The 57,671-nt window shown below is 73.2% G+C and carries 49 protein-coding genes (2 of these 49 cut by a window edge); 32 read left to right on the forward strand and 17 right to left on the reverse strand.

The window, feature by feature from the left end; all coding sequences use genetic code 11:
* Nucleotides 1–546: the 3' portion of an SWIM zinc finger family protein gene (locus tag ABZ945_RS14645; protein ID WP_361268566.1), read on the forward strand. 750 nt of this gene lie to the left of the window's left edge; only the last 546 of its 1,296 coding nucleotides appear in the window; its start codon lies off the left edge, out of view; the stop codon is at nucleotides 544–546.
* 152 nt (nucleotides 547–698) lie between these two features.
* Nucleotides 699–1,490, forward strand: coding sequence for a chaplin family protein (locus tag ABZ945_RS14650; RefSeq protein WP_361268419.1), 792 nt, complete (start codon nucleotides 699–701; stop codon nucleotides 1,488–1,490).
* Between the two features lie 506 nt (nucleotides 1,491–1,996).
* Here the strand turns inward: ABZ945_RS14650 and ABZ945_RS14655 are convergent.
* Nucleotides 1,997–2,653 (reverse strand): DUF2293 domain-containing protein, encoded by a 657-nt coding sequence (locus ABZ945_RS14655; RefSeq protein WP_361268422.1) that lies wholly within the window; start codon nucleotides 2,651–2,653, stop codon nucleotides 1,997–1,999.
* 116 nt (nucleotides 2,654–2,769) lie between these two features.
* The gene (locus tag ABZ945_RS14660; RefSeq protein ID WP_361268424.1) at nucleotides 2,770–3,981 is read right to left on the reverse strand and encodes a pyridoxal phosphate-dependent aminotransferase; all 1,212 of its coding nucleotides are present in this window, start codon (nucleotides 3,979–3,981) and stop codon (nucleotides 2,770–2,772) included.
* Nucleotides 3,982–4,067: 86 nt separating this feature from the next.
* Here ABZ945_RS14660 and ABZ945_RS14665 point away from each other — a divergent pair, with 86 nt between their 5' ends.
* Both ABZ945_RS14665 and ABZ945_RS14670 read left to right on the forward strand, forming a co-directional pair.
* Nucleotides 4,068–4,784 (forward strand): helix-turn-helix domain-containing protein, encoded by a 717-nt coding sequence (locus tag ABZ945_RS14665; protein WP_361268427.1) that lies wholly within the window; start codon nucleotides 4,068–4,070, stop codon nucleotides 4,782–4,784.
* Between the two features lie 50 nt (nucleotides 4,785–4,834).
* On the forward strand, nucleotides 4,835–5,482 hold the full coding sequence (locus ABZ945_RS14670; RefSeq protein WP_361268429.1) for a uridine kinase: 648 nt from the start codon (nucleotides 4,835–4,837) through the stop codon (nucleotides 5,480–5,482).
* Nucleotides 5,483–5,511: 29 nt separating this feature from the next.
* Here the strand turns inward: ABZ945_RS14670 and ABZ945_RS14675 are convergent, their stop codons facing one another.
* Both ABZ945_RS14675 and ABZ945_RS14680 read right to left on the reverse strand, forming a co-directional pair.
* Nucleotides 5,512–6,450 (reverse strand): carbohydrate kinase family protein, encoded by a 939-nt coding sequence (locus ABZ945_RS14675; protein ID WP_361268431.1) that lies wholly within the window; start codon nucleotides 6,448–6,450, stop codon nucleotides 5,512–5,514.
* A 115-nt stretch (nucleotides 6,451–6,565) separates the two neighbouring features.
* On the reverse strand, nucleotides 6,566–7,471 hold the full coding sequence (locus tag ABZ945_RS14680) for a pseudouridine-5'-phosphate glycosidase (protein WP_361268434.1): 906 nt from the start codon (nucleotides 7,469–7,471) through the stop codon (nucleotides 6,566–6,568).
* A 155-nt stretch (nucleotides 7,472–7,626) separates the two neighbouring features.
* Between ABZ945_RS14680 and ABZ945_RS14685 the strand changes: the two genes are divergently transcribed.
* Complete coding sequence (locus tag ABZ945_RS14685) at nucleotides 7,627–7,992, forward strand: cupin domain-containing protein (protein WP_361268437.1); 366 nt, start codon at nucleotides 7,627–7,629, stop codon at nucleotides 7,990–7,992.
* Between the two features lie 102 nt (nucleotides 7,993–8,094).
* Here ABZ945_RS14685 and ABZ945_RS14690 read toward each other — a convergent pair whose 3' ends face one another.
* Both ABZ945_RS14690 and ABZ945_RS14695 read right to left on the reverse strand, forming a co-directional pair.
* Entirely contained in the window at nucleotides 8,095–9,405 is a 1,311-nt protein-coding gene (locus ABZ945_RS14690) for an MFS transporter (protein WP_361268569.1), read from the reverse strand.
* A gap of 271 nt (nucleotides 9,406–9,676) precedes the next feature.
* Nucleotides 9,677–10,225 carry a methylated-DNA--[protein]-cysteine S-methyltransferase gene (locus ABZ945_RS14695; protein ID WP_361268440.1) on the reverse strand — a complete coding sequence of 183 codons (549 nt, stop codon included), beginning with the start codon at nucleotides 10,223–10,225 and terminating at the stop codon, nucleotides 9,677–9,679.
* 370 nt (nucleotides 10,226–10,595) lie between these two features.
* On the opposite strand from ABZ945_RS14695, the gene ABZ945_RS14700 reads away from it, so the two are divergent.
* The 5 genes from ABZ945_RS14700 to ABZ945_RS14720 all read left to right on the forward strand — a co-directional run bounded on the left by ABZ945_RS14700 (nucleotide 10,596) and on the right by ABZ945_RS14720 (nucleotide 18,223).
* Nucleotides 10,596–11,582, forward strand: a complete 987-nt coding sequence (locus tag ABZ945_RS14700) for an MHYT domain-containing protein (RefSeq protein ID WP_361268443.1) — start codon at nucleotides 10,596–10,598, stop codon at nucleotides 11,580–11,582.
* Nucleotides 11,583–11,671: 89 nt separating this feature from the next.
* Nucleotides 11,672–13,858, forward strand: a complete 2,187-nt coding sequence (uvrB, locus tag ABZ945_RS14705; RefSeq protein ID WP_361268445.1) for an excinuclease ABC subunit UvrB — start codon at nucleotides 11,672–11,674, stop codon at nucleotides 13,856–13,858.
* Nucleotides 13,859–14,319: 461 nt separating this feature from the next.
* Nucleotides 14,320–14,898: a TerD family protein gene (locus ABZ945_RS14710; protein ID WP_361268448.1), complete on the forward strand. Its 579-nt coding sequence runs from the start codon at nucleotides 14,320–14,322 to the stop codon at nucleotides 14,896–14,898.
* A 103-nt stretch (nucleotides 14,899–15,001) separates the two neighbouring features.
* The gene (locus ABZ945_RS14715; RefSeq protein ID WP_361268451.1) at nucleotides 15,002–16,939 is read left to right on the forward strand and encodes a TerD family protein; all 1,938 of its coding nucleotides are present in this window, start codon (nucleotides 15,002–15,004) and stop codon (nucleotides 16,937–16,939) included.
* A 273-nt stretch (nucleotides 16,940–17,212) separates the two neighbouring features.
* Complete coding sequence (locus ABZ945_RS14720) at nucleotides 17,213–18,223, forward strand: TerC/Alx family metal homeostasis membrane protein (RefSeq protein WP_361268453.1); 1,011 nt, start codon at nucleotides 17,213–17,215, stop codon at nucleotides 18,221–18,223.
* Nucleotides 18,224–18,333: 110 nt separating this feature from the next.
* Here the strand turns inward: ABZ945_RS14720 and ABZ945_RS14725 are convergent, their stop codons facing one another.
* Both ABZ945_RS14725 and ABZ945_RS14730 read right to left on the reverse strand, forming a co-directional pair.
* On the reverse strand, nucleotides 18,334–18,990 hold the full coding sequence (locus ABZ945_RS14725) for an MBL fold metallo-hydrolase (protein ID WP_361268456.1): 657 nt from the start codon (nucleotides 18,988–18,990) through the stop codon (nucleotides 18,334–18,336).
* A 10-nt stretch (nucleotides 18,991–19,000) separates the two neighbouring features.
* Nucleotides 19,001–19,684, reverse strand: a complete 684-nt coding sequence (locus tag ABZ945_RS14730) for a maleylpyruvate isomerase family mycothiol-dependent enzyme (protein WP_361268458.1) — start codon at nucleotides 19,682–19,684, stop codon at nucleotides 19,001–19,003.
* A 607-nt stretch (nucleotides 19,685–20,291) separates the two neighbouring features.
* Between ABZ945_RS14730 and uvrA the strand changes: the two genes are divergently transcribed.
* The gene (gene uvrA, locus ABZ945_RS14735) at nucleotides 20,292–23,327 is read left to right on the forward strand and encodes an excinuclease ABC subunit UvrA (protein WP_361268461.1); all 3,036 of its coding nucleotides are present in this window, start codon (nucleotides 20,292–20,294) and stop codon (nucleotides 23,325–23,327) included.
* Between the two features lie 295 nt (nucleotides 23,328–23,622).
* A complete protein-coding gene (locus tag ABZ945_RS14740) occupies nucleotides 23,623–24,051 on the forward strand; it encodes a Rieske (2Fe-2S) protein (RefSeq protein ID WP_361268464.1) in 429 nt (142 codons plus the stop codon).
* A gap of 113 nt (nucleotides 24,052–24,164) precedes the next feature.
* On the opposite strand, the gene ABZ945_RS14745 is transcribed toward ABZ945_RS14740, so the two are convergent.
* A complete protein-coding gene (locus tag ABZ945_RS14745) occupies nucleotides 24,165–25,124 on the reverse strand; it encodes a hypothetical protein (protein WP_361268466.1) in 960 nt (319 codons plus the stop codon).
* 256 nt (nucleotides 25,125–25,380) lie between these two features.
* Here ABZ945_RS14745 and ABZ945_RS14750 point away from each other — a divergent pair, with 256 nt between their 5' ends.
* The 16 genes from ABZ945_RS14750 to ABZ945_RS14825 all read left to right on the forward strand — a co-directional run bounded on the left by ABZ945_RS14750 (nucleotide 25,381) and on the right by ABZ945_RS14825 (nucleotide 44,796).
* The gene (locus ABZ945_RS14750) at nucleotides 25,381–26,025 is read left to right on the forward strand and encodes a papain-like cysteine protease family protein (protein WP_361268469.1); all 645 of its coding nucleotides are present in this window, start codon (nucleotides 25,381–25,383) and stop codon (nucleotides 26,023–26,025) included.
* Nucleotides 26,026–26,030: 5 nt separating this feature from the next.
* A complete protein-coding gene (locus ABZ945_RS14755; protein WP_361268472.1) occupies nucleotides 26,031–26,894 on the forward strand; it encodes a hypothetical protein in 864 nt (287 codons plus the stop codon).
* Between the two features lie 103 nt (nucleotides 26,895–26,997).
* Nucleotides 26,998–29,127: an excinuclease ABC subunit UvrC gene (uvrC, locus tag ABZ945_RS14760; protein WP_361268475.1), complete on the forward strand. Its 2,130-nt coding sequence runs from the start codon at nucleotides 26,998–27,000 to the stop codon at nucleotides 29,125–29,127.
* Between the two features lie 236 nt (nucleotides 29,128–29,363).
* Entirely contained in the window at nucleotides 29,364–30,251 is an 888-nt protein-coding gene (rapZ, locus tag ABZ945_RS14765; protein WP_248634752.1) for an RNase adapter RapZ, read from the forward strand.
* The gene (gene yvcK, locus ABZ945_RS14770; RefSeq protein ID WP_361268478.1) at nucleotides 30,248–31,270 is read left to right on the forward strand and encodes a uridine diphosphate-N-acetylglucosamine-binding protein YvcK; all 1,023 of its coding nucleotides are present in this window, start codon (nucleotides 30,248–30,250) and stop codon (nucleotides 31,268–31,270) included. Before rapZ ends, yvcK begins: the two co-directional genes overlap by 4 nt.
* Entirely contained in the window at nucleotides 31,261–32,259 is a 999-nt protein-coding gene (gene whiA / locus ABZ945_RS14775; protein ID WP_361268481.1) for a DNA-binding protein WhiA, read from the forward strand. The genes yvcK and whiA overlap by 10 nt, the downstream gene beginning before the upstream one ends.
* Before the next feature lie 733 nt (nucleotides 32,260–32,992).
* Nucleotides 32,993–35,947, forward strand: a complete 2,955-nt coding sequence (locus ABZ945_RS14780; RefSeq protein ID WP_361268484.1) for a M14 family zinc carboxypeptidase — start codon at nucleotides 32,993–32,995, stop codon at nucleotides 35,945–35,947.
* Between the two features lie 261 nt (nucleotides 35,948–36,208).
* Nucleotides 36,209–37,213 carry a type I glyceraldehyde-3-phosphate dehydrogenase gene (gene gap, locus ABZ945_RS14785; RefSeq protein ID WP_248634708.1) on the forward strand — a complete coding sequence of 335 codons (1,005 nt, stop codon included), beginning with the start codon at nucleotides 36,209–36,211 and terminating at the stop codon, nucleotides 37,211–37,213.
* 235 nt (nucleotides 37,214–37,448) lie between these two features.
* Nucleotides 37,449–38,660 carry a phosphoglycerate kinase gene (locus ABZ945_RS14790; protein WP_361268488.1) on the forward strand — a complete coding sequence of 404 codons (1,212 nt, stop codon included), beginning with the start codon at nucleotides 37,449–37,451 and terminating at the stop codon, nucleotides 38,658–38,660.
* Between the two features lie 6 nt (nucleotides 38,661–38,666).
* Nucleotides 38,667–39,443, forward strand: a complete 777-nt coding sequence (gene tpiA / locus ABZ945_RS14795; RefSeq protein ID WP_361268490.1) for a triose-phosphate isomerase — start codon at nucleotides 38,667–38,669, stop codon at nucleotides 39,441–39,443.
* A gap of 203 nt (nucleotides 39,444–39,646) precedes the next feature.
* Nucleotides 39,647–39,877, forward strand: a complete 231-nt coding sequence (secG, locus tag ABZ945_RS14800; protein WP_361268572.1) for a preprotein translocase subunit SecG — start codon at nucleotides 39,647–39,649, stop codon at nucleotides 39,875–39,877.
* A 315-nt stretch (nucleotides 39,878–40,192) separates the two neighbouring features.
* Nucleotides 40,193–40,528, forward strand: a complete 336-nt coding sequence (locus tag ABZ945_RS14805) for an RNA polymerase-binding protein RbpA (RefSeq protein WP_073952427.1) — start codon at nucleotides 40,193–40,195, stop codon at nucleotides 40,526–40,528.
* A gap of 122 nt (nucleotides 40,529–40,650) precedes the next feature.
* A complete protein-coding gene (locus ABZ945_RS14810) occupies nucleotides 40,651–40,920 on the forward strand; it encodes a hypothetical protein (protein ID WP_361268493.1) in 270 nt (89 codons plus the stop codon).
* Nucleotides 40,921–40,977: 57 nt separating this feature from the next.
* A complete protein-coding gene (gene pgi, locus ABZ945_RS14815; RefSeq protein WP_361268496.1) occupies nucleotides 40,978–42,624 on the forward strand; it encodes a glucose-6-phosphate isomerase in 1,647 nt (548 codons plus the stop codon).
* Between the two features lie 37 nt (nucleotides 42,625–42,661).
* A complete protein-coding gene (locus ABZ945_RS14820) occupies nucleotides 42,662–43,165 on the forward strand; it encodes a PH domain-containing protein (RefSeq protein WP_361268499.1) in 504 nt (167 codons plus the stop codon).
* 131 nt (nucleotides 43,166–43,296) lie between these two features.
* A complete protein-coding gene (locus ABZ945_RS14825) occupies nucleotides 43,297–44,796 on the forward strand; it encodes a PH domain-containing protein (protein ID WP_361268575.1) in 1,500 nt (499 codons plus the stop codon).
* A 61-nt stretch (nucleotides 44,797–44,857) separates the two neighbouring features.
* On the opposite strand, the gene pgl is transcribed toward ABZ945_RS14825, so the two are convergent.
* Genes pgl through tkt form a run of 5 tightly spaced genes read right to left on the reverse strand, consistent with a single transcriptional unit; the run spans nucleotide 44,858 to nucleotide 51,489 of the window.
* Nucleotides 44,858–45,646 carry a 6-phosphogluconolactonase gene (gene pgl / locus ABZ945_RS14830; protein WP_361268502.1) on the reverse strand — a complete coding sequence of 263 codons (789 nt, stop codon included), beginning with the start codon at nucleotides 45,644–45,646 and terminating at the stop codon, nucleotides 44,858–44,860.
* Complete coding sequence (gene opcA / locus ABZ945_RS14835; protein ID WP_361268504.1) at nucleotides 45,643–46,716, reverse strand: glucose-6-phosphate dehydrogenase assembly protein OpcA; 1,074 nt, start codon at nucleotides 46,714–46,716, stop codon at nucleotides 45,643–45,645. Before opcA ends, pgl begins: the two co-directional genes overlap by 4 nt.
* Nucleotides 46,713–48,236, reverse strand: coding sequence for a glucose-6-phosphate dehydrogenase (gene zwf / locus ABZ945_RS14840; protein ID WP_361268507.1), 1,524 nt, complete (start codon nucleotides 48,234–48,236; stop codon nucleotides 46,713–46,715). The genes opcA and zwf overlap by 4 nt, the downstream gene beginning before the upstream one ends.
* A gap of 3 nt (nucleotides 48,237–48,239) precedes the next feature.
* A complete protein-coding gene (tal, locus tag ABZ945_RS14845; RefSeq protein ID WP_361268510.1) occupies nucleotides 48,240–49,367 on the reverse strand; it encodes a transaldolase in 1,128 nt (375 codons plus the stop codon).
* Between the two features lie 34 nt (nucleotides 49,368–49,401).
* Nucleotides 49,402–51,489, reverse strand: a complete 2,088-nt coding sequence (gene tkt, locus ABZ945_RS14850; RefSeq protein WP_361268512.1) for a transketolase — start codon at nucleotides 51,487–51,489, stop codon at nucleotides 49,402–49,404.
* A 522-nt stretch (nucleotides 51,490–52,011) separates the two neighbouring features.
* On the opposite strand from tkt, the gene ABZ945_RS14855 reads away from it, so the two are divergent.
* The 4 genes from ABZ945_RS14855 (at nucleotide 52,012) to ABZ945_RS14870 (ending at nucleotide 55,195) form a co-directional block, all read left to right on the forward strand.
* Nucleotides 52,012–52,977, forward strand: a complete 966-nt coding sequence (locus ABZ945_RS14855) for a heme o synthase (RefSeq protein ID WP_361268515.1) — start codon at nucleotides 52,012–52,014, stop codon at nucleotides 52,975–52,977.
* Nucleotides 52,978–53,080: 103 nt separating this feature from the next.
* Nucleotides 53,081–53,458 (forward strand): hypothetical protein, encoded by a 378-nt coding sequence (locus tag ABZ945_RS14860; RefSeq protein WP_361268517.1) that lies wholly within the window; start codon nucleotides 53,081–53,083, stop codon nucleotides 53,456–53,458.
* 106 nt (nucleotides 53,459–53,564) lie between these two features.
* Complete coding sequence (locus tag ABZ945_RS14865) at nucleotides 53,565–54,179, forward strand: RNA polymerase sigma factor (protein ID WP_361268578.1); 615 nt, start codon at nucleotides 53,565–53,567, stop codon at nucleotides 54,177–54,179.
* The gene (locus tag ABZ945_RS14870) at nucleotides 54,176–55,195 is read left to right on the forward strand and encodes a CU044_5270 family protein (protein ID WP_361268520.1); all 1,020 of its coding nucleotides are present in this window, start codon (nucleotides 54,176–54,178) and stop codon (nucleotides 55,193–55,195) included. Before ABZ945_RS14865 ends, ABZ945_RS14870 begins: the two co-directional genes overlap by 4 nt.
* Before the next feature lie 94 nt (nucleotides 55,196–55,289).
* Here the strand turns inward: ABZ945_RS14870 and ABZ945_RS14875 are convergent, their stop codons facing one another.
* The 3 genes from ABZ945_RS14875 to ABZ945_RS14885 form a co-directional block, all read right to left on the reverse strand.
* A complete protein-coding gene (locus ABZ945_RS14875; RefSeq protein WP_361268523.1) occupies nucleotides 55,290–56,267 on the reverse strand; it encodes a COX15/CtaA family protein in 978 nt (325 codons plus the stop codon).
* Nucleotides 56,268–56,343: 76 nt separating this feature from the next.
* Nucleotides 56,344–57,135 carry an ABC transporter permease gene (locus ABZ945_RS14880; protein WP_361268580.1) on the reverse strand — a complete coding sequence of 264 codons (792 nt, stop codon included), beginning with the start codon at nucleotides 57,133–57,135 and terminating at the stop codon, nucleotides 56,344–56,346.
* Between the two features lie 8 nt (nucleotides 57,136–57,143).
* A protein-coding gene (locus ABZ945_RS14885) for an ABC transporter ATP-binding protein (RefSeq protein ID WP_361268526.1) crosses the window boundary here: on the reverse strand, nucleotides 57,144–57,671 show its 3' portion. It continues 399 nt past the right edge of the window; only the last 528 of its 927 coding nucleotides appear in the window; its start codon lies beyond the right edge, outside the window — the gene reads right to left on this strand; it ends in the stop codon at nucleotides 57,144–57,146.

Raw genomic sequence — 57,671 nt, forward strand, 5'->3', positions numbered from 1 at the left:
GGGCGCCCACCGGTCTACCCGGAGGACCCGGACGCCCCGGACGTGCTCGCGCTGGAACTGCTTGCCACCGAGGCGGCGGTCCGGGCCCATACCCAGCTCGCCACCGGCCGGGACCCGGTGGCCGGGCTCACCGTCTGGCAGGACGCGGTCCGGTTGGCCGCCGCCCATCCGGGTTCCGGTCTGACCGCCGCCACCCGCGCGCTCTACCGCGATCTCGCCGAGGCCCTGGACCGCACCCCCGCCGACCTCGCCCGCGCGGTCGCCGCCTGGCGCCAGGGCGGGCTGCCCGGGCTGGCGGCGCTGGAGGAGGTCTGGGATCCGCCGGCCGGACCCTTCGACCGGGCCCGCCCCGCCCTGCTCGCCGCCGGCCTGCCGCCCTTCCGGCCCTGGCGGAACCGCCTCTCCACCCCCTCGGTGCAGCTGCGCTACGGGCGGGACGGGCGATGGTACGGCTACGAGTCCGACTCCGGGCGCGAGGACTGGTGGCCCCGAGGCCTCCCGGCTACCGACCCCCTCGGCGCCCTCGCCGATCTGCTGGAAGGCTGACCGCCGCACGGTGATCCACACCGGTATGACGATCGGAGCGGACCCTCGCTCGATGGGGTGAATGGTGGATGCGACATAACCCGGCCTGGGTAGAGGGCGTTATTCCGGTGCGGGCGGATGCCCGTGACAGTCTCCGGAAGGCAGGAAGCCACATGAGGCACACTCGCCGAAACACTCTGGTCACCCTGGCGGCCACGGGTGGCGCGCTCGCCATGGCGGCGGGCTACGCCCACGCCGACTCCGACGCGTCCGGCGTGGCCGCCAACTCGCCGGGCGCCGTCTCCGGCAACGCGGTCCAGCTGCCGGTGAACGTGCCGGTCAGCGTCTGCGGCAACACGATCAACGTGGTCGGTCTGCTCAACCCGGCATTCGGCAACGGCTGCGCCAACAAGGGCGGGGACGGCAACAGCCACAAGGACAAGCCGGGCACCGCGCACGGCAAGCCCGGGACCCAGGGCGGCCAGTCCGGCACCCACAACGGAGGCGGAAACGGTTCCTCCGCCGAGGGTGCCACCACCAACTCGCCGGGCCTGATCTCCGGCAACGGCATTCAGCTGCCAGTGGACCTGCCGGTCAACGTCAGCGGCAACTCGGTCGGTGTCGTCGGCATCCTCAACCCCGTCTTCGGCAACGCGTCGAGCAACGGCGGTGACCGGACCCCGCCCACCGCCACCCCGCAGAAGCCCAAGCCCCCGCAGCACGAGGAAGAGGAGCCCACCACCCCGCCCGCGCCCGACGAGGCCGTGCCGGTGCCGCACCCGGCCCCCGAGGCGGACGAGCCCGCTCCGCAGCCGGAGACCGAGACGGCGGCCCAGCCGGAGCTGGCCGAGACCGGCGCCGGTGCCGGACTGCTGGGCGTCGGCGCCCCGGCCGCGCTCGGTCTGGCGCTCGGCGGAGCGGTGCTGTACCGCCGCTTCCGCCCCACCGCCGGCGCCCGCGCCTGAGCCGCCCCGATCCGGAGCCCGGCCGGTCCCCCACCCAGCCGGCCTCCCGATCACCCCTACCGCCCGCCCTCTGAACCCGCGCCCCCCGAGCCCGCGGCCCCCGATCCCGCACCCCCCGAGATTCCGCCCCCTCGGCCCCCCGGCCCGTCGGTTCCCGGAGCCGCCCACCCCCGTACGCGGACCCGTTCCGCCGAGCTCAAGGCCGCTACCTGCCCAGGCCCACCGGGGCTCAGGGCCGCCGAGCCGCCCGCCCTCCAGCATGCGGGCCCGGTCCGCCCGGACTCAGGGCTGCCCCCTGCCTCGGCTCACTGGGCACAAGGGTCGATGAGACCGCCCGCCCTCCGGTACGCGGGCCCGGCCCACCAGGGCTCAGAGGGCCTACCGGGGCTCAGCCCCGCCGGGGCCGTCCCACCCCAGCACGCGGGCCCGGCCCGCCGGGGCTCAGGGCCACCACCAACCCTGCCCCGCCGGTGTTCCCGCCTGGTGGGCCGCACCGCGGCCCCGGCTCACCGACGCCAGGAGTTCAGCACCATCTCGATCGTGGGCGCCACGCGGGTGCGGGCCTGGGGGCGGGGGAGGCCGCGGGCCAGCAGGGCGTCGTACTCGGTGTCGAGGTGGCGTACCGACGCCCGTACCGCCGCGGTCACCGCGCCCTCATCCAGTGCGCGGCCCGCGGCGGTGCGGCCCACCCGTCCGCTGCCGCGCTCACCGGTGTGCGCCGCGATCCCGGTCGCCCGGGCAGGTGGGCAGCCGGGGAAGAGCCGCAGGATCCGGCCGGTGAGCTCGGCCCGGAACCGTACGTCGGCGGCGGCGCGCCGGGCCGCGTCACGGGCGCGCCGCTCCGCCCGGGCGCCGGCGTCCGCGCGGCAGGCCAGCTCCGCCCGGGCCAGCGCCGCCGGTTCGACGAGCACGCCCTGCCGCTCGTACCGGTTCCGGCGCCGGTTGCGGCGCACCACCACCGCCCAGCGGCCGCTCGCCTCCCGGGCCCGCCGGGTCAGCGCCGCGTCGCCGCGCGGCAGATAGACCAGGTCCCCGAGGTCCGCGCAGTCCAGGCAGAGCGGAGCACCGTCCTGAACCGCCAGCCGCGGCAGCGGCCCGCGGCGGCACCCGGCACAGCGGTGGCGCCGACGCGGCTCGACCACCACACGGGACGCGGACGGCACGGGCGCTCCCCTCCTGCCGCGCCCGTACGCCGCACCGTGCGGACGGGCCGGCGGTACTCGGAGGGATGCCCTCCCGATCCGGTCGCCAACCGCCCGTCCGTGGCCGGAAGTTTCCGCTACTGCCGGTAGCCGGCGAGGAAGCGGCCGATACGGCCGATCGCCGCGTCGAGGTCGTCCACATGCGGCAGGGTGAGGATGCGGAAGTGGTCCGGGCGCGGCCAGTTGAAGCCGGTGCCCTGCACCACCTGGATCTTCTCCCGCAGCAGCAGGTCCAGGACGAACCTCTCGTCGTCGTGGATGGGGTACACCTCGGGGTCCAGGCGCGGGAACGCGTACAGCGCGCCCTTCGGCTTGACGCAGGAGACGCCCGGGATCTCGTTCAGCCGCCGCCAGGCGAGTTCGCGCTGCTCGTACAGCCGTCCGCTCGGGGCGGTCAGCTCGTGGATGGACTGCCGCCCGCCGAGGGCCGCCTGGATCGCGTACTGCGCGGGCGCGTTGGCGCACAGCCGCATGGAGGCCAGCATGGTCAGGCCCTCCAGATAGTCGCGGGCGTGCTGCCGCGGCCCGCTGACCACCAGCCAGCCCGAGCGGAATCCGGCCACCCGGTATGTCTTGGAGAGCCCCGAGAAGGTCAGCACCACCAGGTCCGGGGCGAGCGCGGCCGCGGTGTGGTGGACCGCGCCGTCATAGAGGATCTGGTCGTAGATCTCGTCGGCGAAGACCATCAGCTGGTGGCGGCGGGCCAGGTCGAGGATGCCCTCCACCACCTCCCGCGGATAGACCGCGCCGGTGGGGTTGTTGGGGTTGATGATCACCACGGCCCTGGTGCGGTCGGTGATCTTGGCGGCCAGGTCGTCCAGGTCCGGGTTCCAGTCGGCGGACTCGTCGCACACATAGTGGACCGGCCGTCCGCCGGCGAGCGTGGTCGCGGCGGTCCACAGCGGGAAGTCGGGGGCCGGGATCAGGACCTCGTCGCCGTCCTCCAGCAGGGCCTGCACCGCCATGGAGATCAGCTCGGAGACGCCGTTGCCGAGGAAGACGTCGTCCACGTCCACCTCCGGCAGCCCCATGGTCTGGTACCGCTGGGCGACGGCACGGCGGGCCGAGAGCACGCCCCGGGAGTCGGTGTAGCCGTGCGCCCTCGGCAGCATCCGGATCATGTCCTGCACGATCTCCTCCGGCGCCTCGAAGCCGAAGAGCGCCGGGTTGCCGGTGTTCAGCCGCAGCACGCTGTGGCCCGCCTCCTCCAGCGCGTTGGCGTGCTCGATCACCGGGCCGCGGATCTCGTAGCAGACCTCGTTGAGCTTGCTCGACTGCCGGAACTCCATTGCGCGACGACCTCTCTGAAGCGGTGTTGCTTGGTTTTACCAAGCTGGAGCTTGGAAAGTCCAACCACTTGTCTAGACTGCGTCGTATGCCACGTCCCAGCGCCACCCCGCGCCGCCGAAGCTATGACCAGTACTGCGCCTCCGCCCGCGCCCTGGACGCCGTGGGCGACCGGTGGACGCTGCTGATCGCGCGCGAACTCCTCGCCGGACCGCGCCGCTACACCGATCTGCACGCCGACCTCCCCGGCGTCAGCACCGACATGCTCGCCACCCGGCTCAAGGACATGGAACGCGACGGCCTGGCCACCCGCCGCCGACTGGCGCCGCCCGCCTCCGCGTACGTCTACGAACTCACCGAGCGAGGCGCCGCCTTGCTGCCGGTACTGCGGGCCCTGGCCGCCTGGGGCGCGAGCGAGCTGGAATCGCCGCGGCCGGTGGACGCCGTACGCGCCCACTGGTTCGCCATCCCACTGCTCGACGCCCTGGAATCGGTCCCGGCGGCCGTGACATCCGGTGGTGCCTGGGTCGAAGTGCGGCTGGACGAGGGCGTGTTCCACCTACGGGTGGGCGGGGGAGCGGCCGGTTACGGGGACGGCCCGGCCCCTCAGGCGGCGGACGCCCGGCTGGCCATGGACACCGCCACCTGTGCCGAGGTGGCCCGCGGCCCGCTCACCCTCCCTGAGGGGATCGCGGCCGGGCGGATCGCGCTCACCGGCGACGGCCCCTACGCCCTCGCGCTCCGGGGCGCGGCCGACGGGCGGGGGAGCGGGGTCGCGGCGATGGCCGCCGTACCGGGGCCGTGACCGGCACCGGGCGTACGACTCGGGCCCGGCGTACCGGGCAGCATGGGGGCGTGCGACTCGAACCGATCACCTGGGAACGGCTGACCGACACCCTCGCCGCGCGGCTGGACGGGCTCGCCCCCGGCGACGGCAGCGACTGGCTGAAGGTGGCCGTCGACGGGGCGCCCGCGGCCCGCCCGGAGGAGACCGCCCGGCTGCTGGCCGAGGCGCTGCGGCTGCGCGGGCGGGACGTGCTGTCCTTGGCCACCGGCGGCTTCGTGCGCCCGGCCTCGCTGCGGTACGAGTACGGCAAGCAGGACCCCGACACCTACTTCGGCGGCTGGTTCGACACCGGCGCACTGTGGCGGGAGGTCTTCGGGCCGCTGGAACCGGGCGGCAGCGGGCGGGTGCTGCCCGACCTGTGGGACCCGGTCACCGACCGGGCCACCCGCAGCCCGTACCGGACCCTGGCACCGGGCGGGGTGCTGCTGGTGCACGGGCCGTTTCTGCTCGGCCACTGGTTCCCGTTCGACCTGACCGCCCATCTGCTGCTCTCGCCGGGGGCGCTGGCCCGGCGCACCCCGGAGGAGGAGGCCTGGACGCTGCCCGCCTTCGAACGGTACGAGGCCGAGGTCGGCCCGGCGGACACCGCGGACGTGGTGGTGCGCGCCGACCACCCGCGCCACCCGGCCTGGAGCGGGCTGCGCCACCCCGACTGACCCACCCCGACTGACCCACCGCGACTGCCTCAGGGATTCCCGTCCCGGGGGTTCCCGTCCCGGGGACTCGCGCCCTGCCCCGGCGGAGGGCGTCCGCCGGTACGGGTGACCGCCTCCGCGCCCGCCCGGCACCCGGCCTCCGCGGCGGCGGCCGGGCCCGCCCCGGCCAGCCGCGCCGCCAGAAACGCCCCGGTGAAGGCGTCACCGGCGCCCGTGGTGTCCACCACCCGCACCGGGGGAGCCGCCGCCTTGGCGACCACCCGGCCTCCCTCGGCCACCAGCGCGCCCCCGCCGCCCAGCGTCACCGCGACCAGCGGGAAGCGGCGGCTCAGCGCGGCCGCGGCGGCCTCCGGCGCGGGCAGGCCCGTCAGCAGCGCGGCCTCGTGCGCGTTGGGAAGCAGCAACTCCACCCCCTCCACCGCGGTCAGGAAGCGGTCGCGGCCGAGCCGGGCGAGGAAACCGGCCGAGGCCGGGTCCACACTCACCGGGACGCCCCGCTCATCCGCCGAGGCCAGCGCGGTGCGCGCCGCCTCCGCACTGGTCGGTGCGAAGAACAGATAGCCCGAGAGATGCAGCCGGGCCACCCCGTCCAGCGCGTCCGGCGGCCAGTCGCCGGAGGAGAGCCGCAGCGCGGCCCCGCTCTCGGTGAGGAAGGTCCGCTCCCCGTCGTCCCGGTCGACCAGCGCGATCACCGTCGCGGTCGGCGCCTCCGGATCGCGCACCAGCAACGGCCGCACCCCGGCCCGCCGCAGCGACTCCTCGTGCCAGTCGGCCCGGTCGGTGCCCACCCGGGCCAGCAGCCGTACGTCGGCACACCCCGCCCGGGCCGCCCAGCAGGCCGCGTTGGCCCCGGCGCCGCCGGGCAGGGTACGGATGTCGGCGGCCGTGTCGGTGGCCGCCGCCAGCGGGGCGCGGTACCGGGCGACCACATCGGTGACCACGTCCCCGACGACGAGCAGCCCGCTCACCCCGTACCCCCGGCCGCACTCCGGAGGCGCCGCGCCCGGTCACCGGAGTGGGTCCCCACCAGCCCACCCCCGAGGTGCCGCCCCCGCCCGCCCCCGCCCCCGTGGCAGTGGCGGCTCACAGCGCGGCCGCGATCCGGGCCGCCAGTGCCACATTGCCGCGGACCGCCGCCAGATTGGCCTCCAGGGACGCCCCGCCCGTCTCCCGCATCAGGTACTCCAGCAGGAACGGGGTCACCGCCTGCCCGGTGATCCCCCTCTCCCGGCACTCGTCCAGCGCGGTCGCCAGCACCCGGTCGTGCACCGCGGGGTCGAGCTGGGACTCCTCGGGCACCGGGTTGGCGACGATCAGAGCCGCAGTGCCACCCAGCGCGTCCCGCGCCCGTACCACCGCCGCCGCCTCCTCCGGTGAGTGCACCGTCCAGTCGACCGGCTCACCCGAGGAGGAGAGGTAGAAACCCGGGAAGCGGTCCGTCCGGTAGCCCAGGACGCCGACGCCCAGGGTCTCCAGCCGCTGCAGGGTGGCCGGGACGTCCAGGATCGACTTCACCCCCGCGCAGACCACCGCGATCCTCGTCCGGGCCAGCAGCCGCAGGTCCGCCGACTCGTCCTGGGTGTCGGTCCACCCCCGGTGCACCCCGCCGAGCCCGCCCGTCGCGAAAACCCCGAGGCCGGCCCGCGCCGCCAGGAAGGCGGTGGCGGACACGGTGGTCGCGCCGCTCGCCCCGGTGGCCAGCGCCGGCGCCAGATCCCGATGGCCCAGCTTGCGCATGGCCGGGTCCACCGCCACCCGCTCCAGCCCGGCCTTGTCCAGGCCGATCCGGGCCACCCCGTCCAGCACGGCGATCGTCGCCGGAACCGCACCGCCCTCCCGTACCAGCGCCTCCAACTCCCCGGCCACTGCCAGGTTCCGCGGCCGGGGCAGGCCGTGGGCGATGATCGTCGACTCCAGGGCGACGACGGGCCGCCGCGCCGCCACCGCCTCCCGTACCTCTTCGGACAGCACCACCGTGGTCTCTGGCATGTCCCCATCCCTGGCGCGGTGACGGCCCCGGCAAACGTCCGGCGGCGGCCACGGATTCCGCGGCCCGACCGTCCGCTCCGCCCGCTCCGCCCGCTCCGTCCAGGGGATGGTCCCCGGGCGTATGCCCAGATGGCGGACGGCTACAGTCACTGGCCATGACCACGAACGACACGACCGGCCCGGCCTCCTTCGCCGTGCACATTCCCGACGCCGCACTGGAGCCGGAGCCGCTGGACCCGGAGCAGATCGTCTCCGGCACCCCCGAGGTGACCGGAAAGGTGCTGTGGGAGTCCGCCGACGGCAAGCAGCTCCGCGGCATCTGGCAGATCACCCCCGGCGTGGTCACCGACACCGAGGCGAACGAGCTGTTCGTGGTCGTCAGCGGACGCGCCACCGTGGAGGTCGAGGGCGGTGAGACGCTGCGGATCGGCCCGGGTGACGCCTGCGTCCTGCGGGAGGGCGACCGCACTACCTGGACCGTCCACGAGACCCTGCGCAAGGCGTACCACATCAGCCTCTGAACCCCGACCGAGGGACCTCCACCTGGAGGGACCCCCACCTGAGGGACCCCCACCTGAGGGGCCCTCACCTGAGGGGCCCTCACCCGAGGCGAAGAGGAGCGGTCAGTGGTCGGCGGCCGTCGGCCGCCGGCGTATCGCGAGGGCGCCCAGCGGCAGCACCAGGGCGGCGCCCACCAGGTTGAGCCAGCCGTACCCGGCGTGGGCCACGACCACTCCCGCGGCCACACTGCCGATCGCCGCCGAGGTGTTCATCGTCAGGTCCGACACCCCCTGGGCGGCCGCCCGCGCCTCCTGCGGCACCGAGTCAGTCAGCAGCGCCGACCCGGACACCATCCCCGCCGACCAGCCGAGGCCCAGCAGGAACAGTCCGGCGGCGGTCCGGCCATGGCCCGCCCCCGCCGTACCCGCCAGCAGCGCGGCGAGGGACAGCAGCGCCACCGCCAGGCCGATCACGGTGAGCCGGCCGAACCGGTCGGCGAGCCAGCCCATCACCGGGGACAGCGCGTACATCCCGGCGATGTGCCCGCTGATCACCAGACCGATCAGCTCGATGCCCGCCCCGTGGTGGCTCAGCGCCACCGGGGTCATCGACATGATCGACACCATGGCGGTGTGGCACACCGCGATGGTCGCCAGCGCCAGCCGCGCGCCCGGGGAGGCCCGTATCGCCTTCGTCCCGGCCCGCATCGACCGCCCCGTCGCCGCCCACGGTGAGCGCCTGCCCCCCTTCACCACCTCGGCATCGGCCACCACCTCGGCATCGGCGGCCTTCGCCGGCGCGGACCCGGCGGAGGCCAGCGCCCGGGCGGTGAGCAGCGGGTCGGGGCGGAGCAGTAGGCCCAGCAAGGCCGCGCACACCAGGAACAGCGCCGAGGCCCAGAGGAACGGCCCGGCCGAGACGGGTATGCCGAGCCCGGCGACGCTCCGGCCGGCCGGAGCGGAGATATTGGGACCGATCACCGATCCCACCGTCGCCGCCCACACCACGGTGGAGATGGCCCGGGCACGCCGGTCCGGCTCGGCCAGGTCGGCCGCGGCGTACCGGGACTGGAGGTTGGCCGAGGACGCCGCACCGAACAGGGCCAGTCCCGCCAGCAGCAGCGGGAAGCTGCCGATCGCCGAGGCGAGCACCACCGTGCCGCCGCCGACCGCCGCCAGCAGATAGCCGAGCATCAGCCCTGGCCTCCGCCCACGGGCCGTCATCAGCGCGGCGAGCGGTACCGACAGCAGGGCCGTGCCGACGACCATGGCGGTGGCGGCCAGCCCCGAAAGCGCCTCCGTCCCGCTCACCTCCTGCGCCAGGACGGCGGAGAGCGCGATGCCGGTGGCCACCCCGAGCCCGCCGATCACCTGGTTGGCCGCCAGCACCGCGGTGATCCGCCGCCGCACGGCCGGCAGCCGCTCCCGCGTCACCGGCCCCGACGGCCCGGACGGTCCCGGCAGCTCGGACGGCCCGGATCGCTCGGATGGCACGGCCGGGGCGCCGGCTCCCGGGGTGGTCATGTGTTCGGGGGGTTCTGTCACCGGGGCAGTGTGGCACCCGCGCGAGACCCGGCCCAGAGGCCCCGCACCCCCGTACATCCGTCCGCCCCGGCCCAGAGGCCCCGCACCCCCGTACATCCGTCCGCCCCCGCTCCACGTCCCCGCCGCGGCCCGCCTGCCCGTCGCCGCCCGAGCGTCCCGCTCAGAACAGCGGCTCGGGCAGCACTCCCTCCAGCGCGAGCAGTTGCCGCTTGGTCTCCAGCCCCCCACCGAACCCCCCGATCCCGCCGTCCCCCTCCACTACCCGGTGGCAGGGCACCACGATCGGCAGCGGATTGGCGGCCATCGCCGCGCCCACCGCCTGCGCCGCCCCCGGCTGACCGACCCGGCCGGCCAGCTCCCCGTATCCGACGACCGTCCCGTACCGCACACCGGACGCCAGCTCCCTGAGCACCTGCCGGTTGAACCCGCCGATCAGCGACCAGTCCAGCGGCACGTCGAAGTCCTGTATCCGGCCCGCGAAGTACGCGTCCAGCGCGCGTATCGGCTCGGCCAGCCGCCCCGAGGCGTCCTCCACCAGCTCGGCGCCCAGCCGGGAGGCGATCCGCCGCAGCGCCCGGTCCCGCACCTCGGGGCGGGCGTGGAACACCACCGTGACCAGCCCCTCCTCGGTCGCGGCCAGCATCAGCGGGCCGATGGCGCTGTCGACCACCGCCCACTCCACCCGCCGCGCCACATCGTCTCTGTCCATGGAGATCACCGTACGACCGCCCACTGACAACGCGAACCGTTTGGCGACTACCAGCCACCACACCGGCGAAGAAGCGGCCCGGCCGGGATGTGCCGAGAGGACCCGCTGACAACGATTCCCTCCGCCGCGGGCCCGGCCCGGGCCCGATCGGCCGCGTCCCCGGCCTTCGTCCCATCTCTGTTCGAGGACCGCCGGACCGTAGCCGGGGAGCACTACCAGCGGGTACACATGGCACGTCCGGCTCGCGGACCCGGATGTCCGGCATCCGGGGCCGCTGTCCGGCGACGCCCGGAACCGCGCGGTCCGCGGGTCGGTGCGTGCGGCACCCCGCCGGGGGCGGACGGGGGCGTGAAGCGGAGGGGGCACCAGCGTGGCAGGCACTGTCGAAGGCTTCCGATACGGGCTCACCACGCCCGCGGCCGGGTTTCTGCTGGCCTGTCTGGGCGGGTTCCTGCTGGCCCGCCCGGACGGGCTGCTCGCGACCCGCGCGGCCCGGCCCGGGGGAGGGGCGGACCGGGTGCGGCTCGCCCGCCTGGTCCTCGGGGCGGCCACGCTCGGCTGCGGGATCTGGGCCGCGCAGGTGGTCGCGCTGACCGGCTTCGGCGTCGCGGGGACACCGGTCGGCCGGGACCCGCTCACCACCGCGGCCGGTCTGGCCGTGGCGGTGGCCACCGCGGGCGTGGGCCTCTTCGTGGCCGGGCACCGGGGTCCCAGCACGCTGTCCCTGGCCACCGGCGGGACGATCATCGGACTGGGCATCGCCGCCACCCACTACCTGGGCATGGCCGGGCTGCGGCTCGCCGGGAGCCTCGGATACGCCACCGGGCTCGTCGCCCTCTCCGTCATCGTCGCCGCCGTGGCCGCCACCCTGGCACTGCGCGCCGCCGTCTCGACGCGCCGCCGACCGGCCTCCGCCACGGCCGCCGCCCTGGGCACCGGGGCCGCGGTGATCGGGATGCACCACATAGGCCTCGCCGCGGTCACCGTGACCATGGCCCCCGACTCCTCCGCCGCGGCCGGAGCCACCCCCGTGCTGATCGCCGCCCTGCTGGCCGGACCGGTGCTGTTCCTGCTGGTCGCCGGGGTGACCGCGGTGCGCGGCCGGCGGGTTCCGGACGGCGGCCGGCCCCGGCACCGCACCCCGGACGGCGGCACTCCGCTCCGGCCCCGAGGGCCCCGCCCGTCCCGTACCGGGTCCGCCGGACCGGGCGGCTCCGGGGCGTGCGCGACCGGCGGAGAGCACTCCTGCCGGCTGGCCGCCTGGCCCGTCGAGACCGCTGCCGAGTCCACCGGGCCCGCCGGATCCGCCGTACGCCGCCGGCCGGCCCGCCGCCGCGGGAGCCTTCCGCGCCACTGAGGGAGCCCCTGAGGCTCCGCGCGGCGGTCGGACCCCCTCCCACCTGCGCCGGAGCCCCGTTGTCAGTGGGGGGTCGTACGGTTAATGGCATGCGGCCCGTTTCCTCAATCGAACGCTCGGTGGCGCCCTTCGAGGTCGTCAGCTCCTACCAGCCCAGCGGCGACCAGCCCACGGCCATCGCCGAACTGGACCGCCGCGTCCGGGCGGGCGAGAAGGACGTCGTCCTGCTCGGCGCCACCGGTACCGGCAAGTCGGCCACCACCGCCTGGATGATCGAGAAGCTCCAGCGCCCCACCCTCGTCATGGCGCCGAACAAGACCCTCGCCGCCCAGCTCGCCAACGAGTTCCGCGAGCTCCTGCCGAACAACGCGGTGGAGTACTTCGTCTCGTACTACGACTACTACCAGCCCGAGGCGTACGTTCCCCAGTCGGACACCTACATCGAGAAGGACTCCTCGATCAACGAGGAGGTGGAGCGGCTGCGCCACTCCGCGACCAACTCGCTGCTCACCCGGCGGGACGTGGTGGTGGTCGCCTCGGTGTCCTGCATCTACGGCCTGGGCACACCCCAGGAGTACGTGGACCGGATGGTCCCGCTCAAGGTCGGTGACGAGTTCGACCGCGACGAGCTGCTGCGCCGCTTCGTGGACATCCAGTACACCCGCAACGACCTGGCGTTCACCCGCGGCACGTTCCGGGTCCGCGGCGACACCATCGAGATCTTCCCGGTCTACGAGGAGCTGGCCGTCCGGATCGAGATGTTCGGCGACGAGATCGAGGCGCTCTCCACCCTCCACCCGCTCACCGGCGAGGTCATCAGCGACGACCAGTCGCTCTACGTCTTCCCGGCCAGCCACTATGTGGCGGGACCGGAGCGGATGGAGAAGGCGGTCAACGGCATCGAGCGGGAGCTGGAGCAGCGCCTGGCCGAGCTGGAGAAGCAGGGCAAGCTGCTGGAGGCCCAGCGGCTGCGGATGCGCACCACCTACGACATCGAGATGATGCGCCAGGTCGGCTCCTGCTCCGGCATCGAGAACTACTCGATGCACTTCGACGACCGCGAGCCCGGCTCCGCGCCGAACACCCTGCTCGACTACTTCCCGGAGGACTTCCTCCTGGTCATCGACGAGTCGCATGTCACCGTGCCGCAGATCGGTGCCATGTACGAGGGCGACGCCTCCCGCAAGCGCACCCTGGTGGACCACGGCTTCCGGTTGCCCTCCGCCCTGGACAACCGGCCGCTGAAGTGGGAGGAGTTCCAGCAGCGGATCGGCCAGTCCGTCTATCTGTCGGCCACCCCCGGCCAGTACGAGCTGTCCCGCTCCGACGGCTATGTGGAGCAGATCATCCGCCCCACCGGCCTGGTGGACCCGGAGGTCGTCGTCAAGCCCACCGAGGGCCAGATCGACGACCTGGTGCACGAGATCCGCACCCGCGCCGAGCGGGACGAGCGGGTGCTCGTCACCACCCTCACCAAGAAGATGGCCGAGGACCTCACCGACTACTTCGTGGAGCTCGGCATCCAGGTCCGCTACCTCCACAGCGACGTCGACACCCTGCGCCGGATCGAGCTGCTGCGGGAGCTGCGGGCCGGCGAGTACGACGTCCTGGTCGGCATCAACCTGCTCCGGGAGGGCCTGGACCTCCCCGAGGTCTCCCTGGTCGCCATCCTCGACGCCGACAAGCAGGGCTTCCTGCGCTCCGGCACCTCGCTCATCCAGACCATCGGCCGTGCGGCGCGCAATGTCTCCGGCCAGGTCCATATGTACGCGGACAAGGTCACCCCGGCCATGGCCCAGGCCATCGACGAGACCAACCGTCGCCGCGAGAAGCAGATCGCGTACAACAAGGCCAACAACATCGACCCGCAGCCCCTGCGGAAGAAGATCAACGACATCGTGGCCACCATCGCCCGCGAGGAGATCGACACCGAGGAACTGCTCGGCACGGGCTACCGGCAGGGGAGGGACGGCAGGCCGGTGCTCAGGACCCCGGTGCCCTCGCTCGCCGCCCACACCCCGGCCGGGGGCGGAGACGGCGGCGGCCAGGCCGCCGCGAAGGGTGCCAAGGGCAAGAGCAAGGCGAAGACGGCCGGCACGGGCGCGATCGTCAGCGACCGCCCCGCCGCCGAACTCGCCGGGATCATCGAGGAGATGACCAACCGCATGCGGGCCGCCGCGGCCGAGCTCCAGTTCGAGGTCGCCGCCCGGCTGCGGGACGAGGTCGGCGAGCTGAAGAAGGAGCTGCGGCAGATGAAGGAGGCCGGTATCGCCTGACGGAGGCCGGCCGGCCAGGGCGCCTGACCGGCCGGAGGCGCCCGAGGAGCACCCGGTGGGGGCCTGAGGGGCCCGGCCCAACGGGCTCAAGGGCCTGTGCGCCCACCCGGCCGGGGGTGGGTGAGGGATCCCGGGCCCAGGGGCGCCCGAGGGAGCCTGGTCCAAGGGTGCCTGGCGGGACGGTGCCGCCCGACCGTCCGGGCCCGGGCCGGTGCGGCCCACCCGTCCGGGCCCCGGCCGGTGCCCACCCGACCGGCCGGGATGCCGGGCGCCCGGGACCCCGGCCCGGGGTGGGCGTTGAGGTGTCGCGGGGCGCCTGCTGCGTCCGCCGTCGGGTCCGATGTTGCAAGAGCGCCACAATGCGCACCGCTCCTGCTGCCGGGCGGCCGGGGCTGCGTAGGGTGCTGGTCAACCGCACCCGGGTGACGGCGGCGGGGGAACGCCAAGAGAGGGGACAGCGCGTGACGGTCAACATGACCAAGGGTCAGGCCATCAGCCTGCGGAAGAACGACGGAGGGGACCTGACCGCGGTGCGGATGGGGCTCGGCTGGCAGGCGGCTCCGCGCCGCGGCCTGTTCGGATCGCGCACCCGTGAGGTGGACCTGGACGCCTCGGCGGTGCTCTTCGCCGAGAAGCAGCCGATCGACGTGGTCTTCTTCCGCCACCTCGTCAGCGACGACGGCTCGGTCCGGCACACCGGCGACAACCTGGTGGGCGGCGCCGGGCAGGGCGGCGACGACGAGTCGATCCTGGTGGACCTCCAGCGCGTGCCCGTCCACATCGACCAGATCGTCTTCACGGTGAACTCCTTCACCGGCCAGACCTTCCAGGAGGTGCAGAACGCGTTCTGCCGCCTGGTCGACGAGACCAACGGCCAGGAGCTGGCCCGCTACACGCTCGACGGCGGAGGGCAGTACACGGCGCAGATCATGGCCAAGGTCCACCGCGCGGGCGGCGGTTGGCAGATGACGGCCCTGGGCGCCCCGTCCGCGGGCCGCACCTTCAAGGACCTCATGCCGGCGATCCTGCCGCACCTGTAACGGGGCCGGTCCCCGGCTCGGGCACCGCCCGGGCCGGGCGCACCACACACCACACCCATCACGCACCGCAGGCCACACGCCGCACCGAGGGGGACAGAGGCAGATGACGGCCGAGCTGGTCCGGGGGCAGAACCTCCCACTGCCGCACACCCGGCTGGAGGTACGGGTGTCGGCCGGGGCGCCGGTGGTGTGCGGAGCCACCCTGGCCGACGCCGCGGGCCGGCTCTCCGGCGCCGGGCGGTTCGTCCACCCCGGTGCTCCCCGGCTGCCCGGCGTGGAGGTCCCCGAGACGGCCGCCACCGAGCACCGGCTCGTCCTCGACCTGGACGCCCTCGCCCCGGAGGCGCACCGGCTGACCGTACTGCTCGCCCTGCCCGGCGGCGCCGGGGACCCCGGTGCCCCGGCCTGCTTCGGCGCCCTTGCCCCGCCCCGGCTGACGGTCGGCGTCCCGGACGGCGACGGGATCGCCACGTACAGCCTCACCGGCCTGGAGACCGAGTCCGCGGTCGCCGCGCTGGAGCTCTACCGCCGCCAGGGGGCCTGGAAGGTCCGCGCGGTGGGCCAGGGCTACGCGGGCGGGCTGGCCGACATGCTCGCCGACCAGGGCCTCCCGCCGGTGACGGCGGGCGAACTGGCGGCCGCCGCCCTGGCCGCCGCCGTACCGACCGCGCCCCCGGCGACCGCACAGCCGACGGCTGCGCCCGTGGCGCTCGGCCCCGCGGTGACCGGGCCGCCCCCTCCCCGTACCACCGCCGTACCCCTGGACCGTGCCACGACGGATCCCGCCGCCACGGGGGCCACCGCGCAGCCGCCGGCCGCCGCCTCCGGCCCGACCATCGACTATCTGCACCCCCGGCGCTCCGCCGGCGCGCCCTCTGCGGGGACCGGACCGCAGCCCTCGGCCCCCGCCACCACCCCCGCCGTGCCCGTGGCCGGTGACGCGGCCGGCTGGACCATGGACGAGCGCCTGTACAACCAGGTGTGGGGCATGTTCGAGGACCTGGCCCGGACGACCGCCGCCTACCGCAGCGCCATCGACTTCGCCGACTCCCGCCGGGAGCAGGAGCTCGACCGGGCCCTGGCCGACCCGCGGGCCCGGATCGGCTCCGCGGGGGACGCGGCCCGGGCCGCCGCCGGGGCGCGGTACGAGGAGCTGAGCGCCCGCGCCCGCGAGACGCTCGACCGGGATCTGGCCCAGCTCACCGCCGAGTCCGAGGCCGTGGAGCCGGCCCTGCCGCCCGCCTACGCGCGCTGGGACCACCCGGTCTGGCTCGGCTACCGGCCCCCGGCCGAACCCGCGATGGCCGTCCGCCTGGGCGACCTCCATCTGCCCGAGCGCCCGGAGCTGCGGATCCCCATGCTGATCCGGCTGCCGCTGGAGCGCGGGCTGTGGATCGACAGCGGACGCGGCGGCTCGGCCGGATCCCTGATGGTGGACGCCACCGAGATCCGCCGGCTGGCCGCCGGCACCGCCGCGCTGCACGCGGTACGGCTGCTCGCCGCGCACCCCCCGGGCGGCTGCGCCGCGCATCTGCTGGACCCGGGCGGAAGCGCGGCCTCCGCGTTCGCCCCGCTCACCGCCGCCGGACTGGTGACCGCGCCGCCCGCACAGGGAGCCGCGGGCGTCACCGAGGTGCTCGACCGGCTGGTACGGCGGGTGGAGCTGGTGCGGATGGCGGTCCGGGCGGGGGCCGCGGACGCGCTGCCGCCCGATATCGACCCGGTGGACCAGCTGCTGGTCGTCAACGACTTCCCGTACGGGTTCGACGACCGTTCGGTGACCCGGCTGCGCTATCTGGCGGACGAGGGCCCGGCGGTCGGTGTGCACGTGCTGCTGGTCGCCGACCGGACGGACGCCGCCGCGTACGGCCCGGTGCTGGACCCGCTCTGGTCCTCGCTGCTCCGTCTGACGCCGGTGCCCGACGAGCACCTGGCCGATCCCTGGGTCGGCCACGCCTGGACCTACGAACCGCCGACCGCCCCGGCCGGCGGCGGCGCCCTCGCCCGGGTGCTGGGAGAGCTCGGGTCAACCCGTCGCTGATTCCATCACCCTCCCGTCCGACCTGCCTGACCAGCGCTTTTGGTAGTCGCTTACCGGTTTCTTTACCTTCCCTTGGGTCTTGGGGTAGTGTTCATGATTGCGGAGGGGAGTACTCCCGCCTGCGGCGTACCCGTCAATACGGACGGTCGGACAGAGACCGGTCCCGGGGCGTCGGCCCGTGGTCGGTTCCGGTGACGGACACCGCCGCCCCGGGTGGAAGAGACCTCCGGCAGCGACGACGCTGATCCATAGCCGTACGACGCCGGAGGCGCAGTGGACGTTTCGATCAATCTGTGGCTGGTGACCATTCTCGGTCTGTCGGCCCTCATCGCGGTCGACTTCTTCATCGGGCGCAAGCCCCATGATGTGTCGATCAAGGAAGCCGGTATCTGGACGATCGTCTGGATCGTGCTGGCCGCCCTGTTCGGCCTGGGACTGCTGGCCGCGGGCGAGAGCCAGGCGTCCGGCGAGTTCTTCGCCGGCTACATCACCGAGAAGTCGCTGAGTGTCGACAACCTCTTCGTCTTCGTGCTGATCATGGCGAAGTTCTCGGTGCCCACCCACCTCCAGCAGCGGGTGCTGCTGATCGGTGTGCTGGTCGCCCTGGTGCTCCGCGCGATCTTCATCGCAGCGGGCGCCGCGATCATCTCCAACTTCGCCTGGGTCTTCTACATCTTCGGCGCGTTCCTGATCTACACCGCCTGGAAGCTGATCCAGGAGGCGCGGGCCGACGAGGAGGAAGAGGACTGGGAGGAGAACCGCCTCCTGAAGTCCATCGAGAACCGCTTCGGTGTGGCGGACCGCTACCACGGCACCAAGCTGTTCATCCAGGAGAACGGCAAGCGCGTCCTCACCCCGCTGATGGTGGTCATGCTGGCCATCGGCACCACCGACGTGCTGTTCGCGCTGGACTCCATCCCCGCGATCTTCGGCCTGACCCAGGACCCGTACATCGTCTTCACCGCCAACGCCTTCGCCCTGATGGGTCTGCGGCAGCTGTACTTCCTCATCGGCGGACTGCTGAGGAAGCTGGTCCACCTGAGCTACGGCCTGTCGGTGATCCTCGGCTTCATCGGTGTGAAGCTGGTGCTGCACGCCCTGCACGAGTCCGGGGTGCACGTCCCCGAGATCAGCATCCCGCTCTCGCTCTCCGTCATCGGCGGTGTCCTGGTGATCACCACCATCACCAGCCTGATCGCCTCCAAGAAGAAGGAGCGCCAGGAGGCCGAGCAGGCCCAGCGGACCGAGGGCGGCGACGCGTCGAAGGACAGCATCGAGGCCTGACTCCGGCACGTACCGCACAGCATGAGAAGAGCCGCCCCCCGCTCATCAGCGGGGGGCGGCTCCTTCGCGTTCCAGGGGGCCGGGGGCCGGCGGGGGTGGACCGCGTCCGGCTACCAGCCGCGTTCGCGCCACTCCGGGAGCCCCGGGCGCTCGGCGCCCAGGCTGGTGTCGTCACCATGGCCCGGGTAGACCCAGGTCTCGTCCGGCAGTACGTCGAACAGCTTGGCCTCCACATCCCCGAGCAGGCTGGCGAAGGCCTCGGCGTCACCGTGGGTGTTGCCCACCCCGCCAGGGAAGAGGCAGTCGCCGGTGAAGACATGCGGGTGGCCGTGCGGGTCGTCGTAGACCAGCACGATCGAGCCCGGGGTGTGGCCCACCACCCGGCGCGCGGTCAGCTCCACCCGGCCGACCCGGACGGTGTCGCCGTCCTCCACCGGTACGTCGGTGGGGACACCGATGCCCTCCGCGTCGTACCGCCCCGCGTACGTCCGGGCCCCGGTCGCGGCGACCACGTCGGCCAGCGCCTGCCAGTGGTCGGGGTGCCGGTGCGTGGTCACCACGGACGCGATGGAGTCGTCGCCGATCAGCGCCAGCAGCGTCGTCGGCTCGGCGGCCGCGTCGATCAGCAGCTGCTCACCGGTGGTGCGGCAGCGCAGCAGATAGGCGTTGTTGTCCATCGGACCCACGGCGACCTTGGAGATCATCAGGTCCGCCAGTTCGTGCACGTCGGCGGGCCCGCCGACCTTGACCGTTCCGCTGTACGTCATGGAACTCAGCCTATAGCGGCGGCAGTACGGGCAGCGGGCCGCCGGACACGGTGAGCGCCGCGCCGTCCCGGCGCCCGGCCAGCCAGCCGACCAGATCGGCGGGCGAGCCGCTGACGGTCACCTCGCCGCCCTCCCGGCCTCCCGTGCGCCACTCCCGGCCGCCCGCCAGCAGCCGGGTCGGCGGCACGGTGGCGAGCCCGGAGAAGCGGTCGGCGAGGAAGTCGGTCTCCTGCCCGGTGAACCGTTCCGGCAGGTCCTCCAGCTCATAGCCGATGCCCAGGTCCACATGGTGCAGCTCGATCTCCTGGAGCCGCCGGAAGGGGACCCGGGCGGCCCGGTCGGTGACCCCGTTGCGCAGCTCGACCAGGCGCTCCCAGTCGGCCGGAACGGCACCCTCCGCGTCGAACCGCGCGGCGGTGTCCCGGACGTCGGCCAGCTGGACGGCCGGCGGCCTGGGCGCGTCCCGCTCGATGTCCTGGTCGCGGGCCTCGCCGCTGACGTACATGGGGAGCCCCTGGAGGACGTTGACCAGGGCGTCGGCGTTACGGGCCAGATGGGCCAGGACATGGCCGCGGGTCCAGCCGGGCAGCCGCGAGGGCTCGGCCAGTGCGGTCTCGTCCAGGGAAGCGGCCGCGCTCAGCAGCCGGTCGGTCGCCTCGCGGAGGGCGGCCAGGTCCTGCACATGGTCGATCATGCCGCTGACCCTAGCGCCGGGCCCGACCGGGGTGAAGGGCGGCCGGTGCGGGGGAGGGGCGGCCGGTCCGGCCGGTGGGCGGAAGGCCTGGTCGGCGGCTGTCCGGGGGCGTTGTCAGTGGTGGGTCGTAGGGTTTCCAGCGTCGGCCGGATGTCCTGCCACCCCCGCCGCGACCGGGATAGGCCCGGGACCGGAGGCGGGCATTGTCCGGCGGATACGGGCATCGTTCCGGCCGCCGTGGGCGTTAGCTCTACGGAGGCGGTGTCCCGGGGCAGCCGCGCCCGGCACGGCTTCGAACGGTCGAACGAGGCGCTCGCCACACGATCGGGTGAAGCTGACCGGAGAAGGCCGTAAATCGAAAGCACGTGCTATACGCTCGGTGGAGGCATCCTGGAAGTCCCGACAGGCGAAGTCCAGACAGCCGAAGTCCCGACAGGCGAAGTCCCGGCAGCCGTCGACACGGTCCCCGCCCGGTTCGACGTCCTCCGCCCCGGTGGCCCCGCAGGCTCGAAGAGCCGGGGATCCGGGGATCCGGACGGGGCTGTCCCCCGCTTCTCCACCCGCTTATCTCAAGCCCCTCTTCTTCTCAAGAAAGGTGCGGACCGGCGTGGCCGACCGTCTCATCGTCCGTGGCGCGCGCGAGCACAATCTGAAGAACGTCTCGCTCGACCTTCCGCGTGACTCGCTCATCGTCTTCACCGGACTGTCCGGGTCGGGCAAGTCGTCCCTCGCGTTCGACACCATCTTCGCCGAGGGCCAGCGCCGCTACGTGGAGTCCCTCTCCTCGTACGCGCGGCAGTTCCTCGGCCAGATGGACAAGCCGGACGTGGACTTCATCGAGGGCCTCTCCCCGGCCGTCTCGATCGACCAGAAGTCGACCTCGCGCAACCCGCGCTCCACCGTCGGCACCATCACCGAGGTCTACGACTACCTCCGGCTGCTCTTCGCACGCATCGGCAAGCCGCACTGCCCCGAGTGCGGGCGGCCCATCTCGCGCCAGTCGCCGCAGGCCATCGTGGACAAGGTGCTGGAGCTGCCCGAGGGCAGCCGCTTCCAGGTCCTCTCGCCGCTGGTGCGCGAGCGCAAGGGCGAGTTCGTGGACCTCTTCGCCGACCTCCAGACCAAGGGGTACAGCCGTGCCCGGGTGGACGGGCAGACCATCCAGCTCGCCGAGCCGCCCACGCTGAAGAAGCAGGAGAAGCACACCATCGAGGTGGTCGTGGACCGCCTCACCGTCAAGGACAGCGCCAAGCGGCGGCTGACCGACTCCGTGGAGACCGCGCTCGGCCTCTCCGGCGGCATGGTCGTGCTCGACTTCGTCGACCTCCCCGAGGACGACCCCGAGCGCGAGCGGATGTACTCGGAGCACCTGTACTGCCCGTACGACGACCTGTCCTTCGAGGAGCTGGAGCCGCGCTCCTTCTCCTTCAACTCGCCCTTCGGCGCCTGCCCGGACTGCACCGGCATCGGCTCCCGGATGGAGGTCGACCCCGAGCTGATCGTCCCCGACGAGGACAGGTCGCTGGACGAGGGCGCGATCCACCCCTGGTCGCACGGGCACACCAAGGAGTACTTCGGCCGGCTGATCGGCGGCCTCTCCGAGGCGCTCGGCTTCCGCACCGACATCCCCTGGGCCGGGCTGCCCGCCCGGGCCAAGAAGGCGCTGCTGTACGGCCACCGCACCCAGGTCGAGGTCCGCTACCGCAATCGCTACGGCCGCGAGCGCGCCTACACCACGCCCGCCTTCGAAGGCGCCGTCCCCTTCGTCAAGCGCCGGCACAGCGAGGCCGAGAGCGACTCCAGCCGGGAGCGCTTCGAGGGCTATATGCGCGAGGTGCCCTGCCCCACCTGCGAGGGCACCCGGCTCAAGCCGATCGTGCTGGCGGTGACGGTGATGGGCCGCTCCATCGCCGAGGTCTCCGCCATGTCGATCAGCGACTGCGCCGACTTCCTGGCGCAACTCACCCTGACCGCCCGTGACAAGAAGATCGCCGAGCGGGTGCTCAAGGAGGTCAACGAGCGACTGCGCTTCCTGGTCGACGTCGGCCTGGACTACCTCTCGCTGAACCGCGCGGCCGGCACCCTCTCCGGCGGCGAGGCCCAGCGCATCCGGCTCGCCACCCAGATCGGCTCCGGACTGGTCGGCGTGCTGTACGTGCTGGACGAGCCGTCCATCGGCCTGCACCAGCGCGACAACCACCGGCTGATCGAGACCCTGGTCCGGCTCCGGGACATGGGCAACACCCTGATCGTCGTGGAGCATGACGAGGACACCATCAAGGTCGCCGACTGGGTGGTGGACATCGGCCCCGGCGCCGGCGAGCACGGCGGCAAGGTCGTCCACTCCGGCTCCCTGAAGCAGATGCTCTCCAACAAGGAGTCGCTGACCGGGCAGTACCTGGCCGGGAAGCGGTCCATCCCGATCCCCGAGATCCGCCGCCCGGTCGACCCGGCCCGGCAGCTCACCGTGCACGGGGCCCGCGAGAACAACCTGCGGGACATCGACGTCTCCTTCCCGCTCGGTGTGCTCACCGCGGTCACCGGAGTCTCCGGCTCCGGCAAGTCCACCCTGGTCAACGACATCCTCTACACCCACCTGGCGCGCGAGCTCAACGGCGCCAAGTCGGTGCCCGGCCGGCACACCCGGGTGGACGGCGACGACCTGGTCGACAAGGTCGTACACGTCGACCAGTCGCCGATCGGCCGCACCCCGCGCTCCAACCCGGCCACCTACACCGGCGTCTTCGACAACGTCCGCAAGCTGTTCGCCGAGACGACGGAGGCCAAGGTCCGGGGCTATCTGCCCGGCCGGTTCTCCTTCAACGTCAAGGGCGGCCGCTGCGAGAACTGCTCCGGCGACGGCACCATCAAGATCGAGATGAACTTCCTGCCGGACGTCTACGTCCCCTGCGAGGTGTGCCACGGCGCGCGCTACAACCGGGAGACGCTGGACGTCCACTACAAGGGCAAGTCCATCGCCGAGGTGCTGGACATGCCGATCGAGGAGGCGCTCGACTTCTTCGAGGCGGTGCCGACCATCGCCCGGCACCTGCGCACCCTCACCGAGGTGGGCCTCGGCTACGTCCGGCTCGGCCAGCCGGCGCCCACGCTGTCCGGTGGTGAGGCACAGCGGGTGAAGCTCGCCTCCGAGCTGCAGAAGCGCTCCACCGGGCGCACGGTCTACGTACTGGACGAGCCCACCACGGGTCTGCACTTCGAGGACATCTCCAAGCTGATCAAGGTGCTCTCCGGTCTGGTCGACAAGGGCAACTCGGTGATCGTCATCGAGCACAACCTCGATGTCATCAAGACCGCCGACTGGCTGGTGGACATGGGCCCCGAGGGCGGCAGCGGCGGCGGCCTGGTCATCGCCGAGGGCACCCCGGAGCAGGTGGCCGGAGTCCCCGCCAGCCACACCGGCAAGTTCCTCCGGGACATCCTGGACGCCGAGCGGATCAGCGACGCGGCGGCCACCGTGCCCGCGGCCCGCAAGCGCACCTCCGCCCGCAAGGCGGTCGACGGCGCCCCCCGGAAGACGGCCGCCACCAAGGCGGGCGCCAAGGCCGGTGCCGCCACCAAGGCCGCGACCAAGGCGACGGCTCCGGCCGCCCGCAAGGCGGCGGCTCGCGCCAAGAAGGCCTGAGCCCCACCCTGGCCGGACCCCGGCCCCGGACCCTGTGAATCCAGGGCCTGGGGCCGGGGTCCGACCTGTGGCGAGGACCCGGGCCCGGGGGAGCCCGGGGTCGGGCGGGAGGATCCGGAGGCGGGGCGAGGATCCGAGGCCCGGGCGAGGATCCGGGGGCGGCCGGAGGCGCGGCGAAACCGGCCGGTATCGTCGGGTTCCGTCACCATCCACCGCCTTCGGCCGAGTCACCTTCACCGCCCCCCCTGACGGTGACCGTCTCCGTCGTCCGCTTCTCGCTCTCCGTGGAGTGCCCATGTCCGGCCAGCCGACCGCCCGCCGCACCGTGCTGAAAGGCGCCGCCCTCGCCGGGACGGCCGGGCTGGGGGCCGCCGCCTGCTCCACCGAGTCCAAGGTCGGGCACGCCGCGGTGCCCACCCCCACCGCTCCCGTGGACCTCGGCGACCCGGAGGACGTCCCGGTCGGCGGTGCCCGGCTCTACCGCGAGCAGCGGCTCGTGGTGAGCTGCCCGGCCCAGGGCAGCTACAAGGCGTACAGCGCCCAGTGCACCCACGCGGGCTGCGTCTTCGACAAGGTCGAGGGCACCGAGGGCCACTGCCCCTGCCACGGCAGCCGCTTCGACGTCACCACCGGCCAGGCGATCCAGGGCCCGGCCACCGCCGCGCTGCCCGAGGTCCCGATCCGGGTCAAGGGCGGCAAGCTGGTCGCGGGCCCGGAAAAGTAAGGACCCGGAGCAGTAAGGAGCTCGGAGCACCAGTGGGCCCGGAGCAGGAGGACGCGGCAGCGGTACGCGGCGCCGGCGGTCGTGTCGGCGGGCGCACCGCGCGCGGGGCCGTGCTACTCCCAGTCCCACTCGATGCCCAGCATCCCCGGCCGCACCCCCTGCTCCACCACATGCACCGAGCGGTGCCGGCCGCTGAGCGTCAGCTCCGTCCGGCCGGTCCGGGGCGCGCCCGCCCCGCTCTGGGCGAACCGCCGGCACCGTACCGGCAGCGCGGCCGGGTCGAACCGCACATGCAGCACGTACTGCCCGCCGGTGAACCGGAAGCCCCGGACGTACTCGCCACTGGGCCCGCCCGTCCCGTCCACGAAGCCGTAGCCGAAGAAGCAGGTCTCACCCGCCCGCAGCCGGGTGTCGAAGAGCAGCTCGGCGACGACCACCCCGGCGGCCGGGTGCCGGCGGATCCGCCCCACCCGGCAGTTCTCACCCGCCCACACCTCCACCCGTTCCGCCTCGCAACCCACCTCCCCGTGGTGCACGGCGAGATAGCGGTCCACCCCGTCCCGATGGGCGCGCACCACATGCTGCGAGTCCCGGCCGGTCAGCTCCCGCCCCGGCCCGATCCGCACCAGCTCGTGGTGGCCCACCGTGTGCAGCCCGCCGTCGAGCGGTGACTCCAGCGAGGCGATCAGCTCCTCCACCGCGCCCGAGGGCTCCAGCAGCGCCCGGTACGGCCGGGAGGCGAACCGCTCACCGCCACCCGTGCCGGGCTTGGCCGCCGCGGTACGGGCGGCTGCTGCCTCGCCGGTGCCGAGCAGCCGCAGCAGTGAGCCGTCCGGCAACCGCAGCAGCTCCTCCAGAGCCCGTACCGCCCGCAACGACTCCGGGCGCCGGGGGCGGCGCAGCCCCTGCTGCCAGTACGACAGGCTGGTCACCCCGACCCGGATGCCCCGGTGTGCCAGATGGTGCCGCACCCGGTGCAGCGGCAGTCCGCGTGCCTCCAGCGCCGCCCGGAGCGCCAGATGGAACGGGCCGGTGCGCAGGATCTGGGCCAGATCGGCCTCGGTGTGAGCCATGGGGGGTCCTGGGTCGTGGAAGGTGGTCCTGGGTGAACGTTCACGTTGGCGCGCGGTCGGCCTCCGGCGCCGGGGCGGGTTTGTGCTGGTGGGCGGCCCGGGGCGTTCACCGGACGGTCGGCTCGTTCACACCCCGCTGCCACCCCGTGGGGACACCGCATTGAACCCTTATTGACCTGACCGCGACAACGCTCGATGCTCCACTCAGCGTCCGGACGTGATCCTCCCTCCCCACATCCCCAGTCGGAGGAACACGATGCGCAAGCTCGTCAGACCCCCGCAGCACCCCTCCACCCCCCGGCGCCGTCCGCGGCACCGCCTCACCCTCGTCACACTGCTCACCGCCGTACTCACGGCGCTGACCGCCGCCGCCCCGACCGCCGCCGTCGCCGCCGACGGTTCGGACGGTGCGGCCGCGCTCGGCCAGAAGCGGCTGAACATCACCATGCAGGCCCAGGTGAAGACCAACTGGTGCTGGGCGGCCGGCGGCAACACCATCGCCGCCTGGTTCGGTCGCAACTACGCCCAGAACCAGTTCTGCAACGCGGCGTTCAACCGCCAGCAGGGCACCGAGTGCCCCAACAACCAGGCCACCCTGGGCAATGTGCAGACGGGCCTGCGCTGGGCCGGGATCAGCCCCGGCTCCTATGTCACCGGCTGGCTGCGATACGCCACCGTGCAGAGCGAGATCAACGCCGACCGGCCCGTGGAGACCCGGATCCAGTGGTCGAGCGGCGGCGGCCATATGCATGTGATCTACGGCTACGACGACGCGAGCAGCCTCGTCTACTGGGGCGACCCCTGGCCCTCCAGCAACCGCTACAACTGGGCCTCGCACGACTGGTACGTCAACAACAACTCCTTCTCCTGGACCCACTCCCTCTACCGGATAGGGGCGTGAGCGCGATGACCGCACGGCACCTCGCGGCCGCCACCGCACTCGCCGCCGCCCTGCTGGCCGGCGCGGCCCCCACCGCTCTCGCCGCCGCCCCGTCCCCCGCCCCGGGGGCGGCCACCCCGGACCGGGCCGTCTCGGCGCCCGCCACCCTGGACACCCTCGGCCGCTTCTTCGCCCAGCCCGGGGCCGGTGCCGAGGCCGCGGTGGGCACCAAGGCGGCCGGGAAGCCCCGGATTGACGGAACTTCTGTCCCGGTGCACGTCCTGTCACCCGACTTCGTCGCCGGCCGGGCGGGCGCCCCGGTGGCGCGGGTCGAGTACCACGCCGCCACCGCGACCGCCGCCGACGGCCGCAAGGCCTCGGTCTGGACCGTCCGGCAGGGTGGGTCCTGGCGGGTGGTGAACATCGCCACCGGCGACGACGAGACCCGCTACGCCCGCCAGGGCGCACGGCGGCTGCCCGGCGGCACGGTCTTCCGGGAGCCCCAGATCGACGCCTGGTACGTGCGGAAGGACGCCACGGTCCTCCCGCTCGACGAGGACGCCATCCGCGCGGTCGGCGCCCGGGGCACCACCCTGGCCGCCTACCGGGAGCGGGTGCGCGCCGACTACGGGGACAAGGCCCCGGGCTCGGCGTACGCCAAGAAGGGCCTGGCCGGCGGCTACGGCACCCCGGCGGGCCGTACGGCCGGAGCGGCGGCCGACCGGAGCCCGGCGGACCGTACCGCGCCGGTACCGGCGGCGGCGGAGGCCCCGGCGGAGAAGGGCGGTCCGCTCGGGGTCGGCACCCCGCTGGCGGCGGCCGGCGGTGGGCTGGTGCTGGCCGCCGCCCTCGCCCTGACCCGCCTCCGCGCCGCACGCCGCCGCACCTGAGGGCCGCTTCACCGGCTGACGGCTCATGGGGCGCCTCCGCTTCGGTGGAGGCGCCCCTTCGCTCGGCTCCGGAGTGTCAGTGGGCGCCAGTAGGGTGTGAGTCATGGCAGACCCCTCCAGCTACCGCCCCAAGCCGGGACAGATCCCCGACTCGCCGGGGGTCTACCGGTTCCGTGACGAGCACCGCCGGGTGATCTACGTCGGCAAGGCCAAGTCCCTCCGGCAGCGCCTCGCCAGCTACTTCCAGGACCTCGCCGGGCTGCACCCCCGCACCCGCACCATGGTGACCACGGCCGCCTCCGTGGAGTGGACGGTGGTGTCCACCGAGGTCGAGGCGCTCCAGCTGGAGTACTCCTGGATCAAGGAGTACGACCCGCGGTTCAACGTCAAGTACCGCGACGACAAGAGCTACCCCTACCTCGCCGTCACGCTGAACGAGGAGTTCCCCCGCGTCCAGGTCATGCGCGGGCAGAAGAAGAAGGGCGTGCGGTACTTCGGCCCGTACAGCCACGCCTGGGCGATCCGGGACACCGTCGACCTGCTGCTGCGGGTCTTCCCGGTGCGCACCTGCTCCGCCGGGGTGTTCCGCAACGCCGCCCGCACCGGCCGCCCCTGTCTGCTCGGCTACATCGGCAAGTGCTCCGCGCCCTGCGTGGGCCGGGTCACCCCGGAGGAGCACCGGGAGCTGGCCGACGAGTTCTGCGACTTCATGGCCGGCCGCACCGGCACGTACATCCGCCGGCTGGAGAAGGACATGGCCATCGCGGCGGAGGACATGGAGTACGAGCGGGCCGCCCGCCTGCGCGACGACATAGGGGCCCTGAAGCGGGCCATGGAGAAGAGCGCCGTCGTCCTCGCCGACGCCACCGACGCCGACCTGATCGCCCTCGCCGAGGACGAGCTGGAGGCGGCCGTGCAGATCTTCCACGTCCGCGGCGGACGGGTGCGCGGCCAGCGCGGCTGGGTCACCGACAAGGTGGAGGCCGTGGACACCGCCGGCCTGGTCGAGCACGCCCTCCAGCAGCTGTACGGGGAGGAGAGCGGCGACGCCGTGCCCAAGGAGGTCCTGGTCCCGGCCCTCCCCGAGGACGCGGACGCCGTCAGCCAGTGGCTCGGCGACCGGCGCGGCTCCCAGGTCTCCCTGCGCGTCCCCCAGCGCGGCGACAAGAAGAGCCTGATGGAGACCGTCGGGCGGAACGCCCAGCAGGCCCTGGTGCTGCACAAGACCAAGCGCGCCAGCGATCTGACCACCCGCTCCCGGGCCCTGGAGGAGATCGCCGAGGCGCTCGGCCTGGAGACGGCCCCGCTGCGCATCGAGTGCTTCGACATCTCCCATCTCCAGGGCGAGGACGTGGTGGCGTCCATGGTCGTCTTTGAAGACGGGCTGCCGCGCAAGAGCGAGTACCGGCGCTTCGCCATCCGCACCTTCGAGGGGCAGGACGACGTCCGCTCGATGCACGAGGTGGTCTCCCGCCGGTTCCGGCGCTACCTCGCCGAGAAGGAGCGGACGGGGGAGTGGGACCTCGCCGCGGACGGCGCCGAGCCGGGGCCGGGCGGTGCCGGTACGGGGACGGGGACGGAGGGAGCCGAGCCGGGTACGGGCGGAGCCGCCGGAGCCGGTACGGCCGGAACCGGAACCGGAACCGTTACGGGCGGGGCCGAGGCGGCCGGGATGGGGCCACTGGAGGACGACGGGCGGCCCAGGAAGTTCGCCTATCCGCCGCAGCTGGTGGTGGTCGACGGCGGCAGGCCGCAGGTCGCCGCCGCCCGGCGCGCGCTGGACGAGCTCGGCATCGACGATGTGGCCGTCTGCGGGCTGGCCAAGCGGCTGGAGGAGGTCTGGCTGCCGGACGACGAGGACCCGGTGGTGCTGCCGCGCTCCAGCGAGGGGCTGTATCTGCTCCAGCGGGTCCGCGACACCGCGCACGACTTCGCCATCCGCTATCAGCGCACCAAGCGGCACAAGCGGATACGGACCGGCCCGCTGGACGCGGTGCCCGGCCTGGGCGAGGCGCGCAAGCAGGCGCTGATCAAGCACTTCGGTTCGGTCAAGCGGCTCCGGCAGGCGACGATCGAGCAGATCTGCGAGGTGCCGGGGTTCGGCCGGAAGACCGCCGAGGCCGTGGCCGTGGCGCTCGCCCAGTCCGCACCGGCCGCGCCCGCCGTCAACACGGCGACGGGAGAGATCCTTGAGGAGGAGGACGTGGCGGCCTCCCCGGGCCCGTCCTCCTGACCCGACCCCGGGCAGGGTGATCGGTGGCCGGGCCGAGCCGGGCGATCGGCGATGATCGGTGGTGATGGACGATGATCGGCAATGATCGTGGTGGCGAGGGCGTTCACCCGGTGCGGAGGAGTCCGCACCACACCGCCCCCGACCCCATCCCCGCAGCAGACCGCAGCACCACACCGACCGAGCACGACCGGGAACCACCGAGAGACGGAGCAGCAGACGTGAGTACGGGCACGACGATGGAGGCCGGCGAGGCCGCCGAGGCGGCGACCCCCGAGCTGGTGATCATCTCCGGGATGTCGGGCGCGGGCCGCAGCACCGCGGCCAAGTGCCTGGAGGACCTCGGCTGGTTCGTGGTGGACAACCTGCCACCGGCGCTCATCCCCACCATGGTGGAGCTCGGCGCCCGCTCCCAGGGCAATGTGGCGCGGATCGCCGTCGTGGTCGACGTGCGCGGCCGCCAGTTCTTCGACGCCCTGCGCGAGTCCCTGTCCGACCTGGACACCCGGCAGGTCACCCGCCGGATCGTCTTCCTGGAGTCCTCCGACGAGGCGCTGGTGCGCCGCTTCGAGTCGGTGCGCCGCCCGCACCCGCTCCAGGGCGACGGCCGGATCGTAGACGGCATCGCCGCCGAGCGGGACCTGCTGCGCGAGCTGCGCGGCGACGCCGACCTGGTGATCGACACCTCCAGCCTCAACGTCCACGAGCTGCGCGCCAAGATGGACGCCCAGTTCGCCGGCGACGAGGAGCCGGAGCTGCGCGCCACCGTGATGTCCTTCGGCTACAAGTACGGCCTGCCGGTCGACGCCGACCTGGTGGTGGACTGCCGCTTCCTGCCCAACCCGCACTGGGTGCCCGAGCTGCGCCCGTACACCGGGCTCAACGAGGAGGTGTCGGGCTATGTCTTCAACCAGCCCGGCGCCAAGGAGTTCCTCGACCGGTACACCGAGCTGCTGCGGCTGATCGCCACCGGGTACCGCCGCGAGGGCAAGCGGTACGTCACCGTCGCGGTCGGCTGCACGGGCGGCAAGCACCGCTCGGTGGCCATGTCCGAGAAGCTCGCGGCCCGGCTGGCCTCCGAGGGCGTCGAGACCGTCGTGGTGCACCGGGACATGGGGCGCGAGTGAGGACCACCCGCCGGCGTACGAGCACCCTTACCGCCCGTACGCTGCGCCGGCGCGGCACCCAGCCCAAGGTCGTCGCCCTCGGCGGCGGCATGGGCCTGTCCGCGTCGCTCGCCGCGCTGCGTCGCATCACCGGCGACCTGACGGCCGTGGTGACGGTCGCCGACGACGGCGGGTCCAGTGGCCGGCTCCGCGAGGAGCTGGGCGTCCTGCCGCCCGGCGACCTGCGCAAGGCGCTGGCCGCGCTCTGCGGTGACGACGACTGGGGGCAGACCTGGGCCAGGGTCATCCAGCACCGCTTCCAGTCCCACGGCGCGCTGCACGAGCACGCGGTCGGCAATCTGCTGATCGTGGCGCTGTGGGAGCAGCTCGGCGACCATGTTCAGGCGCTGGACCTGGTCGGCCGGCTGCTCGGCGCGAACGGCCGGGTGCTGCCCATGTCGGCCGTACCGCTGGAGCTCCAGGCTCTGGTCAAGGGGCACGATCCGACACGCCCGGAGGACGTGGACACCGTACGCGGCCAGGCCACGGTGGCGCTCACCCCCGGTGAGGTGCAGTCCGTCCACCTGGTGCCCGCCGATCCGCCGGCCGTCCCGGAGGCGGTGGACGCGGTCCTTGACGCCGACTGGGTGGTCCTGGGTCCCGGCTCCTGGTTCTCGTCCGTGATCCCGCATCTGCTGGTGCCCGAGCTGCTGGACGCGCTGGCGGAGACCAAGGCGCGCCGGGTGCTCTCGCTGAACCTCGCCCCGCAGCCCGGCGAAACCGAGGGCTTCTCCCCGCAGCGTCATTTGGAGGTTTTGGGACGACACGCCCCTAAACTCGCCCTGGACGTGGTGCTGGCCGACGAGGCCGCCGTGCCCGACCGCGACTCCCTCGCGGACGCCGCCAAAGGGTTCGGCGCCGCGGTCGAGCTGGCCCGCGTGGCCAGGGCGGACGGATCCCCCAGGCACGACCCTGAGCTGCTGGCCGCCGCGTACGACCGTATTTTTCGGATGCATGGAAGGATCGGCCCATGGCGATGACGGCAGCGGTGAAGGACGAGATCTCCCGGCTTCCCGTCACCCGCACCTGCTGCAGGAAAGCCGAGGTGTCGTCGATCCTGCGGTTCGCCGGCGGGCTGCACCTGGTGAGCGGGCGGATCGTGATCGAGGCGGAGCTGGACACGGCGATGGCGGCCCGCCGCCTGAAGCGGGACATCGCCGAGATCTTCGGCCACAACTCCGAGCTGATCGTGATGGCGCCCGGCGGTCTGCGGCGCGGCTCGCGCTTCGTGGTCCGGGTGGTGGCCGGCGGTGACCAGCTGGCGCGGCAGACCGGGCTGGTCGACGGCCGGGGCCGGCCGATCCGCGGCCTGCCGCCGCAGGTCGTCTCCGGCGCCACCTGCGACGCGGAGGCCGCCTGGCGGGGTGCGTTCCTCGCCCATGGCTCGCTGACCGAGCCGGGCCGCTCCTCCTCGCTGGAGGTCACCTGCCCCGGCCCGGAGGCCGCGCTCGCCCTGGTCGGCGCGGCCCGCCGGCTGTCCATCGGGGCGAAGGCCCGCGAGGTGCGCGGGGTGGACCGGGTGGTGGTCCGGGACGGTGACGCCATCGGCGCGCTGCTGACCCGGCTGGGCGCGCACGAGTCGGTGCTGGCCTGGGAGGAGCGGCGGATGCGCCGCGAGGTGCGGGCCACCGCCAACCGGCTGGCCAACTTCGACGACGCCAACCTGCGCCGCTCGGCCCGGGCCGCGGTGGCCGCGGGGGCGCGGGTGCAGCGGGCGCTGGAGATCCTCGGCGAGGAGGTCCCCGAGCACCTCGCCGCGGCCGGCCGGCTGCGGATGGAGCACAAGCAGGCCTCCCTGGAGGAGCTGGGCGCCCTGGCCGACCCGCCGCTCACCAAGGACGCGGTCGCCGGCCGCATCCGCCGGCTGCTGGCGATGGCCGACAAGCGCGCCCAGGACCTGGGCATCCCGGGCACGGAGTCCAATCTGACCGAGGACCTCACCGAGGAAATGGCCGACGTGGTCGGCTGACGCCGACGGGGACCGGGTGCCCTGGTCGGCTGACGCCGACGGGCGTCGGGTGGGTGCCTTGCGGTGGGCGGCCGCGTTGGTCGGCTGGCGCCGACGGGCGTCGGGTGGGTGCCTTGCACCCCGGTGGCGTGCCTCGCCCTCGCCCAGGGACACCGGGGTCCGTCGGTGACGCCTGTGCGGCGGATGGTTCGCCCGTGCGGGGCGGTGCCCTGGTCGGCTGGCGCCGACGGGGACCGGGTGGGTGCCCTTGCGTGGGCGGCGCGGGGGTCGGCTGGCGCCGACGGGCGTCGGGTGGCTGCCCTGGTCGGCTGGCGCCGACGGGGCTGGTCAGTCGGCTCACGCCAGGCTGACGCGTGAGGCGGATCGCCCGGTCGGTGCGGCCCCCGGCATCGTACGGGCCCCTTGGCCCCGTACCGCCCCGGCCTCGTACGGGCTCCTTTGCCCCGTACCGCCCCGGCTTCGTACAGACTTCCGCACCGCCCCGGCTTCGTACGGGCCCCTTGGCCCCGTACCGCCCCGGGTGGGTACCGCATCCGGCCTTCGCCTCGGGCCCTCAGGCACCCCCGCCCACCGGGCCGCGGGTCTGCGGCCGCCCCCGAGCCCTTGGCGCCCGGGTCCGTCCGGAAACACCGGGATACCCGGACACACCGGGCCACGCGGTATTGACATGATCATGGCCCGTCGAAAGCCTGGCGCCGTCCACTTCCGTGGCACACCACAGCAAGGGGGGCACATGAGACAGAAGGCGAGAGCGGTTCTCGCCGCGGCGGCGCTGCTGGCGACCGGGCTGGTGGCGGTGCCCGTCGCCGGGGCGCAGGCGCGCGCCGGGGACGGGGGCGGGGAGCGGCTCTCCGTCTGGCGCGCCGAGGTCACCAGGGGGCAGGTACCCCTGCTGCTGGCGGCCGGGGCCGACGGGCACGAGCTGACCGAGCAGGTGCCCGCCAAAGGCACCGCCACCGTGGAGCTGTACCTCACCGGGGCGCAGGCGGACGAGCTGCGGGGGGAGGGCGTCAGGCTCACCCCGCACCAGGTGTCCGCCGCGGCGAAGCGGCGCACCGCGGCGGCCGGGGACGGGGTGTTCCGGCCGTACGGCGGCACCGGCGGGCTGAAGGAGGAGATCCAGGCCACCGCCCGCGCCCACCCGGGGATCACCAAGGTGGTGAGCATCGGGAAGACGGTCGGGGGGCAGGACATCCTGGCGCTGAAGGTGAGCAAGGGCGCGGGGAAGGGGAGGGACGGGAGCAAGCCGGCCACGCTGTACCTGTCCAACCAGCACGCCCGGGAGTGGATCACCCCGGAGATGAACCGGCGGCTGCTGCACCACTACCTCGCCGGTTATGGGAAGGACCCGCGGATCACCCGGATCGTGGACTCCACCGAGCTGTGGTTCGTGCTGTCCGCCAACCCCGACGGCTACGACTTCACCCACGCCGACCCGGCCAACCGGCAGTGGCGCAAGAACCTGCGGGACAACGACGGGGACGGGAGGATCGCCCCGGGGGACGGGGTGGATCTGAATCGGAACTTCTCGTACAAGTGGGGCTACGACAACGAGGGTTCCTCGCCCGACCCGGCCGACGAGACCTACCGGGGCACCGGGCCCGGCTCGGAGCCGGAGACGCGGGCGATCGACGCCTTCCAGAAGCGGATCGGCTTCCGGTACGGGATCAACTACCACTCCGCCGCCCAGCTGCTGCTGTACGGGGTGGGCTGGCAGGTCGCCACCGACACCCCCGACGACGTACCGCTGAAGGCGCTGGCGGGCACGCCCGAGAAGTCGGCCGTGCCGGGCTACCGGCCGCAGGTGTCCTCCGAGCTGTACACCACCAACGGCGAGGCGGACGGCCACGCGGCCAACGTCAACGGGATGCAGATGTTCACCCCGGAGATGTCCACCTGCGCCACCGTCTCCCGGATCGACCCGGATGATGCTTGGGAGCCGGGGGACTGCGCCTCGGTGTTCACTTTTCCGGACGACGAGAAGCTGATCCAGCAGGAGTTCGCCAAGAACATCCCGTTCGCGCTGGCGGTCGCCGAGTCCGCCGCGCGCCCCGACGATCCGGTCTCCCCGGTCGGCACCCCGGCACCCGCGTTCGTCCCGGACGCCTTCGCCGTCTCCTACGCCCGCGGCGACCAGACGGTGGCCGTGACCGCGCGCACGTCGCTGCGCGACAAGGAGCTGAAGTACCGTGTCAACGGCGGGCGGACCTGGGACCAGACGCTGAAGCCCTGGCGCGGCGGTGAGCGGTACGGCGGTGAGGACAACCTCTACTACGACGAGTACCGGGCCAAGGTCCAGGACGGCGAGCCGGGCGACCGGGTGGAGGTCTGGTTCACCGGGCGGACGAAGAAGGACGGGAAGCGGGTCAGCTCCACCCCGTTCACGTACACGATCGCCGAACGGCCGCGCGCCGACACGCTGGTGATCGCCGACGAGGAGGGGAGCGCCCCGGCGCGGCACACCGCCGCGTACACCGCCGCCGTCAAGGCGAACGGCGGGCGGGCCGCGGTCTGGGACACCGCCGTCCAGGGCGCGCCGCACCCGCTCGGGGTGCTCTCCCACTTCCGTACCGCCCTCTGGTACACCGGCGCCGGCGAGCCCGACGGGCCCACCGCGCTCGCGGTGCGCGACTACCTCAACGAGGGCGGCCGGCTGGTCAACGCCGGTGAGCACGCGGGCGGCGAGACGAACATCGGCCGCACCTACAGCGACGACTTCGCGCAGTACTACCTGGGCGCCTACCGCCGGGCCGGGCTGGCCGGCGCGGAGGAGTTCAAGGGGGCGGGCAAGCTGTGGGGGACCTCGGTCCCGCTGGCCGGGGCGGTCGGCAACCCGCTGGACTCGGCCGGCAGTTACACCGCCACCTCCGACACCCTGGACCCGGCTCACTTCCCGCAGTTCGCGAGCGCGGCCGGCGGTGACTACCCGGGCGTGCGCACCCCGTTCGAGCCGTACGAGGGCAGCTCCTTCGCCGCCGCGCGGCACAGTGACAACGCCTGGATGCGGCTGAGCCGCACCGTCGACCTCACGGCCGCCACCGCGGCGCAGCGGCCGGCGCTCCAGTTCCGGTTGAGCCATGACCTGGAACCCGGCTACGACAACGTGATCGTGGAGGCCCGCACCGAGGGCGGCGAGGACTGGACCACCCTGCCCGACGCCAACGGCGCCACCTCCACCGAGGTGCCCGCCGACTGCGCCGAGGGCTTCTACCTCGCCGGGCACCCCGCGCTGGCCCGCTACCTCACCCTGGGCCCGGACGGCTGCGCGCCCACCGGCACCAGCGGCGCCTGGCACGCCTTCACCGGCAACTCCGGCGGCTGGCTGCCGGTGGCGATCGATCTGAGCGCCTACGCCGGCAAGCGGGTCGAGCTGTCGGTCTCGTACGTCACCGATCCGGGTACCGGCGGCACGGGCGCGTTCGTGGACGACACCCGGCTGGTCACCGGTGGCACCGCGAGCGGCGCCGAGGGGTTCGAGACCTCGCTCGGGGCGTGGAGCGTGCCGGGGCCGCCGGCCGGCAGTCCGGGCAACGCCACCGACTGGACCCGCTCGGGTGCCCTCTACCAGTCCTCGGCGGCGATCACCACCCGGGACACCGTGCTGCTCGGTTTCGGCCTGGAGCACGTGCCCTCGGCGGGGGACCGCGCCCGGCTGCTCGGACGGGCGCTGGACGTGCTCCGGCGCTGAACCCGGGTAGCCGTTTTCGATGGCTCGCAGACCCTCGGAAAGCCGCCCGGAAGAGCGCCTCCGCGCTCGTCCGGGCGGCGGCGCCCGGCCCGGTGGCGTTACCGGCCGGTAGTGCAGGTCAGACCAGGCCTCCGGGCCCCGTACAGGCGCTTCGGATGTCACCCCACCGCCACCGGAGGGGTAGGGTCGGAGGCGGTCGGGGACATCCCAAATCAAGCTCGCCGGCGTCACTGGCCGGCGTACCAACGAGGAGATCGGTTCGTGACGATCCGCGTAGGAATCAACGGCTTCGGCCGCATCGGGCGCAACTACTTCCGCGCGCTGCTGGAGCAGGGTGCGGACATCGAGGTCGTGGCTGTCAACGACCTGGGCGACACCGCGACCACGGCCCACCTGCTGAAGTACGACACCATCCTGGGACGCCTCAAGGCCGAGGTGACCCACACCGAGGACTCCATCACCGTCGACGGCCACACCATCAAGGTGCTGTCCGAGCGCGACCCGGCCGACCTCCCCTGGGGCGAGCTGGGTGTCGACGTCGTCATCGAGTCCACCGGCATCTTCACCAAGAAGGCCGACGCCGAGAAGCACATCGCCGGCGGCGCCAAGAAGGTCCTCATCTCGGCCCCGGCCAAGGACGAGGACATCACCATCGTGATGGGCGTCAACCAGGACCAGTACGACCCGGCGAAGCACCACGTCGTCTCCAACGCCTCCTGCACCACCAACTGCGTGGCGCCGATGGCCAAGGTGCTCGACGAGAACTTCGGCATCGTCAAGGGCCTGATGACCACGGTCCACGCCTACACCAACGACCAGCGGATCCTGGACTTCCCGCACAAGGACCTGCGCCGCGCCCGCGCCGCCGCGGAGAACATCATCCCGACCTCCACGGGCGCCGCCAAGGCCACCGCGCTGGTCCTCCCGCAGCTCAAGGGCAAGCTGGACGGCATGGCCATGCGCGTCCCGGTGCCCACCGGCTCGGTCACCGACCTGGTCGTGGAGCTGGACCGCGAGGTCACCCGCGACGAGATCAACACCGCCTTCCAGAAGGCCGCCGAGGGCCAGCTGAAGGGCATCCTGGAGTACTCCGAGGACCCGATCGTCTCCTCGGACATCGTCAACCAGCCGGCGTCCTGCACCTTCGACTCCCCGCTGACGATGGTCCAGGGCAAGCAGGTGAAGATCATCGGCTGGTACGACAACGAGTGGGGCTACTCCAACCGCCTCGTCGACCTCACCGTCTTCGTCGGCGACAAGCTCTGACCCTTCACCGGCGGCCCCACTGACGGCCGCCGCCGACGGCAGGGCGGGCGACCTCGACGGAGAGGTACCTGGGTCGAGGCACCTGGTGTGAGCACAGGGCCCGGGCAGCGCTACGGTGCGCTGTACGGGCCCTGTCGCTTGCGCCGGGGCCCGCCCGCCGCCGGGACCGGCGCGCCGCACGGCCGCCGCCCTTGAAGTTCCTCAGCTTCCACCAGGAGTACGGAGCCCAGCACAGATGAAGACGATCGACGATCTTCTCCGCCAAGGAGTCGCCGGCAAGCGGGTGTTCGTCCGCGCCGACCTGAACGTGCCGCAGGACGGCACCACCATCACCGACGACGGCCGCATCCGCGCCGTGCTGCCGACCGTCAAGGCGCTCGCCGACGCCGGCGCCAAGGTCGTCGTCGCCTCCCACCTGGGCCGGCCCAAGGGCGCCCCGGACCCGGCGTACACCCTGCGGTTCGCCGCCTCCCGCCTCGGCGAACTGCTCGGCGCCCCGGTCTCCTTCGCCGACGACACCATCGGCTCGGCCGCCCACCACGCCGTCGAGGGCCTGGCCGACGGCCAGGTCGCCGTCCTGGAGAACCTCCGCTTCAACCCCGGCGAGACCGCCAAGGACGACGCCGAGCGCGCCGAGTTCGCCGCCCGCCTGGCCGCCCTCGCGGACGTCTACGTCGGCGACGGCTTCGGCGCGGTGCACCGGAAGCACGCCTCCGTCTACGACCTGCCGGGGCTGCTGCCCTCCTACGCCGGCTACCTGATCACCACCGAGGTCGGCGTCCTGACGCGGCTCACCGACGACGTCAAGCGCCCCTATGTGGTGGTCCTCGGCGGCGCCAAGGTCTCCGACAAGCTCGGCGTCATCGACAACCTGCTGAAGAAGGCCGACCGCATCCTCATCGGCGGCGGCATGGCGTACACCTTCCTCGCCGCGCAGGGCAAGGAGGTCGGCATCTCCCTGCTCCAGGAGGACCAGAAGGAGCAGTGCGCCGCCTATCTGCGCGAGGCCGCCGAGCGCGGCGTGGAGTTCCTGCTCCCCGTCGACGTGCTGGTCTCCGCCGAGTTCCCGGACCTGAAGACCAAGGCCCCGGCGAACCCGACCACCGTCTCCGCCGACGCCATCCCCGCCGACCAGGAGGGCCTGGACATCGGCCCGGAGACCCGCCGGCTCTACGCCGGCAAGCTCGCCGACGCCGCCACCGTCTTCTGGAACGGCCCGATGGGCGTCTTCGAGCACCCCGACTACGCCGAGGGCACCAAGGCCGTCGCCCAGGCGCTCGCCGACTCCCCGGCCTTCTCCGTGGTCGGCGGTGGCGACTCCGCCGCCGCGGTGCGGAGCCTGGGCTTCGACGAGAAAGCATTCGGCCACATCTCCACCGGTGGCGGCGCCAGCCTCGAATACCTTGAGGGCGCGGCGCTCCCCGGCCTCGAAAGCCTGGAGGACTGAACCTCGATGACCGCTCGTACCCCGCTGATGGCGGGCAACTGGAAGATGAACCTCAACCACCTTGAGGCCATCGCCCACGTCCAGAAGATCACCTTCGCGCTGAACGAGAAGGACTACGCCGCCGTGGAGGTGGCCGTCCTCGCCCCCTTCACCGACCTGCGCACCGTGCAGACCGTGGTCGAGGGCGACAAGCTGCCGATCAAGTACGGCGCCCAGGACATCTCCGCGCACGACTCCGGCGCCTACACCGGCGAGGTCTCCGGACCGATGCTGGCCAAGCTGCGCTGCGCCTATGTGGCCGTCGGCCACTCCGAGCGCCGCCAGTACCACGGCGAGAGCGACGAGCTGTGCAACGCCAAGGTGAAGGCCGCCTTCAAGCACGGACTCACCCCGATCCTCTGCGTCGGCGAGGGCCTGGACGTGCGCAAGGCCGGCAACCAGGTCGCGCACACCCTCGCCCAGGTCGACGGCGGGCTGAAGGACGTCCCCGCCGAGCAGGCCGGGACCATCGTGATCGCCTACGAGCCGGTGTGGGCCATCGGCACCGGCGAGGTCGCCACCCCCGAGGACGCCCAGGAGGTGTGCGGCGCGATCCGCGGCCGTCTCGCCGAGCTGTACTCCCAGGAGCTCGCCGACACGGTGCGCATCCAGTACGGCGGCTCGGTCAAGTCCTCCAACGTCGCCGCGATCATGGCGCAGCCGGATGTGGACGGCGCCCTGATCGGCGGCGCCGCGCTGGACCCGGAGGAGTTCGTCAAGATCGTCCGCTTCCGCGACCAGTGAGTATGCGGTAGGGCGGAATCGTCGTACCCTTGCGGGGGCCGGGACACCTCCACCTCAGGAGGCGCCGCCGGCCCCCGCCGTCCGTACAAGCCCGGGCGCCGGCCGTCCGGGACGAGGGAAACCCCGTGGGAAACGCGGGAAACCCCAGGAAACCCGGGCGCGGGCGCTCCGGAAACGCCAGGAAGTAGGGTCCAGCCGTGGTTATGGGGTTCTCGATCGCCCTGATCGTCTTCAGCGGTCTGCTGATGCTGCTGGTGCTGATGCACAAGGGGAAGGGCGGCGGCCTCTCCGACATGTTCGGTGGCGGCATGCAGTCCTCCGTCGGCGGCTCCTCGGTCGCCGAGCGCAACCTGGACCGGATCACCGTGGTCGTCGGGCTGCTCTGGTTCGCCTGCATCGTGGTGCTCGCCCTGCTGATGAAGGTCAACAGCTGAGCGGCTGACCGCCGCGGTGGCCGACGAGGGTCGGCCGCCGAGCGCCCCTTCGGGCCCTTCCCACCGCCTCCGCGCCCCGGCGCCGGCCCCGTGCCGCGCCGCTGCCCGCGGAGGCGGTTCTCGTTGGCGGGGGCGGTTCCGTTTCCGGGCCGGACGGGGGTGGCGCGGGGGCCCGGTTACGGCCAGTGGCCGGACGCCGGGGGCGCGACGGCGGTTCCGCTCCGGCCCAAGTGGGTAACTCCTTTCACTGGACGCGCGTTGGGCCTTTCGTAGACTGGGGCATCTTCGAGCACCATCACGCAGGGAGTGACAACCGTGGCAAGTGGCAACGCGATCCGGGGAAGCCGGGTCGGCGCGGGGCCGATGGGGGAGGCCGAGCGGGGCGAGTCCGCGCCCCGCCTGCGCATCTCCTTCTGGTGCTCGAACGGGCACGAGACACAGCCGAGTTTCGCCAGTGACGCGCAGGTCCCGGACACCTGGGACTGCCCCCGCTGCGGGTTCCCGGCCGGCCAGGACCAGGACAACCCCCCGGCCCCGCCGCGCACCGAGCCGTACAAGACGCATCTGGCGTACGTACGGGAGCGGCGCAGCGACGCGGACGGCGAGGCGATCCTCGCGGAGGCACTCGCCAAGCTCCGCGGGGAGATCTGAGCAGCCGGTGGTGAGGTCGCCGGTGTGACGGGCCCCGCCGGTGGTACGCCCCCGGCGGGGCCCGTCCGCGTCTGACCGGTCAGCAGCTGGCCGGCGGACTGCTCGCCGTCCCCCTGGTGCCGGTGCTGCTGCTGGGGGGCGCCGCCTGGCCGTACGCGGTGGACGCGGCCAGCCATGTCCTGGCGGCTCTGCTCATCGCCACCCTGGTCGTCCACACCCCCGGCGCGCTGGGCCGGACCAGTTCCGCGTTCCGCACCCTGACCGTCGGTGGCACGCCGCTCGGGGCGCTGCTCGGCGGGGCGGCGGCCGGCTGGGCACCGAACGCGCCGGCCCTTCTCGCGGCCGTCCTGTTCGGGCTCGCCACGGCGTCACTCGTTGGGCAGATCAATTAGGTTGGAGAAGCAGCGGGGCAAGCAGCAGGTACAGAAGAGAACGGGCTGATAACCACGATGAACACGAAGGCCAGGCTCAACCAGACGCCCGAGTGGGCCGCCCTCGCCACCCACCGCGAGCACCTCGGCTCCACCCACCTCAGGGAGCTGTTCGCCGAGGACCCCGAGCGCGGCACCCGCTACACCCTGCGCGTCGGCGACCTCTATCTGGACTACTCGAAGCAGCTGGTGACCGACGAGACCCTGGCGCTGCTGCGGGAGCTGGCCGCCGCCACCGGGGTGGCCGAGCTGCGGGACGCCATGTTCCGCGGCCAGAAGATCAACACCACCGAGGACCGGGCCGTGCTGCACACCGCGCTGCGCGCCCCGCGGGACGCGGTGGTCGAGGTGGACGGCGAGAACGTGGTGCCCGCCGTGCACGCCGTACTGGACAGGATGGGCGCCTTCGCCGACCGGATCAGGTCGGGGGAGTGGACCGGCCACACCGGCCGGCGCATCCGCAACGTCGTCAACATCGGCATCGGCGGCTCCGACCTGGGCCCTGCCATGGCCTATGAGGCACTGCGCTCCTACAGCGACCGGGACCTGACGCTCCGCTTCGTCTCCAACGTGGACGGGGCCGATCTGCACGAGGCGATCCGCGACCTGGACGCGGCGGAGACCCTGTTCATCGTCGCCTCCAAGACCTTCACCACCATCGAGACCGTCACCAACGCCACCAGCGCCCGCGACTGGCTGCTCACCGAGCTGAAGGCCGGCCAGGAGGCCGTGGCCAAGCACTTCGTGGCCCTCTCCACCAACGCGGAGAAGGTCCAGGACTTCGGCATCGACACGGCCAACATGTTCGAGTTCTGGGACTGGGTCGGCGGACGGTACTCCTACGACTCCGCCATCGGGCTCTCGCTGATGATCGCCATCGGCCCGGAGCGGTTCCGCGAGATGCTCGACGGCTTCCACCTCGTCGACGAGCACTTCCGCACCGCCCCGCCGGAGGAGAACGCCCCACTGCTGCTGGGCCTGCTCGGCATCTGGTACGGGGACTTCCTGGACGCCCAGTCGCACGCGGTGCTGCCCTACAGCCACTACCTGTCCAAGTTCACCGCCTACCTCCAGCAGCTGGACATGGAGTCCAACGGCAAGTCGGTGGACCGCGAGGGCCATCCGGTCGACTGGCAGACCGGCCCGGTCGTCTGGGGCACCCCCGGCACCAACGGGCAGCACGCCTACTACCAGCTCATCCACCAGGGCACCAAGCTCATCCCGGCCGACTTCATCGGCTTCGCCCGCCCGGTGCCCGACCTGCTGCCCGGACTGGTCGCCCAGCACGATCTGCTGATGGCCAACTTCCTCGCCCAGACCCAGGCCCTCGCCTTCGGCAAGACCGCCGAGGAGGTACGGGCGGAGGGCGTCCCCGAGGAGCTGGTGCCGCACAAGACCTTCCGCGGCAACCACCCGACCACCACCATCCTCGCCCAGGAGCTGACCCCCTCGGTGCTGGGCCAGCTCATCGCCCTCTACGAGCACAAGGTGTTCGTCCAGGGCGCGGTGTGGAACATCGACTCCTTCGACCAGTGGGGCGTCGAACTGGGCAAGGTGCTCGCCAAGAAGATCGAGCCGGTCCTCACCGAGGGCACCGGGGCGGAGCAGCTGGACGGCTCCACCCGGGCACTGGCCGATACCTACCGGGCACTGCGCGGCCGCTGACCCGGCGGGAAACCGAGAGATCGACGGGGGAGGGGCGATGGGGGACGGACAGCGGCCGGTACGGCTGCGGCCGCCGGTGCACACACTGGACGCACGGGCCGTCGGCTACTGGCGGACAGTGCTGCTGCTGACGACGGTGGTGCCGGTGGCGGTGCTGAGCCTGCTGGGGGCCCTCATCACCCCGGCCCGGTGGTGGCTGCTGGGCCCCGCCGCGGCGGTGGCGGCGGTGGGCCTCGGCTGCGTCCTGCTGCTGCCCCCGTGGTGGTTCCGCACCCACCGCTGGGAGGTCACCGAGGAGGCGGTCTACGTCAGCACCGGGGCGTTCTGGCGGCAGTGGCGGATCGCCCCGATGTCCCGCATCCAGACCGTGGACACCGTGCGCGGCCCACTGGAGCGGGCGTTCCGCCTCTCCACGGTGACGGTGACCACCGCCTCCGCCCAGGGCGCCCTGCGTATCGAGGGGCTCGACCACGAGGTGGCCGCGGAGCTCGCCGAGCGCCTCACCCGGATCACCCACCAGACCCCGGGCGACGCCACATGACCGAGCCGACGGCGGACGAGGACGGCGCACCCGAGGGCCCGGCCGCGCCGCAGCCGCGGCCACCCGAGGACGGCCCCCCGCCCCACGGGCCGGACGACGAGGGGCCGTGGCTGCGGATCGACCGGCGGGCCATGGCGGTCGCCGCGCTCACCGCGGCCGGTCTGGCGCTCGGCGCCGGAGTCCCCGTACTGCTGGGGGTCACCGGCGGCGCCCCCGGCTCGGCCCCGCTCTGGCAGCTGCTGCTGCTCCCGCTGGGGGTGGTGCTCCTCGCGGCCGGCGGCGCCGGGGCGGAGTATCTGCGGTGGAGCCGCACCCGCTACCGGATCGGCGCCCGGCGGGCCGAGCTGCACACCGGACTGCTGCTGCTCACACGGCGCTCGCTGGCCCGTGAGCGGATCCGCAGCGTCGACCTCACCGCCCCGCCCCTGCTACGGGTGTTCGGGCTGGTCAAGGTCCGCATCGGCACCGGCGAGCAGCTGGAGGGCGGCGAGTCCACCCTCCAGCTGCACCCGGTGAGCCGGGCGGAGGGGGAGCGGCTGCGCCGGCTGCTGCTCGACCGCCCCGCGCCCCGCACCGGCGCGGAGCCCGACCGGCACGGCGAGCTGGCCCGGCTGGACTGGCGCTGGATCCGCTATGCGCCGCTGTCCTTCGTCACCCTGGCGCTCGCCGCCGGGGCCGCGGGCGGTCCGCTCCAGATCAGCGAGTGGTTCGGCGCGCAGGGCGCCCTCATCGACTGGGTCGGCGACCGCTTCCAGTCCACGGCCATCGCCTGGATGGTGGTGGCCCTCCTCGTCCTCGCCACGGCCGCCGGGGTGATCGGCTCGCTCGGGCTCTGGGTCGAACTGTGGTGGGGCTACCGCCTGATACGCGAGCCGGGCGCCACTCTGCGGGTCCGGCGCGGGTTGCTCACCTCCCGCTCGCTGACCATCGAGGAACGGCGGCTGCGCGGGGTGGACCTGGTCGAGCCGCTGGGCGCCCGGCTCAGCGGCGGCGCCCGGATCGACGCCGTGGCCACCGGGCTCAGCCGCGACAGCGAGAAGGACGGCGACACCAACACCCTGCTCCCGGTCGCGCCCAAGGCGGTGGCCGACGGGCTGGCCGCCGCGGTGCTGCGGGCACCCGAGCCCCCGACGGGCGCCCCGCTGGTGCGACACCCGCGCGCGGCACTGGGCCGGCGGCTGCGCCGGGCCCTGGGCGCCGCCCTGCTGCCGGTCGCCGTCCTCGCCGTCCTGGCCCGGGTGTTCGGCTCGCCGTTCACCGGGCTGGCGGCCGCCTCGGCACTGATCCTGCTCCCGGTCGCCGCGCTGCTGGCCCGGGACGCCTACCGCTCCCTGGGACACGCCCTCTCCGGCGACTACCTGGTCACCCGCTCCGGTACGGTCCGGCGCAGCACCGTCGCCCTCCAGCGCAGCGGGGTCATCGGCTGGACGGTGCGCCAGTCCCTCTTCCAGCGCCGGGCCGGGCTGCTCACCCTCACCGCGACCACCGCCGCCGGTGCCGGGGGGTACGACATCCATGACGCCGACCGGGACGAGGGGCTGGCGTTCGCGGCCACCGCCGTACCGGGGCTGCTGGAGCCGTTTCTGATACCCGGTCCGCCGGAGGGCGGCGCGGACCGCTCCGGCGCATAAAGCCGGGGCCCGGCCCCCGCCGAAGCGGTGGGCCGGGCCCCGATGACAGGCATCCCCGTGTTCAGTACCGCGGATACAGGTCCTTCGGCAGCTGGGAGGCGGCCGCCTCGTCCAGCAGCCAGAGGGTCCGGGAGCGGCCGTAGGCGCCGGCGGCGGGCGCCTGCACCTCGCCCGCGCCGGACAGCGCCACCGCCGCGGCCTGGGCCTTGTCCTCGCCCGCGGCCAGCAGCCACACCTCGCGGGCCGCCCGGATCGCCGGGAGGGTCAGCGAGATCCGGGTCGGCGGCGGCTTGGGAGCGCCGTGCACCGCGACCACCGCGCGCTCGGTCTCCCGTACCCCCGGCAGCTCCGGGAAGAGTGAGGCCACATGGGTGTCCGGGCCGACGCCCAGCAGCAGCACGTCGAAGGACGGCACCGGGCCGTGGTCCGCGGCGTCGCCGGAGAGGCGGGCCGCCGCGGCCAGTTCGGCCGCGTAGCCGGCGGCCGCCGCGTCCGCGTCCTCGCCGTACTCCCCGCCCAGGGCGGGCATGGTGTGCACCCGCGCCGGGTCCAGCGGGACGCTGCCGAGCAGCGCCTCGCGGGCCTGGGTGTCGTTGCGGTCGGCGTCGCCCTCGGGCAGGAACCGCTCGTCGCCCCACCACAGGTCCAGCCGCGACCAGTCGACCGCGTCCCGCGCCGGGGTGGCGCCGAGCGCGGCCAGCAGGCCGTTGCCGTTGCGGCCGCCGGTGAGCACCACCGAGGCGGAGCCGCGCGCGGACTGGGCGTCCACGATCGCGGTGATCAGCCGGGCCGCGGTGGCCTCGGCCATCAGCTCCTTGTCCCGGTGGACCACCAGCTGGGGGGCGCTCACTTGGCCGCCGCCCGCTTGGCCGGGGCCTTCTTGGCGGCGGAGCCCGAAGCAGGCTTGGCCTTGGCGCCTTCCGGAGCCTCCGTCGAGCCGTCCGTCTCCACGGCGTCCGGCTCCCGGCGTACCCCTTCGGTGGCGTCGGTGCTCCGGTCGCCCAGCCGGTGCACCCCGTACGCCAGCGCGGAGGCGTAGGTGTCGTCCGGGTCGAGGCGGCGCAGCTCCTCGGCGATCAGCTCCGAGGTCTCCCGGCGCTTGAGCGCCACCGCCCGGTCCGGCTGGCCCTTGATGCGCAGGGTGGCCAGCGAGCCGTCGGGGCGGTCGAGCACGATCGGCCCGCAGTCGGTGGACAGCCGTACCGCGGTCAGCCCGGGCCCGCCCGAGGTGGTCCGCTTGACGGTGATCTTCAGCCGATCCGCCAGCCACATGGCCAGCAGCTCCACGCTGGGGTTGAACTCCTCGCCCTCCACCTCGGCGGCGTCCACCGTGCAATCCACCTGGTCCAGGGCCGCCGCCAGCATCGAGCGCCAGGGGGTGATCCGGGTCCAGGACAGGTCGGTGTCCCCGGGGGTGTACGCCTCGGCGTGCGCCTTCAGCTCGCCCACCGGGTCCTCGGAGGCGTAGGTGTCGGTCACCCGGCGCTGGGCCAGCGCGCCCAGCGGGTCGCTGGCCGGGTCGGACGGGGCGCCCACCGGCCACCAGACCACCACGGGGGCGTCGGGCAGCAGCAGCGGCAGCACCACGGACTGGGCGTGGTCGATGACCTCGCCGTACAGCCGCAGCACCACCGTCTCACCGGTGGAGGCGTCCGCGCCGAGGCGGACCTCGGCGTCCAGCCGGGCGTTGGCCCGGTCGCGCGGGGAGCGCGAGTGGCGCTTGATGACCACCAGGGTGCGCGAGGGGTGCTCGCGGGACGCCTCGTTGGCCGCCTTCAGCGCGTCGTAGGCGTTCTCCTCGTCGGTGACGATGACCAGGGTGAGCACCATGCCGACGGCGGGGGTGCCGATCGCGCGGCGGCCCAGCACCAGCGCCTTGTTGATCTTGCTGGACGTGGTGTCCGTCAGGTCGGTCTTCATGGCCGGCGCCAGCTCCGTCCGTCTCGTGCGAGCATGTCGTCCGCCTCGACCGGACCCCAGGTCCCGGACTCGTACTGCGCGGGCTTGCCGTGCTTGGCCCAGAACTGCTCGATCGGGTCGAGGATCTTCCAGGACAGCTCGACCTCCTCCGTGCGGGGGAAGAGGTTGGCGTCGCCGAGCAGGACGTCGAGGATGAGCCGCTCGTACGCCTCCGGGCTGGACTCGGTGAAGGACTCGCCGTACGCGAAGTCCATCGACACGTCCCGTACCTCCAGCGAGGTGCCGGGCACCTTGGAGCCGAACCGCAGCGTCACGCCCTCGTCCGGCTGGACGCGGATGACCAGGGCGTTCTGCCCCAGCTCCTCGGTGGCGGTGTGGTCGAACGGGGAGTGCGGGGCGCGCTGGAAGACCACCGCGATCTCGGTGACCCGCCGGCCCAGCCGCTTGCCGGTGCGCAGATAGAAGGGGACGCCCGCCCAGCGGCGGTTGTCGATCTCCAGCTTCACCGCGGCATAGGTGTCGGTGGTGGACTTGGGGTCGATCCCCTCCTCCTCCAGGTACCCGACGGCCTTGGCGCCGCCCTGCCAGCCGGCCGCGTACTGGGCGCGCACGGTGGACTTGGCGAGGTCCTTGGGCAGCCGGACCGCGCCGAGCACCTTGGTCTTCTCGGCCGCCAGCGCGTTGGCGTCGAAGGCGGCCGGCTCCTCCATGGCGGTCAGCGCCAGCAGCTGGAGCAGGTGGTTCTGGATGACGTCGCGGGCCGCGCCGATGCCGTCGTAGTAGCCGGCCCGGCCGCCGATCCCGATGTCCTCGGCCATGGTGATCTGCACATGGTCGACATAGCTGCGGTTCCACACCGGCTCGAAGAGGGTGTTGGCGAAGCGCAGCGCCAGGATGTTCTGGACGGTCTCCTTGCCCAGGTAGTGGTCGATCCGGAAGACCTGGTCGGGCGCGAAGACCTCGTGCACGATCTCGTTGAGGTCCTTGGCGGAGGCCAGGTCGTGGCCGAAGGGCTTCTCGATGACCGCGCGGCGCCAGGCGCCGTCCTTCTGGTCGGCCAGGTTGTGCTTCTTGAGCTGCTGCACCACCAGCGGGAAGAACTTGGGCGGCACGGAGAGGTAGAAGGCGAAGTTGCTGCCCGTCCCCTGCGCCGCGTCCAGCTCCTGCATGGTCTTCTTCAGGGTCTCGAACGCCTCGTCGTCGTCGAAGTCGCCCTGGACGAAGCGCATGCCCTGGCTGAGCTGCTGCCAGACCTCGTCGCGGAACGGGGTGCGGGAGTGCTCCTTGACCGCCCGGTACACCTCGTCGGCGAAGTCCTCGTCCTCCCACTCGCGGCGGGCGAAGCCGATCAGGGAGAAGCCCGGCGGCAGCAGACCGCGGTTGGCCAGGTCGTAGACGGCCGGCATCAGCTTCTTGCGGGACAGGTCACCGGTGACGCCGAAGATCACCAGGCCCGACGGCCCCGCGATACGCGGGAGCCGTCGGTCCTGTGCGTCACGCAGCGGGTTGCTGCTCGACACAGTTCACGCCTCCGGGGAAGACTCGCCGCCCAGGCGCTTGAGCTCCGCCTCGGTCGACTTGAGCAGATCGTTCCAGGAGGACTCGAACTTCTCGACGCCCTCGTCCTCCAGCAGCTGCACGACCTCGGCGAGGGAGATCCCGAGCTTCTCGACCGCGGCGATGTCCGCGCGGGCCTGCTCGTAGGTGCCGGCGACGGTGTTGCCGGTGATCTCGCCGTGGTCGCCGACCGCCTCCAGGGTGGCCTCCGGCATGGTGTTGACCGTGCCGGGCGCGACCAGGTCGTCCACGTACAGGGTGTCCTTGTACTGCGGGTCCTTGACCCCCGTGGAGGCCCACAGCGGGCGCTGCGGGTGGGCGCCGGCCTTCTCCAGGGCCGCCCAGCGCTCGCCCGCGAAGACCTCCTCGTACGCCTCGTAGGCGAGGCGCGCGTTGGCGAGGGCCGCCTTGCCGCGGGCCGCCTTCGCCTCGTCGGTGCCCAGGGCGTCCAGCCGCTTGTCGATCTCGGTGTCCACCCGGGAGACGAAGAACGAGGCGACGGAGCGGATCTGGGAGAGGTCGAGGCCGCGCTCCTTGGCCTGCTCCAGACCGGCCAGGTAGGCGTCCATCACCTTGCGGTAGCGCTCCAGCGAGAAGATCAGCGTGACATTGACGCTGATCCCCAGCCCGATCACCTCGGTGATCGCCGGCAGGCCCGCCTCGGTGGCCGGGATCTTGATGAAGGTGTTGGGCCGGTCCACCAGCCAGGCCAGCTGACGGGCCTCGGCGGCGGTCGCCTTGGCGTTGTGCGCCAGGCGCGGGTCCACCTCGATGGACACCCGGCCGTCCTGGCCGCCGGTGGCGTCGAACACCGGGCGCAGCACGTCGGCCGCGTCCCGGACGTCCGCCGTGGTGATCATGCGGATGGCTTCCTCGACCGTCACCTCGCGGGCGGCCAGGTCGGACAGCTGCTGGTCGTAGCCGTCGCCCTGGGAGATCGCCTTCTGGAAGATCGACGGGTTGGTGGTGACGCCCACGACGTGCTGCTGGTCGATCAGCTCCGCCAGGTTGCCGGAGGTGATCCGCTTGCGGGACAGGTCGTCCAGCCAGATCGCGACGCCTTCGTCGGAGAGGCGCTTGAGTGCGTCTGTCATGAGAGTTGCATCTCCTAGTCGTTGTCTACGGGCGTCAGCGAGCGGCGGCGTCGCGGGATTCCCGCGCGGCGGCGGCGACCGCGTCGGCGGTGAAGCCGAACTCGCGGAAGAGGACCTTGGCGTCGGCCGAGGCGCCGAAGTGCTCCAGGGAGACGATCCGGCCGGCGTCGCCGACGTACTTGTGCCAGGTCAGCCCGATCCCGGCCTCGATCGCGACCCGCGCCTTCACCGACGGGGGCAGCACGGACTCCCGGTACCCCTGGTCCTGCTCCTCGAACCACTCCACACACGGCATGGAGACGACCCGGGTGGGCACGCCCTCGGCCTGGAGCGCATCCCGCGCCTCCACGGCCAGCTGCACCTCGGAGCCGGTGCCGATCAGCACCACCTCCGGCTCGCCACCTTCGGCCTCGAAGAGGACATAGCCGCCGCGGGCGGTGTCCTCGTTGGGCTCGTAGGTCGGCACGCCCTGGCGGGTGAGCGCCAGACCGTGCGGGGCGCCCACGCCGAACTCCTTGGTCCAGCGGCGCAGGATCTCGCGCCAGGCCAGCGCGGTCTCGTTGGCGTCGGCCGGGCGGACCACGTTCAGCCCGGGGATGGCGCGCAGCGAGGCCAGGTGCTCCACCGGCTGGTGGGTCGGGCCGTCCTCGCCGAGGCCGATGGAGTCATGCGTCCACACGTACGTCACCGGCAGGTGCATCAGCGCGGAGAGCCGCACCGCGTTGCGCATGTAGTCGGAGAACACCAGGAAGGTGCCGCCGTAGATCCGGGTGTTGCCGTGCAGCGCGATGCCGTTCATCTCCGCGGCCATGGAGTGCTCGCGGATGCCGAAGTGGATGGTGCGGCCGTACGGGTCGGCCTCCGGCAGCGGGTTGCCCTTGGGCAGGAACGACGAGGTCTTGTCGATCGTGGTGTTGTTGGAGCCGGCCAGGTCGGCCGAGCCGCCCCACAGCTCCGGGACGATCCCGCCGAGCGCCTGGAGGACCTTGCCGGAGGCGGCGCGGGTGGCGACGGCCTTGCCCGGCTCGAACACCGGCAGCTTCTGCTCCCAGCCGGCCGGCAGCTCGCCCGCGGCGATCCGGTCGAACTCGGCGGCCCGCTCCGGGTTGGCGCTCCGCCAGTCGGCGAAGCCCTTCTCCCACTGGCCGCGCTCGTCCTTGCCGCGCTCCAGGGCGCCGCGGGTGTGCTTCAGGACCTCGTCGGAGACCTCGAAGGTCTGCTCCGGGTCGAAGCCCAGCACCCGCTTGGTGGCCGCGACCTCCTCGTCGCCCAGCGCCGAGCCGTGCGCGGCCTCGGTGTTCTGGGCGTTCGGCGCCGGCCAGGCGATGATCGAGCGCATCGCGATGAACGAGGGCCGCTCGGTCTCCGCCTTGGCCGCCTGGATCGCCGCGTACAGCGCGGCCGGGTCCAGGTCGCCGTCCTCCTTCGGCGCGACCCGCTGCACATGCCAGCCGTAGGACTCGTAGCGCTGGAGGGTGTCCTCGGAGACCGCGGTCTCGGTGTCGCCCTCGATCGAGATGTGGTTGTCGTCCCACAGCAGGACCAGGTTGCCGAGCTTCTGGTGCCCGGCCATCGAGGACGCCTCGGCGGAGATGCCCTCCTGGAGGCAGCCGTCACCGGCGATGACGTACACGAAGTGGTCGAACGGGGAGGTGCCGGGGGCCGCCTCCGGGTCGAACAGGCCGCGCTCGTAGCGGGCCGCCATCGCCATGCCGACCGCGTTGGCCACACCCTGGCCGAGCGGCCCGGTGGTGGTCTCCACGCCGACCGTGTGGCCGTACTCCGGGTGGCCCGGGGTCTTGGAGCCCCAGGTGCGGAACGCCTTCAGGTCGTCCAGCTCCAGGCCGAAACCGGCCAGGTACAGCTGGGTGTAGAGGGTCAGTGACGAGTGGCCGGCGGACAGCACGAACCGGTCGCGCCCGGTCCAGTCCGCGTCCGCCGGGTCGTGCCGCATCACCTTCTGGAAGAGGGTGTACGCGGCCGGGGCCAGGCTCATCGCCGTACCGGGATGGCCGTTGCCGACCTTCTGTACGGCGTCGGCGGCCAGCACGCGGGCGGTGTCGACGGCCCGCTGGTCCAACTCGGTCCACTGGAGGTCTGTGGTGGTCGGCTGTGTGCTCACCCTGGGTCAGGGCTCCTCTCCGAATGTCGGATACCGGTGACGGAGATCCCACCGGCCGTAGCCGAGCCTACCCCCGGCGGGACGTGCGTTTTTTCGAGTCATTCCAGACTGCCGGGGCCGGACTCTTCCCGCCTCCCGACTGGTCCGTCGGGCTTTCGGCACATGAATACGGAGGCGCTCATTCGATCGCTCATACGAGCGTGGAAACCGTCCTTTGCGGAGCCCGGAACCGGTCCGGGGGAGGGTGGCGGAAGACCGCCGCGACCACCCTCCATACCCTCGGTCGGCGATTACGGTGAGTGATCGGCCCTGGAATGCGCACACCGGGCCGCCCAGGGGGACGAACGGGTCCGCGCGTTGGGTGCGCCGCCGCCCGTGCCCCCGCCCCGGCCCTGTTCGAGGGCCGCCCGGCACCCGGTCAACACGACCCACCCCCGCGAAGGGCGAGGTATGGGCAACGTCTACAGTGGCGTGGTACGCGCGGGCCTTACCCGGTCTTCACCTCGGGTCGGGCTCGCTGGGATGTCTCTGTCAGGGGTGTGCGTGACGGCCGTCGAATCCCGTCCGGCGGGTGTGCTTGCCGAGGCGAGCACCGGCAAGCGGCCATTCGGGGCCCGCGTCAAGGCCTTTGTGGCGCTGACGAAGCCGCGGATCATCGAGCTGCTGCTGATCACCACGGTTCCGGTGATGTTCCTTGCCGAGCAGGGCGTCCCCGATCTGTGGCTGGTGGTGAACACCTGCATCGGCGGGTACCTCTCCGCGGGCGGCGCCAACGCGCTCAACATGTACATCGACCGCGACATCGACGCGCTGATGGACCGCACCTCCCAGCGGCCGCTGGTCACCGGGATGGTCTCGCCCCGCGAGGGCCTGGTCTTCGGCCTGGTGCTCGCCGTGGTCTCCACCCTCTGGCTGGGCACCCTGGTCAACTGGCTGTCCGCCTGGCTGGCGCTCGGCGCGCTCCTCTTCTACGTCGTGGTCTACACGATGATCCTCAAGCGCCGCACCTCGCAGAACATCGTCTGGGGCGGCATCGCCGGCTGCCTGCCGGTGCTCATCGGCTGGTCCTCGGTGACGAACTCGATGTCCTGGGCCGCGCTCATCCTCTTCCTGGTGATGTTCTTCTGGACCCCGCCGCACTACTGGCCGCTGTCCATGAAGGTCAAGGAGGACTACGCCCGGGTCGGCGTGCCGATGCTGCCGGTCATCGCCTCCAACCGGGTGGTCGCCAAGCAGATCGTCCTCTACAGCTGGGTGATGGTCGCCGTCTCCCTGCTGCTCACCCCGCTCGGCTACACCGGCTGGTTCTACACCGCGGTCGCGCTGGCCGCCGGCGGCTGGTGGCTCTGGGAGGCGCACGCCCTGCTCAACCGCGCCAAGGCCGGGGAGACCGGCGGCAAGCTCAAGGAGATGCGGCTCTTCCACTGGTCCATCACCTATGTCTCGCTGCTCTTCGTGGCGGTGGCGGTGGACCCCTTCCTCCGCTGACGGCCGCTGACGACCGTTTCGCACGGCGACGGGCGGGTCGCGTGGTCCACACCACGCGGCCCGCCCGTCGCCGTTCCCTCTACCCGCGAGTAGCATCCGGACCATGGCAGACACCACCGCAGACAACGGCACGGAGCAGGCCGGCGACGGCGAGCGGCGCGGCGACGCGCGCCGGGCGGCCAAGCTGGCCAAGCACATCCACGCGTTCGCCGGCAAGCACGGCGGCGCCGAGGGGCAGCTCGCCCACCTCGGCCAGATGGGCACCCGGATCGTGCTCGTCGGCGAGGACGGCAGCTGGGGCGACCTGGTCGCCCCCAGCCACGCCATCGCCCGCGAGGCCGCCGAGAAGGCCGGGCTCACCCTGCACGACACCTTCGACGGCGAGCTCGCCGCCAAGGTGCGCACCGGCCCCTACGAGTGGAGCCGGATGGCCGGCATCCAGGTCGGCGGCCCCTCCAACGGCGGCCCCGCCGACGGCTGACCGGAGCCCCCGGCTCGTACCGGTGTGGCGCGGGTCATAGGAACCCCGCCCCGGCGCCGGAGAGAGCACGGGTGTGAGCCACACCGAACACGACGACGGCGGCGGCCTGCGCGCCCGCATCCTGGCCGGCGAACGCACCGCGTTCGCCGAGCTGTACGAGGAGCACGCGCGGGCCGTCTACCACTACGCCCTGCGACTGACCGGCGACTGGTCCACCGCCGAAGAGGTCATGTCGGACACCTTCCTGGCCGCCTGGCGGGGCCGGGAACGGCTGGACCCGGACGGCGGGCCCCTGCTGCCGTGGCTGCTCGGCATCGCCACCCACAAGGCCCGCAACGCCAACCGCGGGCTGCGCAGACGGCTCGCCTTCCTCTCCCGCCAGCCGCCCCCGCCCCCGGTCGCCGACTTCGCCGCCGAGACCGCCGGCCGGCTGGACGACGAGCGGCGCCTCGCCGCCGTACGCAGTGCCCTGGGCCGGCTGCGCCCCGCCGAACGCGAGGTGCTGGTGCTCTGCGTCTGGTCCGGGCTCGACTACCGGCAGGCCGCCGAGGCCCTGGACGTCCCGGTCGGCACCGTGCGCTCCCGGCTCTCCCGGGCCCGCACCCGGCTGCGGAAACTCGCCGAGGAGACGGCGGACAAGGCGGAACCGGGCCGGGCCCGCGGAGAGGACATCGACAGGGCCGCGCTCGCCGCCCTGTCCGTACGGGAGGAACCCGCGTGAACGACACCCCTGACTCCTCCGAGGTCAAGGAACTGGCCCGGCTGCTGCCCGAGCCCATCGCGCCGGACCTTCCCCAGCGGGCCCACGACCTGCACAAGGAACGTCTGATGCGACTGATCGACCAGGACCAGCGGAACGCGACCGCCCCGGCCCCCGCCCGGCGGCCGGTGCTGCGCCGCCCCGCCGTGCTGCTGCCCGCCGCCGGCCTCGCCGTGGCCGGCGCGCTGGCCGCCGTCCTCGCCCTCAGCCCGGCGCCGAGCGGCGCCGCCGGCACCCTGGAGGCCGCCGCGCCCGCCGGGCCCCCGGCGGCCGAGCTGGTGCTCGACCGGGCCTCCACGGTGGCGCTCGCCATGGACGCCGAGCCGGTGGGCGAGAACGACTTCGTGTACGTCCGCAGCATGATCCGCGGGGCCGACCTCACCAGCGGCAAGCCGGTCCTCGAACCGCTCCACCAGTACGAGGCATGGCTCTCACAGCGGCCCGGCCGGGTCGAGAAGCTCGGGTACACCCGGGAGAACGGCGAGATGAGCCAGCTGAACGGCGAGCTGGGGACGGTCGGGGGCACCCCGCCCGGCTTCGACCGGCCCACCTACCGCTGGCTCGCCGAGCTGCCCCGCGACCCGGAGGCGCTGCTGGAGCGGCTGCGGGAGCTGCCCCGGGTGCAACGGAGCGAGGACCAGGACCAGGCCGTCTTCGAGGAGATCGGCTCCCTGATCGGCGGGCAGGTCATGCCGCCCGAGACGGCTGCCGTGCTCTACCGGGCCACCGCCCTCATCCCCGGGGTGCGCTCGGCGCCGGACGCCACCGACGCCACCGGCCGCCACGGGCTCGGCATCGTCCGCGACAGCCGCGACGGTGAGCGCACGGAGTGGGTCTTCGACGAGGACTACTCCCTCCTCGGGGACCGCACCTATCTGACCCGGGACACCCCGATGGGCCCCAAGGGCACCCTGCTGGGCGCCAGCGCCATCCAGCAGCGCGGGGTGGTCGGCAAGGTGGGGGACCGCCCCAACTGACCCGGTGACGGCCCTCTGACGGAAGGCCCCGTGTGACGCACGAAGGGCCCGGCGCCACCGCATGGTGGGGCCGGGCCCTTCGTTCACTGTCCGGTCAGGCGGGGGCCGGGGCCTCCTCCTGCCGTACGGGGGCCGGTACGGCGCCGGGCGCGGCCACCGGGCGCTCGCGCAGGCTCAGGAAGAGCCGCAGCACCGCGATCCACAGCAGCGCCGAGCCCAGCATGTGCAGACCGACCAGGATCTCCGGCACCCCGGTGAAGAACTGGACATAGCCGATGACGCCCTGGGCCAGCAGCACCAGCAGCAGGTCCCGGGCGCGGGCCCGGGTGTCGTCCGGGGCGTCCACCACCCTCAGCGCCACGAAGACGGCGACCGCCAGCGCGCACACCACCCAGGCGGTGATGGCGTGCACATGGGCCGCGGCCTCGAAGTCGAACGGCATCCGGGGCACGTCGCTGCTGTCGCCCGCGTGCTTCCCGGACCCGGTCACCGTGGTCCCGGCCACCACCAGCACGGCGGCCACCGCGACCAGCGCCTGCGCCAGCCTCCGTACCGGCCTGGGCACCCGCGGCCGGGCCGGGGCGTCGCCCTCGCCGGACCGCACCCAGGTGATCGTGGCGACCGTCAGCAGCACATTGGCCAGCAGGAAGTGCCCGGCCACGGTCCAGGGGTTGAGCCCCATCCAGACGGTGATCCCGCCGAGCGCCGCGTTGCCCATGACCACGAAGAACTGCGCCCAGCCGAGCCGGGACAGCTGCCGCCGCCGGGGCTTGGCCGAGCGCGCGGCGATGATGGCCCAGCCGACCGCCGCGCACAGCACATAGGTCAGCATCCGGTTGCCGAACTCGATCGCGCCGTGGAGGCCCTGCGCCGGAGTGGCGAACAGGCTGTCGTCGGTGCACTTGGGCCAGGTGTCGCAGCCGAGGCCCGAACCGGTCAGCCGGACCGCCCCGCCGGTGACGATGATGACGACGCTCATCACGACGGCGGAGAGCGCGGCGCGCCGGAGCGTGCGGGGGGACGGGGTCCAGCGCTGGGCGATGAAGGCGAGGGGGGTCAGCACGCGCCCCATGGTAGGCGGCCGCTTGTGCATGGATTCACGAGGGGGTCGGCCCGGGAGGGTGAGCTTCCTCCCAGTCCGGTACGGCCTACTCCCAGCGGAAGAAGCGGGCCGCCGCGCCCAGCGAGAGCACCGCCCACACCGCCAGCACCGCGAGCGCGCCCAGCGGCAGGGCGGACCCCTGCCGCAGCACCTCCCGCAGCCCGTCCGACAGCGCCGAGATCGGCAGCAGCTCCAGCACCGCGCGCACCCCGCCCGGGAACTTCTCCAGCGGCACGATCACCCCGCCGCCGACCAGCAGCAGCAGAAAGACCAGGTTGGCGGCGGCCAGGGTGGCCTCGGCCCGCAGGGTGCCCGCCATCAGCAGCCCGAGCCCGGAGAACGCGGCCGTGCCGAGCACCAGCAGCAGGAGTACGGCGAGGGGGTTGCCGTGCGGGGACCAGCCCAGCGCCAGCGCGATGGCCATGAGCAGCAGCACCTGGAGCACCTCGGTGACCAGCACGGCCAGCGTCTTGGCGGTCATCAGTGCCCAGCGGGGCAGCGGGGAGGCGCCCAGCCGCTTGAGCACCCCGTAGCGCCGCTCGAAGCCGGTGGCGATGGCCTGCCCGGTGAAGGCGGTGGACATCACCGCGAGCGCCAGCACCCCGGGGGCCAGGAAGTCCACCGGTTCACCCGTACCGGTGTCCACGATGTCCACGGTGGAGAACAGCACCAGCAGCAGGGTGGGGATCACGACGGTGAGCAGCAGCTGCTCGCCGTTGCGCAGCAGCATCCGGGTCTCCAGCGCGGCCTGCGCGGCGATCATCCGGCCGACCGGGGCCGCCCCCGGCCGGGGCGCGAAGGCACCCGTACCGCTCGCCGGGCCCGTGCCCCTCTCCATACCACCGCTCACGACCGCAGCTCCTTGCCCGTCAGTTCCAGGAAGACGTCCTCCAGGGTGTGCCGCTCCACCGCGAGGGCGTCCGGCATGACCCCGGCCTGGGCGCACCAGGAGGTGACGGTGGCCAGCAGCTGGGGGTCGATGGTGCCGGAGACCCGGTAGACGCCGGGGCTCAGCTCGGCGGCGGCGGTGCCGTCGGGCAGCGCCTTGAGCAGGGCGCCCAGGTCGAGACCGGGGCGGCCGGTGAAGCGCAGGGTGTTCTCGGCGCCGCCCCGGCACAGCTCCTCGGGGGAGCCCTGGGCGATCACCCGGCCCGCGTCGATGATCGCCACCTCGTCCGCCAGCTGCTCGGCCTCGTCCATGAAGTGCGTGGTCAGCACGGTGGTGACGCCGTCGGCGCGCAGTTCGCGGACCAGCTCCCAGGTGGCCCGGCGGGCCTGCGGGTCCAGCCCGGCGGTGGGCTCGTCCAGGAAGACCAGCTCGGGGCGGCCGACCACGGCCATGGCCAGGGCGAGCCGCTGCTGCTGGCCGCCGGA

Source organism: Streptomyces sp. NPDC046887 (assembly GCF_040644755.1).
Lineage (GTDB): Bacteria > Actinomycetota > Actinomycetes > Streptomycetales > Streptomycetaceae > Streptomyces > Streptomyces lichenis.

Coding starts and splice junctions, on each gene's coding strand:
- whiA (WP_361268481.1), top strand. CDS start 31,261: ATGGCGATGACGGCAGCGGTGAAGGACGAGATCTCCCGGCTTCCCGTC.
- ABZ945_RS14880 (WP_361268580.1), bottom strand. CDS start 57,135: ATGGAGAGGGGCACGGGCCCGGCGAGCGGTACGGGTGCCTTCGCGCCC.
- tpiA (WP_361268490.1), top strand. CDS start 38,667: ATGACCGCTCGTACCCCGCTGATGGCGGGCAACTGGAAGATGAACCTC.
- secG (WP_361268572.1), top strand. CDS start 39,647: ATGGGGTTCTCGATCGCCCTGATCGTCTTCAGCGGTCTGCTGATGCTG.
- pgi (WP_361268496.1), top strand. CDS start 40,978: ATGAACACGAAGGCCAGGCTCAACCAGACGCCCGAGTGGGCCGCCCTC.
- ABZ945_RS14855 (WP_361268515.1), top strand. CDS start 52,012: ATGTCTCTGTCAGGGGTGTGCGTGACGGCCGTCGAATCCCGTCCGGCG.
- ABZ945_RS14695 (WP_361268440.1), bottom strand. CDS start 10,225: ATGGACAGAGACGATGTGGCGCGGCGGGTGGAGTGGGCGGTGGTCGAC.
- ABZ945_RS14685 (WP_361268437.1), top strand. CDS start 7,627: ATGACCACGAACGACACGACCGGCCCGGCCTCCTTCGCCGTGCACATT.
- ABZ945_RS14750 (WP_361268469.1), top strand. CDS start 25,381: ATGCGCAAGCTCGTCAGACCCCCGCAGCACCCCTCCACCCCCCGGCGC.
- uvrC (WP_361268475.1), top strand. CDS start 26,998: ATGGCAGACCCCTCCAGCTACCGCCCCAAGCCGGGACAGATCCCCGAC.
- rapZ (WP_248634752.1), top strand. CDS start 29,364: ATGGAGGCCGGCGAGGCCGCCGAGGCGGCGACCCCCGAGCTGGTGATC.
- uvrB (WP_361268445.1), top strand. CDS start 11,672: ATGCGGCCCGTTTCCTCAATCGAACGCTCGGTGGCGCCCTTCGAGGTC.
- ABZ945_RS14825 (WP_361268575.1), top strand. CDS start 43,297: ATGGCGGTCGCCGCGCTCACCGCGGCCGGTCTGGCGCTCGGCGCCGGA.
- ABZ945_RS14780 (WP_361268484.1), top strand. CDS start 32,993: ATGAGACAGAAGGCGAGAGCGGTTCTCGCCGCGGCGGCGCTGCTGGCG.
- ABZ945_RS14715 (WP_361268451.1), top strand. CDS start 15,002: ATGACGGCCGAGCTGGTCCGGGGGCAGAACCTCCCACTGCCGCACACC.
- ABZ945_RS14875 (WP_361268523.1), bottom strand. CDS start 56,267: ATGGGGCGCGTGCTGACCCCCCTCGCCTTCATCGCCCAGCGCTGGACC.
- ABZ945_RS14660 (WP_361268424.1), bottom strand. CDS start 3,981: ATGGAGTTCCGGCAGTCGAGCAAGCTCAACGAGGTCTGCTACGAGATC.
- ABZ945_RS14650 (WP_361268419.1), top strand. CDS start 699: ATGAGGCACACTCGCCGAAACACTCTGGTCACCCTGGCGGCCACGGGT.
- ABZ945_RS14790 (WP_361268488.1), top strand. CDS start 37,449: ATGAAGACGATCGACGATCTTCTCCGCCAAGGAGTCGCCGGCAAGCGG.
- ABZ945_RS14820 (WP_361268499.1), top strand. CDS start 42,662: ATGGGGGACGGACAGCGGCCGGTACGGCTGCGGCCGCCGGTGCACACA.
- tal (WP_361268510.1), bottom strand. CDS start 49,367: ATGACAGACGCACTCAAGCGCCTCTCCGACGAAGGCGTCGCGATCTGG.
- ABZ945_RS14740 (WP_361268464.1), top strand. CDS start 23,623: ATGTCCGGCCAGCCGACCGCCCGCCGCACCGTGCTGAAAGGCGCCGCC.
- ABZ945_RS14725 (WP_361268456.1), bottom strand. CDS start 18,990: ATGACGTACAGCGGAACGGTCAAGGTCGGCGGGCCCGCCGACGTGCAC.
- ABZ945_RS14730 (WP_361268458.1), bottom strand. CDS start 19,684: ATGATCGACCATGTGCAGGACCTGGCCGCCCTCCGCGAGGCGACCGAC.
- ABZ945_RS14680 (WP_361268434.1), bottom strand. CDS start 7,471: ATGCCAGAGACCACGGTGGTGCTGTCCGAAGAGGTACGGGAGGCGGTG.
- ABZ945_RS14745 (WP_361268466.1), bottom strand. CDS start 25,124: ATGGCTCACACCGAGGCCGATCTGGCCCAGATCCTGCGCACCGGCCCG.
- opcA (WP_361268504.1), bottom strand. CDS start 46,716: ATGAAGACCGACCTGACGGACACCACGTCCAGCAAGATCAACAAGGCG.
- ABZ945_RS14665 (WP_361268427.1), top strand. CDS start 4,068: ATGCCACGTCCCAGCGCCACCCCGCGCCGCCGAAGCTATGACCAGTAC.
- ABZ945_RS14860 (WP_361268517.1), top strand. CDS start 53,081: ATGGCAGACACCACCGCAGACAACGGCACGGAGCAGGCCGGCGACGGC.
- ABZ945_RS14755 (WP_361268472.1), top strand. CDS start 26,031: ATGACCGCACGGCACCTCGCGGCCGCCACCGCACTCGCCGCCGCCCTG.